Genomic DNA, 56,386 nt, shown 5'->3' with positions numbered 1-56,386 from the left:
GGCGGGGTGGGCGCCCTCGGCGACGCAGATGACGGCGAACCGCTTGCCGCGCGCGAAGCGCTCCTCGACCATCGCGACGAGGTCGGCGGGGTCGAAGGGGCGCTCGGGCAGGCAGATGCCGTGGGCGCCGGCCGCCATGCCGGACTCCAGGGCGATCCAGCCCGCGTGCCGGCCCATGACCTCGACGACCATCACGCGCTGGTGGGACTCGGCCGTGGTCTTCAGACGGTCCATGGCCTCCGTGGCGACGCCGACGGCGGTGTCGAAACCGAAGGTGCGGTCCGTCGCGGAGATGTCGTTGTCGATCGTCTTCGGCACGCCGACCACGGGCAGGCCGGCGTCCGACAGCATCCGGGCCGCCGTGAGCGTGCCCTCGCCGCCGATCGGGATGAGCACGTCGATGCCGAACTCGCGGGCCATGTCCTGCGCGTTGTCGCAGGCCTCGCGGAGCCGGTCGCGCTGCAGCCGGGAGGAGCCGAGGACGGTGCCGCCACGGGCGAGGATGCCGCTGACGGCGTTGAGGTCGAGGGTGCGGTAGTGGCCGTCGAGGAGCCCGGCGTAGCCGTCCTCGAAGCCGATGACCTCGTCTCCGAAATTGGTGACCGCTCGGTGCACGACCGACCGGATCACTGCGTTCAGGCCAGGGCAGTCGCCGCCTGCGGTGAGAACTCCGATGCGCATCGTGCTGTGTCTCCTGCTCCCTGCTGGTTCGTGTGAGCCGGTTCGATTGTTTCATGGCCCGAGGTGGCCCGCCGATTCCCTCCGACGGCCGCCCGCCGGGCCGCCCGCCCGGCCGCCTCGCCGCCGCCCGAACGCCGGTCCCCGGCCGACCGGCACGCCTGCCCTGGCGGGCGTCTTAGCCAGCGCCGGAGGTATTGTCAAGAGGGTTCTGCTCACGTTGGTGGGCCCTTTTTCCGAGCCCAGAATCAGCCTGGCGACGAAACGGATGGAGAGCACGCGTGACGCGCAGCGTGTACGTGACCGGGATCGACCGAGGTGACGGCCGTCAGGTCGTCGAACTGGGGGTCATGGAGCTCCTGACCCGCCAGGTCGACCGGGTGGGGGTGTTCCGCCCGCTCGTGCACGACGGTCCGGACCGGCTCTTCGAGCTGCTGCGGGCCCGCTACCGACTGGCGCAGGACCCGGCGACGGTGTACGGCATGGACTACCACGAGGCGTCCGCGCTCCAGGCCGAGCAGGGCACCGACGAGCTGGTGTCCACGCTCGTCGACCGGTTCCACCTGGTCGCCCGCGACTACGACGTCGTGCTCGTCCTCGGCACCGACTTCGCCGGCACCCAGGTCCCCGACGAGCTGGCGCTCAACGCCCGCCTGGCGAACGAGTTCGCCGCGTCCGTGATCCCGGTCGTCGGCGGCCGGGACCAGAGTGCCGAGTCGGTGCGCTCCGAGACGCGCAACGCCTTTCGCGCGTACGACGGGCTGGGGTGCGACGTCCTCGCCATGGTGGTGAACCGGGTGGCACCCGAGGACCGGACGGCGATCCTGGAGCGGCTCGACTCCCGGCTCCCGGTGCCCTGTTACGTCCTTCCGGACGATCCCGCGCTCGCCGCTCCCACCGTCGCGCAGATCACCCACGCGCTCGGCGGCAAGGTGCTCCTCGGCGACGACGCGGGGCTCGCCCGTGACGCGCTCGACTTCGTGTTCGGCGGCGCGATGCTGCCGAACCTCCTGCGGGCGCTGACCCCGGGATGTCTCGTGGTCACCCCGGGGGACCGGGCCGATCTGGTGATCGGCTCGCTCGCCGCGCACAGCGCCGGCACCCCGCCCATAGCTGGCATCCTGCTCACCCTGGACGAGCAGCCCAGCAGCGAGATCCTCACGCTCGCGGCCCGTCTCGCGCCCGGCACCCCGGTGGTCTCGGTGGCCGAGAACTCCTTCCCCACCGCGACCGCGCTGTTCGCCATGGAGGGCAAGCTGAACGCGGCCACGCCCCGCAAGGCGGAGACCGCGCTCGGCCTCTTCGAGCGGTACGTGGACACCACCGACCTGCTGAAGCGGGTCTCCGCGCCCAGCAGCGACCGGCTCACCCCGATGATGTTCGAGCACAAGCTGCTGGAGCAGGCCCGCTCGGACAGGCGCCGTGTCGTGCTTCCCGAGGGCACCGAGGAGCGCGTCCTGCACGCCGCCGAGGTGCTGCTGCGCCGGGGTGTCTGCGATCTGACCCTGCTCGGCCCGGTCGACCAGATCCGCAAGAAGGCCGCCGACCTCGGCGTCGACATCAGCGCCACCCAGATCGTCGATCCGCAGACCTCACCGCTGCGGGACTCCTTCGCCGAGAAGTACGCCGAGCTGCGCGCCCACAAGGGAGTCACGGTCGAGCTGGCCTACGACGTCGTCGCGGACGTGAACTACTTCGGGACGCTCATGGTGCAGGAGGGTCTCGCCGACGGCATGGTGTCGGGGGCCGTGCACTCGACGGCCGCGACCATCCGGCCCGCGTTCGAGATCATCAAGACCAAGCCGGAATCGAGGATCGTCTCGTCCGTCTTCTTCATGTGCCTGGCCGACAAGGTCCTGGTCTACGGCGACTGCGCGGTGAACCCCGACCCGAACGCCGAACAGCTCTGCGACATCGCCATCTCCTCGGCCGCCACCGCGGAGCAGTTCGGCGTGGAGCCGCGGATCGCGATGCTGTCGTACTCCACGGGCACCTCGGGTTCGGGCGCCGACGTCGACAAGGTGCGCGAGGCGACCGAGCTGGTGCGGCAGCGCCGCGGCGACCTGCGGATCGAGGGGCCCATCCAGTACGACGCCGCCGTCGAGCCGTCGGTCGCGGCGACGAAGCTGCCGGAGTCGAAGGTCGCCGGGCAGGCGTCCGTGCTGATCTTCCCCGACCTGAACACCGGCAACAACACCTACAAGGCCGTGCAGCGTTCGGCCGGCGCGATCGCCGTCGGCCCGGTGCTCCAGGGTCTGCGCAAGCCCGTCAACGACCTGTCCCGCGGCGCGCTCGTCCAGGACATCGTCAACACGGTCGCCATCACGGCGATCCAGTCCCAGGCCCCCGACCAGAAGGCTGCCCAGCAGTGAGCGCCCACCCGTCCCCCTCCTCCGCCGACGTGACCGACGAGCCCGCTTCCCCGCCGGCCACGCGCGTCCTCGTCCTCAACTCCGGCTCCTCGTCGGTCAAGTACCAGCTGCTCGACATGCGCGACAGCTCGCGGCTCGCCGTCGGTCTGGTGGAGCGCATCGGTGAGGGAACCTCCCTGCTGCGGCACACCGCGCTGACGACGGGTGAGACCCGCGAGAGGACCGACGACTTCGCCGACCACGAGGCCGCGCTGAAGGCGGTGGCGGAGGAACTGGCGGTGGACGGACTCGGCGTGGACTCCCCCGAGCTGGCCGCGATCGGCCACCGGGTGGTGCACGGCGGGAGGACCTTCACCGAACCGACCGTCATCGACGCGGCTGTCCTCGCGGAGATCGAGCGGCTGATCCCGGTGGCGCCCCTGCACAACCCGGCGAACCTCACCGGCATCCGCACCGCGATGGCGCTGCGCCCCGACCTTCCCCAGGTCGCGATCTTCGACACCGCGTTCCACACGACGATGCCGGAGTCGGCCGCCCGCTACGCGATCGACGTGGCGACCGCCGACGAGCACCGCATCCGCCGGTACGGCTTCCACGGCACCTCGCACGCCTTCGTCTCCCGGGCTGCCGCCGAGCTCCTCGGCAAGGCACCCGAGGAGGTCAACGTCATCGTGCTGCATCTGGGCAACGGGGCCTCGGCGTCGGCGGTCAGGGGCGGGCGGTGCGTGGACACCTCGATGGGGCTCACACCCCTGGAGGGTCTGGTGATGGGAACGCGCTCCGGCGACGTGGATCCGGCCGTCATCTTCCATTTGGAGCGTGTTGGCAAAATGTCCACGGACGAGATCGACACTTTGCTCAACAAGAAGAGCGGTCTGATCGGTCTGTGCGGAGACAACGACATGCGGGAGATACGCCGCCGTGTCGACGAGGGCGACGAGCAGGCGCGGCTCGCCTTCGACATCTACATTCACCGGCTGAAGAAGTACATCGGCGCCTACTACGCGGTCCTCGGCCGGGTGGACGCGGTCGTCTTCACCGCCGGAGTGGGGGAGAACGCCGCCCCGGTGCGCGAGGCCGCGATCAGGGGCCTGGAGGAACTGGGGCTCGCGGTCGACGGCGAGCTGAACGCCGTGCGCGGCGGTGAGCCCCGGTTCATCTCACCCCCGTACGCGCGCGTCGCGGTCGCCGTGGTGCCGACGGACGAAGAACTGGAGATCGCCACACAGACGTATGCGCTGGTCGGAAAAGGGCAACGCCTGAGCGGGCCGGAGAGCCACGCCTGAGCGCCCGCCCGCCCATTTGTATCTTCCACCAGACGGAATATTCCGTAGCGAAACAAACCGATAGGATCGCCCCATGCGCCGTTCGAAAATCGTCTGTACTCTCGGCCCCGCGGTCGACTCCCACGAGAAGCTGGTCGCCCTGATCCAGGCCGGCATGAACGTGGCCCGTTTCAACTTCAGCCACGGCTCCCACGCCGAGCACCAGGGCCGGTACGACCGTGTCCGGGCCGCCTCGGCCGAGACCGGTGTCGCCATCGGTGTGCTCGCCGACCTGCAGGGCCCCAAGATCCGCCTGGAGACCTTCGCCGAAGGCCCCGTCGAGCTGGAGCGTGGCGACGAGTTCGTCATCACGGCCGAGGACGTGCCGGGTGACAAGCACATCTGCGGCACGACCTACAAGGGTCTGCCCGGTGACGTCTCCAAGGGCGACCAGATCCTCATCAACGACGGCAACGTCGAGCTGCGCGTCGTCGAGATCGACGGCCCCCGGGTCAAGACGGTCGTCATCGAGGGCGGCGTGATCTCCGACCACAAGGGCATCAACCTGCCCGGGGCGGCCGTGAACGTGCCGGCGCTGTCGGAGAAGGACGTCGAGGACCTGCGCTTCGCCCTGCGGATGGGCTGCGACATGGTCGCCCTGTCCTTCGTGCGCGACGCCAACGACGTGAACGACGTCCACAAGGTGATGGACGAGGAGGGCCGCCGCGTCCCCGTCATCGCCAAGGTGGAGAAGCCGCAGGCGGTCGACAACATGGAGGGCGTCGTCGCGGCGTTCGACGCGGTCATGGTGGCCCGTGGCGACCTGGCCGTCGAGTACCCGCTGGAGCGGGTCCCGATGGTGCAGAAGCGCCTCGTGGAGCTGTGCCGCCGCAACGCCAAGCCGGTGATCGTCGCGACCCAGATGATGGAGTCGATGATCACCAACTCGCGTCCGACGCGCGCCGAGGCCTCCGACGTGGCCAACGCGATCCTGGACGGCGCGGACGCGGTCATGCTGTCGGCCGAGTCCAGCGTGGGCGCGTACCCGGTCGAGACCGTGAAGACGATGTCGAAGATCGTCGTCGCGGCCGAGGAGGAGCTCCTCTCCAAGGGCCTGCAGCCGCTGGTCCCGGGCAAGAAGCCGCGCACGCAGGGTGGTTCGGTCGCCCGTGCCGCCTGCGAGATCGCCGACTTCCTCGGCGGCAAGGGTCTGGTGGCCTTCACCAAGTCCGGTGACACCGCCCGCCGGCTGTCCCGCTACCGCGCCGCCCAGCCGATCCTGGCCTTCACCACGGACGAGCACACCCGCAACCAGCTCACGCTGAGCTGGGGCGTCGAGTCGCACGTCGTGCCGTTCGTGAACAGCACCGACGAGATGGTCGAACTGGTCGACCGCGAGCTGCAGAAGCTCAAGCGGTTCAACGAGGGCGACGTCGTCGTGATGACCGCGGGTTCGCCCCCCGGTGTCCCCGGCACCACCAACATGGTCCGGGTGCACCACCTGGGCGAGGTCGACCACGCCTGATCCCCCGCCTCCGTACGCCGCTGAGGGCGCCCCCTGCGAACAGGGGGCGCCCTCAGCGTTTGTGCGGCTCCCGGACGGGCTCTGGACGACTCAGCCGGTCGTGTACTGGTGGAGTCCGGGGACGGTCAGGGTGCCGCCGAACTGACCGGCCTGAACGACCTTCACCTTGGTGAAGTAGATCAGCGGGATGTTCAGCGGCGGAGGGTTGTCCGGGTCGAACGTGATCGGGATGAGCCCGAGCAGGTTCCCGGAGATGCTCTCCGTGTACATGATCGTCTTGCCGTCACGGATGGTGGACGTCGAGCCCTTGGCAGCCTGCACGTGGTAGGTCTTGCCGCTCTGCTTGTCCTCCACCGTCTGGTGCAGGTCCCCGATGTCGGTGCCGTCGGAGATGACGTACTTCAGGACCTTCTTGACGGTGCCGTCGGCGGTCCGCACCTTCACGATGCCCTGGTAGTCGGCGCCCTTGAGGAGCAGCGAACTGGCGTTGAGGTACCAGGGGTCGACCGGCAGGGCGACCGGGTTGTCCACGCCGCCCTGGTCGTCGGTCGCGACCGGGCAGTCCGCGGCGTTCGTGGTCGCGCTCGCGGAAGGGCTGGGCGACTCGGTGACCGCGTCGGCCGCCTTCTTGACCGTCTCGGTGGTGTCCGAGGCGGCCTTCGACGCCGTGTCGGTGACTTCCTTGGTGGTGTTCCCGACCGTCTCGGTGACCTTGTCGGTCGTGTCCTTGACGGTGTCGGAGGCGCTCTTGCCGTCGGACGCGGTCGCGGGCGCACTCGCGCTCGCCGAGGCGGACGGCGTGGGTGTGGAGCTCGCCGTCTCGTCGGGCGTGAGGATGTCCTTGATGGCGTCGCCGACGCCCAGCGGGTCGAGCGGGTTCGTGCTGCTCTTGGACGCCGAGGGGGTCGGCGTGGACGCGCTGCTGTCCGCCGCCTTGTCCGACGTGCTCGTGGAGGAGGACGCGGAGGGCGTGGGCGTGGCCTTGTCGTCGGAACCTGAATCCGACGAAGAGGTCTTGCCCGGCTCAGCGGACTCCGACGACGCGGAGGGGGTGGGTGTGGCCTGGTCGGAGGACGCGCTCGCGCTCGGCGTGGCGGAGGGCGACGCCGTGTCCGACGCGTCCTTGCCGGTCACGGCCTCGACGCACGCCTGGTACTCGTCCGCCGTGAGGCTCTTGGACGTGGAGTGGTCGTCGGCCTGGGCGAGCGTGGGGGTGAAGCCCATTCCCATGAGCACAGCCGTCGGCATCGCCGCTATGGCTATCGCCTTGCCGGCAGGCATCTGGAACCTGGTGAGCAGCGGCTTCCTCGGGGCCGCGTGACGCGGCCCGGTTCTCACACGGGACTCCTCCACATCAGTCCCGTGGGTCACCTCGTCAGCCGGCACTGTGCCTCCCGTTCGCCCCGTTGCTCGGGCTCGTTCCTGACAGATCGTTCGGGTCGCCCACACCGTCCGCCGCCTCGGGCTCGACGGACTCGGCCGCCGCGCTGTCCGGCAGGTCCTCCTTGTCGAGGGACCGCTGCGCGGAGTACCCCTCGTCGGGTTCGCCGGGAACCCAGGAGACCGCCATGGCGCCGCCGATCAGGGCGAACAGGAAGCCGACCAGGAAGCCGCCCAGGTTGGCCACCGGGATGGACACCAGAGCGAGGAGGATCGCGGCGACACCGGCGAACGTCCGTACGTGCTTCTGGAACCAGAGACTGATCCCGAGCACGACGAGGAGTACGCCGATGATCAGGGAACCGGCGCCGGCGGTGGTGGACATCGCCAGCGTCAGGTGGCCGAGCTGAAGGTGCGCGTACGGGAAGTAGGCGATGGGGAATCCGCCGAACACGATGAACAGACCGGCCCAGAACGGGCGGTCGCCCCTCCAGTCCCGGAAGATCCGCCGGAACGCCTGAAGGTAGTGCTCATCGTTCTGGCCGGGCGCGGCAGGAGTCTCGGCGCTCATGGAAACAGCTCCCTGGAACGGCATTGCTATGAGAAGTACGCGTTGAGTGCTCCGCGTACGACGGGCGGAGCGGCGGGGCGGGCGAAGCGGCCTAGGCCTCCTCGCCCACCCCTGGGGTGCTCAGTAGCACTCGTGGGTGCCCGCGGACACGGACATCTTCAGACCGCTGAGCTTGAACGTGCCGGCGGTGGTCGCCCACGCCGTCTGCTTCACATCGGTCAGCGTGGCCGAGTCGGCCTGCTGGGCGAACCCGTAGGGGTTGGCCTGCTCGCCGCCGCCCTTCATGCCCGGACCCTTGTTGGCGTCCTTGGCGGCGACACCGATGTCGATGCCACGGAACGTCGCGTCGGCGCCGAGGTCCTCGACGTCGATGTAAAGGTTGTCGGCGTGAACCGGCGTACCACTGCCGCCGGCCTTCAGCACGAGGCTGACGGAACCGAGGTACGGGATACCCGGGGTCACGACGGACTGGCACATGTTGGTGATGTCGGCGCTCTTGAACGCCGACACCGCGACGGGGTGCAGCGCCGACTTGCCGTCGAGGCCGGTACCGGTGTCGAGAGCTCCGTACTGGGAGAAGCCCTGGCCGTCAAGCTTGTCCGCAGACACCTTGAACGACTGACCGGAAACGCTGAACGACGCGGCGAGGGCACCCTGCGCGAGGGCGACACCTATCGCTGCCGTGGCTGCCACGCTGGGCACCATGACGACGGCGAACCGCTTCCATCTGGTCCCGCCACGCACCTGGGACATCATATTTTCCTCCTTCTCGGACGTACATCTCCTGGCCCTGACTGCCACGTTGCGGCGGCTCAGCCGGGCAGGGATGGGAGAAGTGCTACGTCCTCGGGAAGGAGAGCGCCTGTACCCGGAGGTGCTATTGCACCCGAATCACCGGCGATCACCCCCGAGCGACAACCACTGGTCGCGCCTGACACACATCACGCACAACCTGCTGGACAGGCTCTGCCGGACGGCAAAGACCCCCCTGCCCAAGAACCGACCGCACTGGCCGTCGGCCCTACTCGGTGGGGACCCAGAAAGTCCGCCGACCCGATTGGCTGTCGGGGTGCGGGAATGGACCGAGCGTCGCCGATCGTGGTGCATTCTCGCCGCGCGCACAAGGGGGTTCGTTACTCGCTAGTAACGGCGGGATAACCGAAGAACGACCCGTCGGTATCGGGCGGCGACACAGGGTGGCACCATGAGGGGTGACACAACGGTCAAATGCCGGACGGAAGCAGACAGTTCAACGCCCTCGACTTACTACGAGTAACAGCGGCCGCGTTTACCAAGTTTTGGTAAAGCGCGGCCACTCGTACCCCTGTCGGCCAATCTTTCACCCGGGCATCACAGGCCCTGACGTTTAGGGACTGGTCAGAACAGAGCCCGGGCCAGCGCCCGGCGCGCCGCGACCACGCGCGGGTCGTCGGCCCCGACCACCTCGAAAAGCTCCAACAGCCGCAGCCGTACGGCGTCCCGGTCGTCGCCCGCCGTGCGCCGCACCGTCTCGATGAGCCGCCCGAAGGCGTCCTCGACATGGCCGCCGACGAGGTCCAGATCGGCCCCCGCAATCTGTGCCTGCGCGTCACCGGGCTTCTCGGCGGCGTCCTTGCGCACCTGCTGCGGATCGAGACTCTGCACCCGATGGAGCAACTCGGCCTGGGCCAGGCCCAGTTTGGCCTCCGTGTTGCCCGGGTCGTCGCCCAGCACGTTCTTGTAGGCCTGGACGGCACCGCCGAAGTCGCCCGCGTCCAGCGCCTGTACGGCGGCCTCCAGCAGCGCGTCGTGCGGTCCGGCCGGCATCTCCTGCGCCGCCGGGGCCTCGCCCGGCTCGGCGTCGGCGTCGACCGTCAGGCCGGTCAGACCGAAGCGCTGCTCGGCGACCTGGACGAGCTGGTCGAGGGTCCCGCGGATCTGCGCCTCGGCGGCGGCTCCCTGGAAGAGCGGCAGGGCCTGTCCGGCCACCACCGCGAAGACGGCCGGGATCCCCTGGACCCCGAACTGCTGCATCAGCATCTGATTGGCGTCGACGTCGATCTTGGCGAGCACGAAGCGCCCGTTGTACTCGACGGCCAGCCGCTCCAGTACCGGGCTCAGCTGCTTGCAGGGCTCGCACCACTCGGCCCAGAAGTCGATGACGACGGGCACCTCGGTGGAGCGCTGCAGGACATCGTGCTCGAATCCCGCCTCGTCGACGTCGATGACAAGGCTCGCGGGGGTCACGGCGCCACCCCCGCCGCCCTGCCTGGCCGCTTCGGCGCGCGCCTGCTCCGCCTTCGACTTGGCCTCCTGGGCCGCCTTCACCGCGGCGAGGTCGACGACTCCGCTCATGGACATGTTCCGTGGCTGCATGAGTACATCCTCCCCCTTCCTCGCGCACGTGTGAAAAGCGTTGTGAAAGCCAAGCCTTGTCATGCGTGTTCGGCGCCGGGTCCCCACCTGGCGCCTGTGCGGTTGTCGCCGCGTTCGAGCTTCCGCTACGAGTCGTAGCGTAACTGTGCGAGAGCATGCCTGCGCACCGTCTCCCGGTGATCTCCCTCACGGCGTCACATAACCGCCGGATATGGCCGTTGAATCGGCCGGATATGGTCACTGACATGCAATGTCGCTCCCAGGCCGCCCGTACGGGCCGCCCCCGCAGCGCCGCCGCGGACGCCGCGATCCTGGAGGCGACGCGCACGGCCCTGGTCGAACTGGGCTGGTCCAAACTGACGTTGGGGTACGTGGCGACCCTCGCGGGAGTCGCGAAAACGACCCTCTACCGGCGCTGGGCGGGCAAGAACGAACTCGTCGTCGACGCGGTGGCCGAGCTCTTCGACGAGTTGGAGCTCCCCGACCGGGGCAGTCTTGCCGCCGACATCGAGGGCGTGGTGCTCCAGTTCGCGGCGATCCTGGACCGCCCGGAGGCGAAGACGGCGCTGATGGCCGTGGTGGCGGAGTCCACCCGTGACGAACCGTTGCGCGAACGCATCCGCACGTCCATCGTCGACCGGCAGAAGCGCCTGGTCATGGAGGGCCGCGCCCGCGCCCAGGCCCGCGGCGAACTCCCGCCGGAGGCGGACCCGGCCGCCGCCGACCGCACCGCCGCGCTGATCTTCGACGTGGTCGCCGGGGCGGTCGTCCATCGCACCCTGGTCAGCGCGGAACCCGCGGACGAGGAGTGGGTGCGCTCGTTCACCCGGATCCTGCTCCTCGGCCTGATCGGCGCGACGGCGGCGGACTGACCCCGGGGCGGGACGACCGAGGGCCGACCGGAGCGGCGACCGGGGACCGACCGGACGAACGTCCGAGGCCCGGCCGAGCACCGACCTCGCCGGCCCCGCAGCCCGCAGAGGTGCCGGGGACCGAACGCGGGAGCCCCCCGCCGCCCCGCAGGGGTGCCGACCCGTCGGGCGCTCGCTCAAGGGGTCGTTTCCCGGGGCAATGGCCCCGGTGCGGGACGGACAGGGGCTGCCGGGAGGGACTCCGGGGCTGCCGGGACGGCCCAGGAGGGCTGCCCGTGGGGACGACGGGAGCTGCGGGGGCTGCCCGTAGCGCGGGAACCACCGGCCACGCGCAGCCCGAGACGTGTCTCAGAAGCCCGCCGGCTCCGTGTACACCCCCCACTCGTCCCGCAGGACACCGCAGATCTCGCCCAGCGTCGCCTCGGCGCGGACCGCCTCCAGCATGGGGGCGATCATGTTGGAACCGTCGCGCGCGGCGGCGAGCATGGCGTCCAGCGCACCGCGCACGGCGGCCTCGTCACGGCCCTCCTTGCGCGAGGCCAGCTCCCGCACCTGCTCACGCTCCACCTCGTGGCTGACCCGGAGGATCTCCAGGTCGCCGGTCACGGACCCGTGGTGGACATTGACGCCGACGACCCGCTTGTCGCCCTTCTCGACCGAGCGCTGGTACTGGAACGCCGACTCGGCGATCTCGCCGGTGAACCACCCGTCCTCGATCCCGCGCAGGATGCCGGAGGTGATGGGACCGATGGGGTGCCGCCCGTCCGGGTGGGCCCGCAGTCCGCGCTCCTTGATCTGCTCGAAGATCTTCTCCGCGTCGGCCTCGATCCGGTCGGTGAGCTGCTCGACGTACCAGGAACCGCCCAGCGGGTCGGCGACGTTGGCGACGCCGGTCTCCTCCATGAGCACCTGCTGCGTCCGCAGGGCGATCTCCGCGGCCTGCTCGGACGGCAGGGCGAGCGTCTCGTCCAGCGCGTTGGTGTGCAGCGAGTTCGTGCCGCCGAGAACCGCCGCGAGCGCCTCCACGGCGGTCCGCACGACGTTGTTGTACGGCTGCTGGGCCGTCAGCGAGACGCCGGCGGTCTGCGTGTGGAAGCGCAGCCACTGTGCTTTCTCGGAGGTGGCGCCGTACACGTCCCGCATCCAGCGGGCCCAGATCCGGCGGGCCGCGCGGAACTTGGCGATCTCCTCGAAGAAGTCGAGGTGCGCGTCGAAGAAGAAGGAGAGACCGGGGGCGAAGACATTCACGTCGAGCCCGCGGGAGAGCCCCAGTTCCACGTAGCCGAAGCCGTCCGCCAGCGTGTACGCGAGCTCCTGCGCGGCCGTGGAGCCCGCCTCCCGGATGTGGTAGCCGGAGACGGACAGCGGCTTGTACGCGGGGATCTTCTCGGCGCAGTGCTCCATCAGGTCGCCGATGAGGCGCAGGTGCGGCTCGGGCTGGAAGAGCCACTCCTTCTGTGCGATGTACTCCTTGAAGATGTCGGTCTGGAGCGTGCCGTTCAGTACGGCGGGGTCGATGCCCTGGCGCTCGGCGGCGACCAGGTACATGCAGAAGACCGGCACCGCGGGACCGCTGATCGTCATCGACGTCGTGACGTCACCGAGCGGGATGTCCTGGAAGAGGACCTCCATGTCGGCCGCCGAGTCGATCGCGACACCGCAGTGCCCGACCTCGCCGAGCGAACGGGGGTCGTCCGAGTCGCGGCCCATCAGCGTGGGCATGTCGAAGGCCACGGAGAGGCCCCCGCCGCCGTTGGCGAGGATCATCTTGTAGCGCTCGTTGGTCTGCTCGGCGTTGCCGAATCCGGCGAACTGCCGGATGGTCCACGTACGCCCTCGGTAGCCGGTCGCGTAGAGCCCGCGGGTGAAGGGGTACTCCCCGGGCCAGCCGATCCGCTCGAAGCCCTCGTAGTTGTCCCCTGGCCGGGGACCGTACACCGGCTCCACGGGATCACCGGAGAGCGTGGTGAAGTCGGCCTCGCGCTTGCGCGAAGCGTCGTAGCGAGCCTGCCAGCGTCGGCGGCCTTCCTCGATGGCGTGAGCGTCCATACCCTCGAATTTACTAGGACGTCCTAGTAAATGTCGATGGCAAACCGCCGCACGGTCTCGTACGGCGGTGTGGATCAGGCCTTGACGACCGCGGGAGAAGCCTCCGCGACCTGGGATTCGAGCTCGTGGCTGATGCGGCGCTCCACGAAGAAGGCGGCTGTGGGAATCGTGCCCGCCAGCAGCACCCAGAGCTGCTTGCCGACCGGCCACTTAGCCTTGGACCCCAGGTCGAAGGCGAAGATCAGGTAGACGACGTACAGCCATCCGTGCGCGATGGCGACGACGCGGGTGAAGTCCGCGGCCCCGTCGACGCCCAGGCCGTACTTGGCGATCATGCTGAGGCACAGCAGAACCAGCAGCACGCCGGTGACGTAGGCCATGACGCGGTAGCGGGTCAACACGCTCTTCTTCATGGCACGAGGGTAACCACCCTTTTTGCGCGATCTTCACGCGCCCCCACGCCTCGCCCGCCCCCGGCCCGCGGCGCCCCGCCGGCCGTCGGACTACTCGTCGTCGAAGTCGTGCGCGGCGACCCGCAGCGGCCGCAGCATCGCGAAGATCTCCCCGCACTCCTCGGCGTCGTAGACCCCGAGCCCGAAGTCCATCGCCATCAGGTCGCGGGTGGCCGCGTCGCAGACCTCGCGTCCCTTGTCCGTGATGGAGGCGAGGGTGCCCCGCCCGTCGTTCGGGTTCGGGCGCTTGTCGACGAGCCCGGACCGCACCAGCCGGTCCACCGTGTTGGTGACGGACGTCGGATGCACCATGAGCCGCTCGCCGATCTTGGACATCGGCAGCTCGCCCGCCTTGGAGAAGGTGAGCAGCACCAGCGCCTCGTAGCGCGCGAAGGTCAGTCCGTACGGCTTGACGACCGCGTCCACCTCGGCCAGCAGGATCTGGTGCGCGCGCATGATCGAGGTGATGGCGGCCATGGACGGCACGGAACCCCAGCGCTGCTGCCAGTGTTCGTCGGCGCGGGCGATGGGATCGAAGGCAAGACTGAGCGGCTTCGGCACGCCAAAGACCTTACCGGCCGGTCACATCGTGGTCAGCCCCGTCTCGCGTTTCGGTATTCACCCTCATGGCGGCCGGGTTCCGGGTCTCTTCGAGCGACCGGAGCCACGCGCCTCCCGCGTCTCTCCCGTCACCTGCCTACTCTCCCCGCGCCGCGCCGTGTTCGGTGCGCCGTGCCGCGACCGCGAGGCCCGCACAGACCACGGTCCCCAGCACCCCCGCGCCCACGATCGTCGCCCGCACCCCGGCGAACTCCGCCACCGCCCCCGACAGCGCCATTCCCACGCCCTGAAGGGTCATCAGCCCGGCCGTGTTCAACGTCATGGCGCGCCCCAGGAGTTCGTCCGGCACCGCCCGCACGAACCACTGGTCCAGGCCGAGGGTGTACGCCGATCCGGCACCGGCGAACACCAGCAGGACCAGCGACCAGCCGAGGCCGGGCCGCAGCGCGTACCCGGCGTAGGGCAGCATCGTGACGCAGACCAGCGGGAGCGTGAGCCGGTTCCGGGTCGCCGGCCGCAGCCGCGAACCCGCGAACAGTTCCCCCGCGATCGTGCCGACGGGCAGCGCGCACATCAGCAGGCCGAGCCCGGCCGTACCGGCCCCGAGGCCCGAGGCGTACGGCGCCGCCAGCGCCTCCGGCACGACGACGAACATCGACGGCGCCCAGAACAGCAGGAGCAGCACGAGAATCCGGCGGTCGGCCAGCACCTGACGGGCACCGCGGAGGGAGTCCCGCACGAGCGCCTGCCCCGGGTGCGCCCGCGCGGGCCGCCGCCGGGTGCCGAACCGCAGCAGCACGGCGGAGAGAAGGAAGGTGCAGACCGTGACGAGGAGCGCGTGGCGCGGGGACACGACGGTGAGCAGCAGGCCGCCCGTCCCGAACCCGGCCAGCAGCGCGCTCTGCGAGAGGATCCGCAGCAGCGAACGGCCGAGCACGAACAGTTCCCCGTCACCGAGGACGTCCGCGAGGGTCGCCGTCCGCGTCCCCTGGAACACCGGCGCGACCAGGGCGAGCGCGGCCCGCATCGCGAGCAGCACCGCGATGGGCGCGCCCGGCAGCACCATCACGGCCACGCATCCCGCGCACACCAGATCGCACACCACCAGGACCCGGCGGGCCGGGAAGCGGTCCGCGACCCCCGCGAGCAGGGTCCCGCCGATCAGATAGGGCAGAAAGCCGAGCGCGAACGTCAGGGCGCTCAACAGCGGAGAGCCCGTCAGGTCGTAGACGAGGACGGAGAGCGCGATCTCGCTGACGACGAGTCCGAGCAGCGAGAACGCGTGCGCGGCGAAGACGGCACGGAACTCGGGCACGGCGAACACGGGACCGTATCCGGTGCGCGCGGCGACGGTCTCCCCGGCGCCCTTCGAGTCGCTCGGAGCGCCCCCCGAGGTGGTCTCCGCGACGCCCTCCGCGGTCGGCGTCACAGGGTTCTCCGCGGTGGATGTCGCGGTGTTCTCCATGGCGGGCGTCGCGGTGTCGTCCGCGGTGCTCGTCGGTACGGGCACGGTCGTCGTGCCCTTCGTCTCTGCTTCCGGCATGGGCGACAGCGTGCCCGGACCCGCTCCCGGCCCGTAGAGTTTCGGCGTCAGCCGAATCTTCTGGGGTCGTCTCATGCCGTCACTGCTGCACTTCGGGGAGGACGACCTCCTCAACTGCCGGTTCGCGGTGTCGCCGCTGTGGGAGACGCAGGAGGCGGTGCGCACGCTCAACCGGCCCGCGCGGCACGGCTATCACGCACACTGGCTGCGCCGCATGCGCGCGGCGGCCGCCGGACTCGACCTCACCCCGCTGTGGCTGCTGATGCCGCAGCGCGGCTACTCCCCCGACTGGCTCGGCCCACCCCCGCTCGGCCCGGCGGCGAGCTTCGACGAGGAGATCGCCGCGATCCGCGCGGCCGACCCGGACGTGGCCCGCGAGGAGAGCGCGCGTTCGCTCGCCGACACCCCCGGCGCCCTCGCCTCGCCGCGCGGCCGGGCCCTGCTGGCCGACCCGGCCCGGATGGTGCGCGAACTGACCGGCCTGCTGGAAGAGGCCTGGCACACCCTCGTCGAACCGGACTGGCCACGACTGCGTGCCCTGCTGGAGGCCGACGTCGCCTTCCACTCACGCCGGCTCGCCGAGGTCGGCCTCGGCGGACTCCTCCCGGAGATCGACCGGCGGTTCGGCTGGCGCTCGCACACCCTGACCGTCGAGGTCGGCGGCCGGCACGAAAGGCATCTGGCCGGGCAGGGGCTGGTCCTCATGCCGAGCGTCTTCTCCTGGCCGGACGTGATCAGCGGCTTCGAACCCCCTTGGCAGGCGACCCTCGTCTACCCCGCGCGCGGCATCGGCGGCCTGTGGGCGGAGCCGACGGACCGCACGCCCGACGCGCTCGTACGACTCCTCGGGCGCGGCCGGGCCGCCGTGCTCACCGCGCTCGACGAACCGGCCGGCACGACGGCCCTCGCCCACCGGCTGCGCCTCGCGCCGTCGTCGGTCTCCGCGCATCTCGCCGCCCTGCGCGACGCGGGCCTGCTCGTCTCCCGCCGGTACGGGCACCAGGTGCTGTACGAGCGGACGCCGCTCGGGATCGCGCTGGCGTCGGGCGGCGGCTGACCCGAGGACGCCAAGGGCACCGGAACACCGGGAGCACCAGGAACACCGGGAACACCAGGAGCGCTCATCGCGCCACGCCGCTTCCCCGCCGAAATGGCCCCTTGTGCAACGATTAATGACTGATCGTCACCTTCGCGCAAGGGAGCAGCATGCCCCGGCTGATCCACGCTCTCGCGGCACTCGCGGTGCTCGGGCTCATGGCGGGCTGCACGCCCGCGCCCGAGGTCGGTGAGGCCTCCGTCGTCGGTGCCGCCTCCAGACAGGCGGGCACCGCCTCCCGCTCGCCCTTCTGGGTCGACCCGTCCGGCCCGGCGGCCCGGCAGATCGAGCTGTGGCGGCAGCAGGGCCGCACCCGGGACGCCCTGCTGCTGAAGCGGATCGCGGACGAGCCCGTCGCCCTGTGGCCGGCCGGCGAGCTCGACCCGGGCCCGGCGGTCCGCTCGGCGACCGCGTCCGCGACGCGGGAAGGGCGGACGGCCCTGTTCGTGGCGTACGACATCCCGCACCGGGACTGCGGCCAGCACTCGGCGGGCGGGGCGGCGGACGCGGACGCCTACCGGCAGTGGATCGACCGGTTCGCCGACGCCCTCGGCGACGGCCGGGCCCTGGTGATCCTGGAACCGGACGCGGTCGCCCACATCGTGGACGGCTGCGCTCCGGGCGAGTACCAGGACGAGCGCGAGCAGCTGCTGTACGAGGCGATCGTCCGGCTGAAGCGCCAGCCGCGCACCAAGGTGTACCTGGACGCCGGAAACCCCGCCTGGATCCTCGATTCCGGGAAACTGGTCGAGCCCCTGGAACGCGCGGGCATCGCGAACGCCGACGGCTTCTCGCTCAACGTCTCCAACTTCCAGACGGACGCCGCCGGCAAGCAGTACGGAGTCCGCCTCTCCGACCGGCTCGGCGGCAAGCACTTCGTCGTCGACACCAGCCGCAACGGCAACGGCCCGCTGGAGGGCGTCTGGTGCAACCCGCCGGGCCGGGCACTGGGCACCCCGCCCACCACGGCCACCGGTGAACCCGCCCTCGACGCCTACCTGTGGATCAAGCGGCCGGGCGAGTCGGACGGAGAATGCGGGGGCGGACCGGCGGCCGGTCAGTGGTGGCCGGACTACGCCCTGGAACTGGCACGCAACTCCGTCACCTGACCTGGATCCACTTCGCCTCGGACGGCGTGCCCTGACCGTCCGTCACGAAGAGCATGTACCAGCCGGGCGGCACCAGCGCGGGGTCCCTCGGCACGTCGACGGTGACCGAGTTCGCGGTCTTCGTCAGCCCCAGCTCGATCGACCGCTGCTCGACGTCCGTGGTGTGGGTGACGGCGCTGGGGCGCATCAACCGGGCCTTGACGACCCGTTCCGGGTGGTCGGTGGCGAACGTCGCCCGGTGGTTCCCGTCGAGCTCCTCGGGGCCGCGGCCCAGCGCCGGACGGTTCTTGCCGTTCCTGTGCAGGGCGGGCGGGGTGAAGACCTCCATGCGCTGTTCGAAGTGGCCCAGTTTGGTGTTCTGCTGGTCGTCGAAGAGCGGGTCGGAGCCGAAGGTGGCGACGCGGCCGTCGGGCAGGAGCAGGGCCTCGGAGTGGTAGTTGCGGCCCACACCCGGGGACGCCGCCTCATGGAAGGCGTTGGCCTTGGGGTCGTAGAACTGCGCCTTGAGGATGTTGCTGGCGCTGCGGCCGCGGTAGTCCTTGGAGCCGTTGGTGGTGAAGACGGAGTCGTCCGGCATGATCACGCTGTTCAGATAGCGCGTGCCCTGGGGAAGGTCGGGGCCGTCCTGGAAGGCCGGGCTGTCCTTCTTGAGGTCGACGATGGCGGTGCGGGCGGTGGACTTCCGGGACTCGCCGACGCCTCCGCCGCCGAGGATCATCACCTTCTGGTCCTGGGCGGGCGGCAGCAGGAGCGAGGCGGAGGTCTCCGTCCGGTCGGCGTCCCGCAGGCCGGGCACCTTCTGGAACGTGTTGGTCCGCAGGTCCCACAGGCCCGGCTCGCGACCCTGGTCGGCGGGTCCGTATCCGGCGTTGGAGGCCGGATAGAAGAGTTTGCCGCCCTTGGTGAGGAAGAGGGCCGGGTAGGTGGGGAAGTAGCGTTGCGGACCGGGGCTCCACTTCTTCGTCCTCGGGTCGTAGATCTCGTTGTCGCCGGGGTCGATGACCCCGACGTCGTCGAGGCCGGAGACGGCGAGGACCCGTCCGTCGTCGAGTCCCACGAGGGTCGGGTACCAGCGGGCCTTGGCCATCGGGTCGACGGGGATGTACTTCTCGGCCTTCGGGTCGAACTCGTAGGCGGCCCTGATGCCCTGGAAGTCCTGCTTCTCCAGGGTGATCTTCTCCGAGAGGCCGTACGTGTTGCGGGCGTCCTCGCCGCGCAGGCCGACGATCTCGTACTGGGCCTGCCGGTCGGTGACCGACCCGGGTCCCTTCTCCTCGGCCTCCACGAAGACGCGGGCCTCGCCGGCGGTGACCTCGGTTCTCCAGGGCTGCATGACGCCGGCCCTGTCGTACGTGATGATCTGGTCCCGCTCGGCCCTGGGGACCGTCACGTCGACCCTGCTGACGTAGTCCACGCCGGCGGGTGAGCGGAAGACGGTGCCCTTCTTGAGGACGATGGCCTTGTCGGGGTTCTCGTTCTTCACGCGCATGCCGCCGCCGGCCCGTACGACCTCGCCGTCCAGCCGTTCGTAGCGGGCGGTGCCGCCGGCCACGAGCAGTCTGCCGTCCGGGAGCTGGGCGTGTCCGGAGCAGAAGAAGTCGTCCGGGGTGGGGACCTTCTTGAAGGTGTCCGTCCTCGGATCCCACAGGACCGTGTCGAAGGACCCTTTGTCGAACTTCCTCTGTTCGTTGCCCGACCCGGCGACGATGAGCACCTTCCCGGTGTGCAGCAGGGCCGCGTGGATCGCGTTGGTGCGGTACTTCGCGGGGATGTCGATCCGGCTCCAGGAGCCGTACTTCGCCTGGTAGGCGGGCTGGGCGATCTTGTACTCGTGATACTGCTCGCCGGCGAAGCCGAGCGCCGCCGGGGCGTTGAGTCCCGCGAGGACGGCGATTCCCGCGATGCCGAGCACCGTCTTCTTCGTCTTCTTCGAGGGCCGGTACGCCATGACCTAGGTGCCTCCTGTCGTGGAGCCGGTGACCGTGACGGGGGTGCCGGCGGCGGCCGGCACTTCCTCGCCGACCGGACCCCGTGCCGGGGAGGGCAGTACGAACCGGGTCCGCCGCTCCTTGAGAACGGTGAGGACCCATACGGCGACCGGTGCGAGGGAGATCCCCATGGCCAGCAGCGCCCAGGTCCGCATGGCCGCGTGGGTGTGGCCGAGCACGGCCGACGCGCCGAGCGAGACGGCGAGGAACGCGGCCCAGCCGAGGTGGACGCGGAAGGTCAGGAGCCGGTCGGGGCTGGCGTCGCGACCCTTCGGGGTGACGACGAAGCGGCTGGGGCGCCGGATCAGCGCCTCACTCAGGGACTTCAGATAGATGGGGGCCGACAGTGCCGACATCGCCATGCCGGCCAGGCCGCCGGATCCCTCGGGTTCGTGCGGCGAGACGTTGTGCCGCCGGTTCCACAGGTACAGGCAGATCTGGAGGGCGGCGGCGTCGCTGTAGAGCATCAGCCACACAGATGCCGTCACCTGGGTCCCGGAAGCCCCGAACCACAGGAACAGGAAGCAACTGAGCATGCCCAGAAGCCAGTTGACGGCCGTCATCGGGTAGTAGAGGAGCATCAGGGTGTACGAGAACAGCCGGCCGGGAGGCATGGTGAACGGTGCCTTCCAGTACTGCTTGAACAGCGTCTCGTAGGTGCCGCGCGACCAGCGCGTCTGCTGGGTGAAGAAGTCGGTCCAGGAGGAGGGTCCTTCGCCGACGGCGAGGACGTCCGGTGTGTAGACGGACCGCCAGTGCCGGCCCGTCCGGGGGTTCCGGTGCCGGTGCAGTTCGAATCCGGTGGCCATGTCCTCGGTGATGGAGTCGTACAGCCCGCCGATCTGCTTGAGGGCCGCGATGCGGACGACGTTGTTGGTGCCGACGAACATGGGCGAGCCGTAGTGGTTGCCGGCGCGCTGGATCAGGGCGTGAAAGAGGAACTGCTGGGACTCGGCGGCCTTGGTGACGGGGTTCCCGTAGTTCCCGTACACCTGGGGGCCGACGACGAAGGCGACGTCGGGATCCCGGAAGTAGCCCATCATGCGCTCGAGGAATCCGGGCAGCGGGACATGGTCGGTGTCGACGGAGGCGAAGAAATCGTACGCGTGACCGTAAAGGGAGAGCCACGCATTGTAGTTGCCGTGCTTGGTGCGCGCCCGGTGGCTTCCCTCGGGGCGGTTCCACTCGGGCACCCCCCTGCGGGTGAAGTGCCTCACCCCGAGCTCGGCGCACAGGGCCCTGGCCTGCTCGTCGTCGCCCTCGTCGAGAAGCCAGATGTCGAGGCGACCGGTATGGGTGATGCCCACCGCGCCTTCGAGGGTGGCGCGGACCGTCGCCAGGGGCTCCTTTCCCGGCACGTAGGTGGTGAGGAAGGCGACCCGGGTCCCCTGCGCGGGGAGGACGGGAACGGGGTCACGCGCGACCATCGTCGCGTGGGCGATGCTCATGACGTTGACGACCATGAACAGCTCGATCAGACCGATGGCTATGAGCATGGTGGTGTCGAGACCGGTCGGCCATGGCTCGGCCCCTTCGCGTTCCACCCAGTGGGTGGGCCACACGAGGTAGACGAGGAGCGCGCCGGTGAGGACGGGGGCGAGGGTCATCAGCAGGACGGCGCGCACCCGGTGCGGTTCTCGCGAGAGGAGCTTGGTGTACTGCACCCGGTAGGCCGTGCCGGACGGCTGGTTCAGAGGGCCGGCGAGTCGGCTGTAGGTGTCGTAGTCGTAGCCCTCGGGCCGCACATCGCCCTCCAGTGGTTGAACGTGTCCGGTGATCGTTCTGGCTGGTACCCACACATAAGTGGAGTTTTGACGACGTGTCGAACGGGGCGCGTCCGGTTGGGTGCGGGGGTCGTGCGGGCGGGTGGTCTTTCGTCCGCGCCGTCTCGGACACGAAAGAACCCCGGTCCTGGGGACCGGGGTTCTCGGTGCGGGGCCCGCGCCCCGAGGTCGCGACGGCATGTCGGTATGCCGACATGCCGTCATGACGTCACACCGACAGGTGTCGCTCCACTGTCTCCACCTTGGAGGTGAGGCCGTCCGTCACGGCGGGGCGGATGTCCGCCTTGAGGACGACCGAGACGCGGGGCGCGCGTTCCTCTACGACGGCGACGGCGCGCTTCACGACGGCCATCACTTCGTCCCTGTCGCCCTCGATCGAGGTGAACATCGCGTCGGTGCGGTTGGGCAGGCCCGACTCACGGACCACGCGGACGGCATCGGCGACGTACTCCCCCACGTCCTCGCCGACACCGAGCGGTGTCACGGAGAAGGCGACGATCATGCGTTCACGACCCCTTCCTTGCGGGCGCGGTCCGCGATCACAGCGTCCTCGCTGGCGCGGCGCAGCCTGCGCTCGGCCACGAAGCCGCCGCCGGGGATGATCGAGTACGCGAAGTACAGAAGGCCCGTCTTCCGGTCCCACCTGGTGCGGTTCCAGGCGTCGAGCCAGAAGATCACGTAGAGCGTGAACAGCACGCCATGGATCGGCCCGAGCCACCGTGCGACGTCGACCTCGGAGGTGACGGTGTACTTGATGACCGTGCAGGTCGCGAGCACGATCCAGGAGATGCCCTCCGGTACGGAGACCAGACGGAGCCGGCGGAGTGCGGTGGCGGTCTTTATGTCCACGGGTCACCTTCGATGGGATTCGCTGTCGGGGGAAACGCTTCCTTGTGAACGCAAGCACAAGCGTCCCGGCCATTGTGGCATCCAAAGGGCGCGATCCCGGGTCCGGGGCCCTAGGGGTCGGCTCAGGGGTGAGATCCACCCCCGGGCTCTGTCCGCGGTCCGGCGCTGCGGCTACCTTCGCAGGGTGGCGATGTTTCGACTTCAGGGCAGCAAGGTGCTGGCTGTCGACATGACCGGGGACGCCGTGAAGGCGAAGAACGGCTCCATGGTCGCGTACGACGGCCAGATGGCCTTCAAGAAGCTGAGCGGGGGCGGTGAGGGGATCCGGGGCATGGTGACCCGGCGCCTCACCGGCGAGCAGATGACGGTGATGGAGGTGAAGGGGCACGGCACCTGCTGGTTCGCGGACCGGGCCTCGGAGATCAACCTGGTGGCTCTTCAGGGGGACAAGCTGTATGTGGAGTCGAGCAATCTGCTCGCCACGGACGCGGGCCTGCGCACGGGTACGACGTTCACGGGGCTGCGCGGCGCCTCGCAGGGCAACGGTCTGTTCACGACCACCGTCGAGGGCCACGGCCAGGCGGCGATCATGTCGGACGGACCCGCGGTGGTGCTGCGGGTCAGCGACCGGTACCCGCTGACGGTCGATCCGGGCGCGTACATCGCGCACCAGGGCAATGTGCGGCAGTCGCTGCAGTCCGGTGTGACGTTCCGCACGTTCCTCGGCGAGGGCGGTGGCGAGGCGTTCCAGATGCGCTTCGAGGGCGACGGGCTGGTCTACGTCCAGCCCAGTGAGCGCAACACGATCGCGGGGGATGTTTGACATGGCGTTCCGCGAGGTGAACTCGAAGATGGTCGAGGCGACGGTGGTACCGGGTCAGCGGCTGTTCAGTCAGCGCGGCGCGATGCTCGCCTACAAGGGCGAGGTGTCGTTCACGCCCAACATCCAGAGCGGCCAGGGCGGTGTGATGTCGATGATCGGCCGCCGCCTGGCCAACGAGGCGACTCCGCTGATGACCGTCGAGGGTGCGGGCACGGTGCTCTTCGGGCACGGCGGCCACCATGTCCACGTGATCAGCCTCACGGGTGACACGTTGTACGTCGAGGCGGACCGGCTGCTGGCCTTCGACGGGACGCTTCAGCAGGGCACGATGTTCCTGGGCTCGCAGGGCGGCGTGATGGGCATGGTGCGGGGCCAGGTGACGGGCCAGGGACTCTTCACGACCACGCTCAAGGGGCACGGCGCGGTGGCCGTCATGGCGCACGGGGGCGTCTTCGAGGTCCCGATCACCCCGCAGCGGACGGTGCACGTGGACCCGCAGGCGTATGTGGCGCACCACGGCGACGTGCGCAACAAGCTGTCCACGGCGCTGGGCTGGCGCGACATGGTGGGCCGCGGTTCGGGCGAGGCGTTCCAGCTGGATCTCAGCGGGAGTGGTTCGGTGTACGTCCAGGCCTCGGAGGAGAAGCTGTGAGCGGGTACGGAGCCCCGGGCGGCCCGGTGATCCATGATCCGATGTCGCTGCCGGTCGACGACAATGTCAACAAGTACACCTTCTGCGTGGAGCTCAAGGGGAGCGAGTGGTTCCTGCAGAAGGGCAAGATGATCGCCTACTACGGATCGATGGAGTTCAACGGCATCGGGCACGGCCGACTTGACCGTCTTGTCCGTACGTCTTTTCATTCGCCTCTGCACGCGAGCGACTGGGTCGTGGCGCAGGGTTCGGGCAAGATGCTCCTCGCCGACCGGGCCTTCGATGTGAATTCGTACGACCTCGACGACGGCAACCTGACCATTCGCTCGGGCAACTTGCTCGCTTTTCAGCCAAGTCTTGCCCTCAAGCAGTCGATCGTGCCGGGCTTTCTGACACTGATCGGAACCGGCAAGTTCGTGGCTGCGTCAAACGGTCCGGTGGTGTTCATGGAACCCCCGATCCGGGTGGACCCGCAGGCCCTCGTCGGGTGGGCGGACTGCCCGTCCCCGTGCCACCACTACGACCACGGGTACATGACCGGCGTAATGGGCGGTCTACGTGCGATGACGGGCCTTGGAGGGGCCTCCGGGGAGGAGCACCAGTTCGAGTTCGTAGGAGCCGGCACGGTGCTGCTCCAGTCCACCGAGATCCTGATGGCGGAGCAGGCAACGGGGGCGGTCCCGCAGCAGGCCGGAGTGCCCGGCGCGGGAGGGGCGCCCGGCCAGCACGGGCAGCAGGCCGGGGCACCGCGCCTTCCCGGACAGCTGGGGGACCTCCAGCGTCGCTTCGGGCTGTGAGCGGTAGTCTGCGGAGTGTGACATCGAACGCGTGCGCGCAGTCACACCACCCCTCACTAGTTCGCCTTTCAACATTTTAGGTAGACTTCACTTATGGAGACCGAGACGGCCACGCGCTGGCTGACCGATGCGGAGCAGTGCGCCTGGCGCACCCACCTGGAGGTCAACAGGCTGTTGACGTACCAGCTCGAAAGGGACCTTCAGCCGTTCGGGCTGACGATGAACGACTACGAGATCCTGGTGAACCTCTCCGAGTCGGAGGGCGTACGCATGCGGATGAGCGACCTGGCGTCCGCCACCCTCCAGTCCAAGAGCCGCCTCTCGCACCAGATCACACGTATGGAGAACGCGGACCTGGTGCGCCGGGAGAACTGCGAGTCCGACCGGCGAGGGCTGTACGCGGTCCTCACCGAGCACGGCATGGAGACGATGAAGAAGGTTTCGCCGCATCATGTGGCGTCCGTACGGCGGCACTTCATCGACCTGGTGTCCCCTGAGGCGCTGGAGGACCTGCACAAGTCGCTGCGGCCGATCGCCGAGCACCTGCTGGGGCAGCGCGGCAAGCCGTAGAACTAGCCGGGGAGTTGCGCGCCGTCCGCCTCGACGGGGCGCGCGCCCTCGGCCGCACGGTGCCCCGCGTCCGCGTCCGGACGCGGGGTTCTCGCGCTCCGTACGCAGACCAGGGCCGCCGCCAGCGCCAGCGTCCCCGAGAGCGCGAAGCACAGCCCCAGGGGCAGTCGGCCCACCAGCAGGCCCGCACCGGCGGCTCCGCCCGAACTCCCCGCGTTCACGGCGGTGTTGACCCAGGCGCCGGCCTGGGTGCGGAAGCCGGGCGGGGCGGCCGCGTCGGCCATCAGATAGGACGTCGTGAGGGCCGGGGCGACGAAGAAGCCGGCGCAGGCGACGGCCACGGTCAGCGTGCCGAGGCCGGGGGCGAGCCCCGCGGCGAGCAACGTGAGACCCAGAGAGCCGGCCAGCAGCGGCAGCCGTACGCCGGGGGCCGTGCGCCAGTCGACCGCGCCGTTCAGCAGGCCGCCCAGCGCGCTGCCCAGCGACAGCGCGGCGAGCACCCAGGCCACCACGCCCCCGCCGTGGTGGTGTTGCCCGGCGAACGCCATGACCAGGAGGTCGACGGCGCCCAGGGAAAGGCCGACGCCCAGCGCGACGACGACGGGCTGGGCGAGGGCCCGTCCGCCCCGCCACCGGCGCCCGCCGTGCGCCGCTTTCGCTGCTTTCGCCGCGGCCGGACGGACCCGCGCCACGACCGGGGAGAGAACGAACGCCAGGGTTCCCGACCACACCAGCAGGGCGCTCAGCGCGACCGCCGCGGCCGGCGGAGCCACCTGCACGACCGCCCCGACGAGCAGCGGTCCGGAGACGAAGAGGATCTCCTCGACGACGCCGTCGAGACTGTAGGCACGCTGCAACAGCCGTTCGTCCTGGACCACTTCGCCCCATACGGCGCGCATCGTGGGGCCGAGCGGCGGTGTGCAGGCGCCCGCGGCGACCGCCAGCGCGCCGATCGCCGGTACCGGTGCGCCGGGCCGCCAGGCCGTGGCGGCGAAAGCCGTGAGAAGGCCCGCGTAGAGCGAGGCCATGGGGATCAGGGCACGGCGGGCGCCGTGCCGGTCGATCAGCGCCGCCCGCGCGGGCGACAGGAACACGCTCGTCGCGCCGAACAGCGCCATGACCGTGCCGGCCACGGCGTACGACCCGGTGGCGCGGGTGGTGGTGAGCATCATGGCCAGGGAGACCACGCCGTACGACAGACGGCCGGTCATGGCTGCAACGAAGGTGCGGCGGGCATGGGGAATGCGGAAGAGCGCGGCGTAGGACGGCCGCGAGGGTGACGCAGACATGGGTGGGGTTCCTCAACTGCGAGGCGGGACAGGGGTCGCCGGTGTGCCGCGACGCCGCAGCCACGGTGCTGCGTGTGCGTCGCGGGCCTGGGCGGGCCCTATGCCAAGAGGAGGAACATGCCGCTCAACGTAACAGCGGGCGCGGGGAGCCGGCCAGGGATTTCCCCGGGCGTCCGTCCCGCACCCGCCGTCACGGTGCTGCCGATCAGCTCTCCGTGAGGCCCTCGATCAGGGTGTCCGCGGCCCGGTAGGGGTCCAGTTCGCCTGCGACGATGCGCTCCGCGAGGGCACTCAGGCGGCGGTCGCCGTGGAGGTCGCCGATGCGCCGCCGCAGCGCGGTGACGGCGATCGTCTCGACCTCCTGGGACGCGCGGGCGAGCCGGCGCTCGGCCAGCACGCCGTGCTCCTCCATCCACGCCCGGTGCTTCTCCAGGGCCTCGACGACCTCGTCGATGCCCTCACCGCGCGCGGCGACGGTCTTGACGATCGGCGGGCGCCAGGCCCCCGGACCACGGGACTCACCGAGGCTGAGCATGTGGTTGAGCTCGCGGGCGGTCGCGTCGGCGCCGTCACGGTCGGCCTTGTTGACGACGTACACGTCGCCGATCTCCAGGATTCCCGCCTTGGCGGCCTGGATGCCGTCGCCCATACCGGGGGCCAGCAGCACCACCGAGGTGTCCGCCTGGGAAGCGATCTCGACCTCCGACTGGCCGACGCCGACGGTCTCCACCAGGATGACGTCGCAGCCCGCCGCGTCCAGGACGCGGATCGCCTGGGGGGCCGACCAGGCCAGTCCGCCCAGGTGGCCGCGCGTCGCCATCGAGCGGATGTAGACGCCGGGGTCCGAGGCGTGGTCGGACATCCGGACGCGGTCGCCGAGGAGCGCGCCCCCGGAGAACGGCGAGGACGGGTCGACGGCCAGTACACCGACCCGCTTGTCCTGCCGCCGGTAGGCCTTCACCAGCGCCGACGTCGAGGTCGACTTGCCGACGCCGGGCGAGCCGGTGAGCCCCACCACGTAGGCGTTGCCGGTCAGCGGGGCCAGCGCGGCCATGACCTCACGGAGCTGTGGTGCCGCTCCCTCCACGAGGGAGATCAGCCGGGCCACCGCCCGCGGCCGTCCTTCCCTGGCCTGGGTCACCAGCGAGGAGACGTCCTGCATCACAGCTCCGTTCACGAGAGGTCGGTCGTGCGAACGCGGGTCAGGCCTTGGCCACCCGCACGATCAGGGCGTCGCCCTGACCGCCGCCGCCGCACAGGGCGGCCGCGCCCACGCCGCCGCCGCGCCGCTTCAGTTCGAGGGCGAGGTGCAGCACGAGCCGGGCGCCGGACATGCCGATCGGGTGACCGAGGGCGATGGCGCCGCCGTTGACGTTCACCTTTTCCGTGGACACGCCGAGGTCCTTCATTGACTGGACCGCGACCGCCGCGAAGGCCTCGTTGATCTCGATCAGGTCGAGGTCCTCGACCTCCAGGCCCTCCTTCTTCAGGGCGTGCAGGATCGCGTTCGAGGGCTGCGACTGCAGGGAGTTGTCCGGGCCGGCCACGTTGCCGTGGGCGCCGATCTCCGCGATCCACTCCAGACCCAGCTCCAGCGCCTTGGCCTTGCTCATCACGACCACGGCGGCCGCGCCGTCCGAGATCTGGGAGGCGCTGCCGGCGGTGATGGTGCCGTCCTTGGCGAAGGCCGGGCGCAGCTTGCCGAGCGACTCGGCGGTCGTCTCGGCGCGGATGCCCTCGTCCTTGCTGAAGACGACGGGCTCGCCCTTGCGCTGCGGGATCTCGATGGGTGTGATCTCCGCCTCGAAGAGGCCGTTCTTCTGGGCGGCGGCCGCGCGCTGGTGGGAGAGCGCGGCGATCTCGTCCTGCGCCGGGCGCTGGATCCCGAGGCGGGTGTTGTGCTTCTCCGTGGACTCGCCCATGGCGATGTTCTCGAAGGCGTCCGTCAGACCGTCGTACGCCATGGCGTCGAGCATCTCGATCGCGCCGTACTTGTAGCCCTCGCGGGACTTCGGGAGCAGGTGCGGGGCGTTCGTCATGGACTCCTGGCCGCCGGCGACGACGATGTCGAACTCGCCGGCGCGGATCAGCTGGTCCGCCAGGGCGATGGCGTCGAGGCCGGAGAGACACACCTTGTTGATGGTGAGGGCCGGGACGCTCATCGGGATGCCCGCCTTGACGGCGGCCTGGCGTGCCGGGATCTGCCCTGCCCCGGCCTGGAGCACCTGGCCCATGATCACGTACTGCACCTGGTCGCCGCCGATGCCCGCACGGTCGAGGGCGGCCTTGATCGCGAAGCCTCCGAGGTCGGCCCCGGAGAAGGACTTCAGCGAGCCCAGCAACCGCCCCATGGGCGTTCGGGCGCCCGCGACGATCACCGAGGTACTGCTGTTCGTTCCAGACATGAGGTGCGATCCCCTTACCGGCTGCACAGCCGAGGAGTGAACGAGGGTTTACTGAGAATGTACTGAGCGGTAGGCCACCCGTCATCCGGCCCGCAGTGTGATCGCGCGCACGTTGCGTAACCACGCCAGGAGCGCTGCACTGACTCCATGCTGACGCGAATCGACCACATCGGGATCGCCTGTTTCGACCTCGACGCCACTGTCGAGTTCTACCGTGCGACGTACGGTTTCGAAGTCTTCCACTCCGAGATCAATGAGGAGCAGGGCGTACGGGAGGCCATGCTCAAGATCAACGAGACGTCCGACGGCGGCGCCTCCTACCTCCAACTGCTCGAACCCACCCGCGAGGACTCCGCCGTGGGCAAGTGGCTGGCCAAGAACGGCGAGGGCGTGCATCACATCGCCTTCGGCACCGCGGACGTCGACGGCGACGCCGCGGACATCCGGAACAAGGGCGTCCGGGTGCTCTACGAGGAGCCCCGGATCGGGTCCATGGGGTCCCGGATCACCTTCCTCCACCCCAAGGATTGCCACGGAGTACTGACAGAACTGGTCACTTCGGCGGCGGTTGAGTCAGCTGAGCACTGACCTCCGTATATCTGGGCCGGTAGGGTTGGGCTCGGCCGTCGCCTTTCGCGGGGGACGGCCGTGGTCCCGGCGCCTTCCGGCGAGCGGGACCAAGGGCCGGGGTCCAGGTTTCGGGGGGCGAGCATCGGGGCAGCAGCCCGTGCTCCGCCGTTGATCTGACACCATTCCCCGGGGGCCCCGTTCAGCGGAAGAACGGTGCTCGTTCGGATTTACTTGCGACCAGGGGACGGATGGGACCGCGCAGTGCGGGGCTACGAACGCCAGGAGCGAGAGCCGGCGGCTGACGTCGACCACCTCTCTCGGTTCGAGGCCGAGATGGAACGGCTGAAGACCGAGCGGGAGAAGGCCGTCCAGCACGCCGAGGACCTCGGCTATCAGGTCGAGGTGCTGCGCGCCAAGCTGCATGAGGCGCGCCGCAGTCTGGCGACCCGTCCTGCCTACGACGGGGCCGACATCGGCTATCAGGCCGAGCAGATGCTCCGTAATGCCCAGATGCAGGCCGACCAGCTGCGCGTCGACGCCGAGCGCGAGATCAGCCAGGCACGGGCGCAGACCCAGCGCATCCTCCAGGAGCACGCCGAGCAGGCCGCCCGGCTCCAGGCGGAGCTGCACCAGGAGGCGGTCACCCGCCGCCAGCAGCTCGACCAGGAGCTGGCCGAGCGCCGGCAGACCGTCGAATCGCACGTCAACGAGAACGTGGCGTGGGCCGAGCAGCTGCGCGCCCGCTCCGAGTCCCAGGCCCGCCGTCTCCTGGACGAGTCGCGTGCCGAGGCCGAGCAGGCGCTCGCCGCGGCCCGTGCGGAGGCCGAGCGGGTCGCCGCCGAGGCCCGCCAGCGGCTCACCACCGACGCCGAGGCGGCCCGCGCCGAGGCCGAGGCGCTGCTGCGCCGGGCCCGCACGGACGCCGAGCGGCTGCTGAACGCGGCGTCGACACAGGCCCAGGAGGCCACCGACCACGCCGAGCAGCTGCGCAGCTCCACGGCGAACGATTCGGACAACGCCCGCCGTCAGGCCACCGAGCTGAGCCGGGCCGCCGAGCAGCGGATGAGTGCCGCCGAGGCGGCGCTGCGCGAGGCGCAGGCCGAGGCGGACAAGGTTCTGGGCGAGGCCAAGGAAGCCGCGGCCAAGACGCTCGCCGGCGCCGAGTCGGTCAACGAGCAGCGCACGCGGACGGCGAAGGAGCAGGTCGCCCGGCTGGTCAGCGAGGCCACCAAGGAGGCCGAGACCACCAAGTCCGAGGCCGAGCAGATCGTCGCGGACGCCCGTACGAAGGCCGAGACGATCGTCGCCGAGGCGGAGGAGAGCGCCCGCAGCCTCACCGCCGAGGAGACCGCCTCCCAGCTCGCCAAGGCCGCCCGTACCGCCGAGGACGTGCTCAACCGCGCGTCCGACGAGGCCAAGAGGACCACGAAGGCGGCGGCCGAGGAGGCCGAGCGGATCCGCACCGAGGCGGAGACCGAGGCCGACCGGCTGCGCGCCGAGGCGCACGACATCGCGGCGCAGCTCAAGGGCACGGCCAAGGACGACACCAAGGAATACCGCGCCAAGACGGTCGAGCTCCAGGAGGAGGCCCGTCGGCTGCGCGGTGACGCCGAGCAGCTGCGGTCGGACGCCGTCGCCGAGGGCGAGCGCATCCGCGCCGAGGCCCGGCGCGAGGCCGTCCAGCAGATCGAGGAGGCGGCGCGGACCGCCGAGGAGCTGCTCGGCAAGGCGAAGGCGGACGCGGACGAGCTGCGCCAGGCCGCCACGGCGGACAGCGAGAAGGTCCGCACCGAGGCCATCGAGCGCGCCACGACCCTGCGCCGGCAGGCCGAGGAGACGCTGGAGCGGACCCGTGCTGAGGCCGAGCGGCACCGCGCGGACGCCGTCGAGCAGGCCGAGACGATCGCGGCCGACGCGGAGCGGGCCGCCGAGCGGCAGCGCGAGGAGACCGAGCGGGCCATAGCGGCCCGTCAGGCCGAGGCCGCCGAGGGACTGGCGCGGCTGCACACGGAGGCCGAGGAGCGTCTCACCGCCGCCGAGCAGGCGCTGACGGACGCGCGTGCGGAGGCCGAGCGCATCCGCCGCGAGGCCGCCGAGGAGACCGACCGGCTGCGTTCGGAGGCCGCCGAGCGGATCCGTACGCTCCAGGTACAGGCCGAGACGGAGGCCGACCGGCTGCGCAACGAGGCGGCCGGAGACGCGTCGGCGTCCCGGGCCGAGGGCGAGGCCATCGCCGTACGGCTGCGTTCCGAGGCCGCGGCGGAGGCCGAGCGGCTGAAGTCGGAGGCCCAGGACAGCGCCGACCGGGTACGCAGCGAGGCGCAGGCCGCGGCCGAGCGCCTGGCGACCGAGGGTGCCGAGACGCTGGCCGCCGCCCAGGAGGAGGCCGCCCGGCGCCGCCGCGAGGCCGAGGAGACCCTCGGTTCCGCGCGCCAGGAGGCCGACCAGGAGCGCGAGCGGGCCCGCGAACAGAGCGAGGAACTGCTCGCTTCCGCGCGCAAGCGCGTCGAGGAGGCCCAGACCGAGGCCGTACGGCTGGTCGAGGAGGCCGACCGGCGCGCGACCGAGATGGTCTCCAACGCCGAGCAGACCGCGCAGCAGGTGCGGGACTCGGTGGCGGGGCTGCACGAGCAGGCCCAGGAGGAGATCACCGGGCTGCGCTCGGCCGCCGAGCACGTGGCGGACCGTACGCGGACCGAGGCGCAGGAGGAGGCGGACCGGGTCCGCGCCGACGCGTACGCCGAGCGCGAGCGGGCGTCCGAGGACGCGGCGCGCCTGCGGCGCGAGGCGAACGAGGAGAGGGAGGCCGCGAGCGCCCTCGCGGAGCGCACGGTCGCGGAGGCGATCGCCGAGGCGGAGCGGATGCGTTCGGACGCGTCCGAACACGCCCAGCGGGTGCGCACCGAGGTGTCGGACGCCATCGCGAACGCCGACCAGGACGCCGCGCGCACCCGTGCGGACGCCCGGGAGGACGCGAACCGGATCCGTTCGGACGCGGCCGCGCAGGTGGACACGCTCATCACCGAGGCGGCGGCGGAGGCCGAGCGGCTCGGGATCGAGACCGCGGCCGAGGCCGAGCGGGTACGCGCCGAGGCCGTGGCCAAGGCCGAGAAGCTCATCTCGGACGCGACCGGTGACGCGGAGCGGCTGCGCGCCGAGGCCGCCGAGGCGGTCGGGTCCGCCCAGCAGCACTCCGAGCGGATCCGCACCGAGGCCGAGCGCTTCAAGGCGCGGGCGACGGAGGAGGCCGAGCGGCGCACGGCGTCGGCGCGCGAGGAATCCGAGCGCATGCTGGACGCGGCCCGTCAGGAAGCCAACAAGCGGCGCTCCGAAGCGGCCGAGCAGGTCGACACGCTCATCTCCGAGACGGCGTCCGAGGCGGACAAGCTGCTCGCCGAGGCGCAGCAGAGCGCGCAGAAGACGACGGCGGACGCCGAGTCGCAGGCCGACACGATGGTCGGTGTGGCGCGGGGCGAGGCCGAGCGGCTCGTCTCGGAGGCGACGGTCGAGGGCAACACCCTCGTGGAGCGGGCCCGTACGGACGCGGACGGGCTGCTCGTCGGCGCGCGCCGGGACGCCACGGCGATCCGGGAGCGCGCCGAGGAACTGCGCGACCGCATCACGTCCGAGATCGAGGATCTGCACGAGCGGGCGCGCCGAGAGTCGTCCGAGGCGATGAAGAACGCCGGCGACCGGTGCGACGCGCTCATCAAGGCCGCCGAGGACCAGCTCGCCGAGGCCGACGCGAAGGCCAAGGATCTGCTGTCGGAGGCGAACTCCGAGGCGAGCAAGGTGCGTATCGCCGCCGTGCGGAAGGCCGAGGGGCTCCTCAAGGAGGCCGAGCAGAAGAAGTCCTCGCTCGTCGCCGAGGCCGAGAAGATCAGGTCCGAGGCCATTCAGGAGGCGAAGGCGGCCGTCGAGGAGGGCAAGCGCGACCTGGAGGTCCTGGTCCGCCGGCGTGAGGACATCAACGCGGAGATCTCCCGTGTCCAGGACGTCCTCGAAGCGTTGGAGTCTTTCGAGGCCCCATCGGGTGGCAAGGACGGCGGAGTGAAGGCGGGTGCTGCCGCGGGGGCCACCCGTGCGGGTGGCAAGGCGTCGGAGAGCTAGCCGGAGGCACGGATTCCGTGCCTTGTAGGACGTTTGTCACAGATTCTGGCAAGCCATCCGACAGCTAGCCACCCAAAAGGAGTGTCATTCTCCAGATCAAACACGTATCCGCTCGATGACACACCGCATTGCCCCCTAGGATTCCACCTATCACCTCACCGGTCTCATTCGACAGGAACCCCATGAGCGACACTTCCCCCTACGGCTTCGAGCTTGTGCGGCGTGGATACGACCGCGCTCAGGTGGACGAACGCATCTCGAAGCTCGTCTCCGACCGTGACAGCGCTCTGGCCCGTATCACCGCCCTTGAAAAGCGCATCGAGGAGCTCCATCTCGAAACGCAGAACGCCCAGGCCCAGGTGAGCGACGCCGAGCCGTCGTACGCCGGTCTCGGCGCGCGAGTCGAGAAGATCCTCCGCCTCGCCGAGGAGGAGGCCAAGGACCTGCGCGAGGAGGCCCGTCGCGCGTCCGAGCAGCACCGCGAGCTCGCCGAGTCGGCGGCTCAGCAGGTGCGCAACGACGCAGAATCGTTCGCCGCGGACCGCAAGTCCAAGGCGGAGGACGAGGGCGTCCGGATCGTCGAGAAGGCCAAGAGCGACGCCTCGCAGCTGCGCTCCGAGGCGCAGAAGGACGCGCAGTCCAAGCGCGAGGAGGCGGACGCCCTCTTCGAGGAGACCCGCGCCAAGGCCGCCCAGGCCGCCGCCGACTTCGAGACGAACCTCGCCAAGCGCCGCGAGCAGTCCGAGCGCGACCTGGCGTCGCGGCAGGCCAAGGCCGAGAAGCGCCTCGCGGAGATCGAGCACCGCGCGGAGCAGCTCCGCCTGGAGGCCGAGAAGCTGCGCACGGACGCCGAGCGCCGCGCCCGCCAGACGGTGGAGACGGCTCAGCGGCAGGCCGAGGACATCGTGGCCGACGCGAACGCCAAGGCCGACCGCATCCGCTCGGAATCCGAGCGCGAGCTGGCCGCCCTCACCAACCGCCGCGACTCGATCAACGCGCAGCTCACGAACGTCCGCGAGATGCTCGCGACGCTCACCGGCGCCGCGGTGGCCGCCGCCACCGGCCCGGCCGAGGACGAGCCGATCTCCCGTGGGGTTCCGGCACAGCAGTCCCGGTAACCACGCAGCACGACACCAGGGCCCGTTCCCTCTGCCGAGGGCGCGGGCCTTGTCGTGCCGGTGGGGTCGTCCTCGCTCAAGTGGCAGGCTCCCGGGGGCCGTCTTAGCGTGGCCGCATGATCGAGCTGGAGGGGCTGACCAAGCGGTACGGCGAGAAGGTGGCGGTCAACAACCTCACCTTCGCCGTCAGACCGGGCATCGTGACCGGCTTCCTCGGTCCCAACGGTGCCGGGAAGTCCACGACGATGCGGATGATGCTCGGGCTCGACCGTCCCACCGCCGGCGACGTACGGATCGACGGACGGCACTACGACCATCTCAAGGATCCCCTGAAGTACATCGGCGCACTGCTGGACGCCCAGGCCATGCACGGCGGCCGCAGCGCCTTCAACCACCTTCTCTGCCTCGCCCAGAGCAACGGCATCCCGAAGGCGCGCGTGCACGAGGTCCTCGACACCGTCGGTCTCACCGCGGTCGCACGGAAGAAGGCGAAGGGGTTCTCGCTGGGCATGGGCCAGCGGCTCGGCATCGCGGGCGCCCTTCTCGGCGACCCGCGGATCCTGATGTTCGACGAGCCGGTCAACGGCCTCGACCCCGAGGGCATCCACTGGATCCGCAACCTGATGAAGTCCCTCGCCGTACAGGGCCGTACGGTCTTCGTCTCCTCGCACCTCATGAGCGAGATGGCGCTGACCGCCGACCACCTCGTCGTCATCGGCCAGGGCAGGCTGCTCGCCGACACCTCGATGGCCGACTTCATCCAGCAGAACTCGCGCTCGTACGTCCGGATCCGCTCCCCGCAGCGCGAGCGGCTGCTCGATGTGCTGCAGGGCGCGGGGATCACCGTCGTCCGGACGGGCAGCGGGGCGCTCGAAGTGGACGACGGGAAGCCGGAGCACATCGGTGAACTGGCCGCGCAGCACCAGATCGTGCTGCATGAGCTGAGCCCTCAGCAGGCCTCCCTGGAGGAGGCGTTCATGCAGCTGACCGCGGAGTCGGTGGAGTACCACGCGCACACCGACGCGCCGGGTCAGCAGATCTCGTCGAGCCCGCCGGGCCCGCCCCCTGCCCCGCAATGGGGCGGCGACTGGAAGAAGGGCTGAGCATGGCGGCCACCCAGGTCCTCAAGTCCGAGTGGACCAAGATCCGGTCCGTGTCGTCCACCGTGTGGACGCTGAGTCTCGCGGCGGTCGTCACGATCGCCCTGGGCATCCTCATCTCGCTCCTCTCCAACAACCAGTGGGACAAGTTGAGCGCGGAGGACCGGCTCACCTTCGACCCGACGCGCATCAGCTTCGCGGGCATGGGCCTCGGCCAGCTCGCGATGATCGTCTTCGGGGTGCTCGTCGTCGGCAACGAGTACAGCACCGGCATGATCCGCACCTCGCTCGCGGCGGTCCCGCAGCGCGGCACGTTCCTCTTCAGCAAGATCGCGGTGGCGGCCGGTCTCGCCCTCGTCGTCGGCCTGATCACCAGCTTCATCGCGTTCTTCGTGGGCCAGGCCGCACTCGGCACGCACAGGGCGTCGATCAGTGATCCGGGTGTGCTGCGCGCGGTGATCGGCGGGGGCCTCTACATGACGCTCATCGCCGTGTTCTCGATGGGCGTCGCGGCGATGCTGCGCAGTCCGATGCTCTCGCTCGGCATCCTGATGCCGTTCTTCTTCCTGATCTCCAACATCCTGGGCGCCGTGTCCGCGACCAAGAAGGTCGGCCGCTACCTCCCCGACCAGGCCGGCAGCAGGATCCTCCAGGTGGTGAGGCCCCTCGACGACACCCCCTACGGACCCTGGGGCGGCCTCGGCATCATGGTGCTGTGGGTGGCCGCGGCCCTGATCGGCGGCTACGCGTTGCTCAAGAAACGGGACGCTTAGGTCTCACGCGGGGCACCCGGATTCGGGACAGCCAGGCGGCTCAAGGTCACGGGCTCAGGGAGCTCAGCGGGGTCAATGGGGCGCAGGGGTCTCAGGGGGCTCTTCGCCGTTCGGGCTCGGCTGGATCAGCCCGTCGAAGTCGGACCACCCCTCCCAGTGCCACACGTCCTTGTCGAGGTCCGGCTGGAGCGGAACGAAACGGCCCAGCTCGAAGTCCCCGGCCTCCAGGTCGAACCAGCGCTCGTCCGCGACCTCGGTACCGAGCCCGACGGTCCGGGCGGTGAGCCGGACGAGGAGCTTCACCCCCGACGAGCCGGACAGCTCCTTGCCCTGAATCCTGCGGAACGGCAGTTCGGCCACCGGCGCCTCGACCGGTATCCAGACCGTGAAGGGTGCCCCGCGTTCGACCGCGAGCCAGCTCCGCTCGTCGGCCGGCTCGCCGTTCGCGTCCAGGACCTTCAGCCACTGCTTGTAGATGACGAGACTGCCGTCGTGCGGGGAGCGCTCCAGATAGCGCAGATGGGCGCGGGCCCGCAGGTCGACGACCGACAGGTTGTCGAAGCGGTTGTAGAAACGGACGGCGATGACGGCGTCGTCGCCGTCCGCGTTCCGTCGCGCGTAGCCCGGGAAGTCGGCGGTCCAGGCGTGCGAGATGCTGGCCCGCCGCCGCCAGACGAACGGGCGCAGCGCGAACAGCTTGATCAGGACGATGCCGAGCAGCACCGCCGGCACCAGCGCGCCGGTCACGGAGGCGAGCGTGGCGAGCAGCTGGTGAGCGGTGCTGTCAGGTTCGGGTTCGAGGTTGTCGGTGCCGACGCAGGCCCGCAGCACGGCCAGGCTGAGGTCGAGGAGGCGCTCCTCGTCCGAGAACCGGGCCGCCATCGAACGCGGCGAGTTCTCGGTCAGCGTCCACGCCGTCGCCACGACGACCGAGAGTCCGGCCAGCGCGCCCAGCGCCATCAACAGCAGGGCATGGACGGTGCGTCCCGCGATCCACCAGCGAACGGAAGTGCGAAAACGAGGGTGCGCCGACCTCCGCCCCGCTCGCCCCGCCCTTCGCAAATCGCGCCTCATCGGCCTCAACTCGCTTTCCCCGTAACCGATTTCGCCCCACTCGTACAATGGGGTCGGCATCATTCCCGGTGTCGGTTCAGGCCAACCCCGCTCAACCGGGGAGACCGGGCCCCGCGCCGGGCACATCTCGCGCGAGGGCCCAGGTACATCTCGCGTGAAAGGCTGTGCCCGCATGCGCGCGACACCACCCCCGAAGGGCGTCACCGTGACGACTGAGGACCGAAGCCTCGAAGCGCTGGGCCTGGACGACGTGCCCGCGAAGAAGCCCCTCACCTATCCCGGCCGGCCCACCACCGAGCCGTCCCTGCTGACCGGCGGCGAGCTGCTCCAGCTGGACGTCCGGCCGCTGCGGCTCGGCGAGTGGTACGTGGAGGAGCGCCAGGAGCAGCGGCGGCTCGACGAAGCCCTGGCCGGACTGGGCCAGGTGGGCACGGGGCTGCGCCACCCGGTCATCGCCGTCGGCTCGAACGCCTCCCCCGGGCAGGTCGCCCACAAGCTGACCCGGCTCGGCATCCCTGCGACGGTGCCGATGATCCCGGTGCGGGTGCGCGGAGTCGCCGTGGGCTGCTCCGGACACATCAGCCCGGCGGGTTACGTGGCCGGGACGCCGTACGTCGACCGGACCGCCGAGACGACGTTGGTGGTGACCTGGCTGGACTCGACGCAGCTCAAGGCCGTCGACGACACCGAGTTCCCGGACTATCGGCGGGCGATACTCCCGGGCGACGAGTTCGCGATGACGATGCCCTCCGGGGAACGGCTCGGCGGCGCGTACATCTACTTCAGCGCGCACGGTGTGCTCGCCGAGCCGGAGACCGGGCGACCCCGCCCGGGCGGCGGCGACCAGTCCGAGCTGCTCTCCGCCCTGCTCGGAGGGTCCGCACGCCTGCGCGAACTGCTCGGGCCCGACCCGGCGGCCTGGGTGCGCCGTGCGGGGGCCGACCGGTCGCTGCGCGAGGCGGGCACGCTGATTTTCGGCCAGGAGGGCTGGGTGCTGCCGCAGACCGACTTCCTGCCGTACCTCGACGAATCGGCCGAACTGCGGCTGTACGACGATCTGCCGCCGCTGGACGATTCCCTGCCGGACCGGCCCTGAGAATTCCCGTCGACCGATGGGCGCGGATTCCCTTTTCCCACCTGACCAGGAAAGACGGGTACCTGACAGGACGCCCGTACGAAATTTCGCCCTCTACTGGATCTTTCACCGGTCGATGGGCATGGCTTTACTTTCTCTTGAGTGGAACCGCCCGCGCCCGGATATCCTCCTAACCCTTACGGGGGCGTGCGCCCCGACGTCCTGAACCTTTCGATGGGTGCGGAGAATGATCGAGGCAGTCGGCCTGACTAAGCGCTATGGCGCCAAGACGGCCGTGTACAACCTTTCCTTCCAGGTCCGGCCGGGTGCCGTCACCGGTTTCCTCGGGCCCAACGGCTCGGGCAAGTCGACCACGATGCGCATGATCCTCGGCCTCGACAACCCCTCCTCGGGGCAGGTGACGATCGGCGGATTCCCTTACCGGAAGCTGCCGAACGCCCCCCGCCAGGTCGGCGCGCTCCTCGACGCCAAGGCCGTGCACGGTGGCCGGCACGCCCGCAACCACCTGCTGTGCCTGGCCCAGCTGTCGGGCATCCCGGCCCGCCGCGTGGACGAGGTGCTCGGCGTCGTCGGTCTCCAGGACGTGGCGCGAAAGCGCTCCAAGGGCTTCTCGCTCGGCATGGGCCAGCGCCTCGGCATCGCCGCCGCGCTGCTCGGCGACCCCCAGGTGCTGCTCTTCGACGAGCCGGTCAACGGTCTCGACCCCGAGGGCATCCTGTGGGTGCGCAACCTGATGAAGTCCCTCGCGGCGGAGGGCCGTACGGTCTTCGTCTCCTCGCACCTGATGAGCGAGATGGCGCTGACCGCCGACCACCTCATCGTGATCGGCCGCGGCCAGCTGCTCGCCGACCAGAACATCAAGGACTTCATCTCGCACAACTCGGCCGACTTCGCCCGGGTGCGCACCCCCGACACCGAGCCGCAGCAGCGCGAGAAGCTGACCGCCGCGCTGACCGAGGCGGGCGGCCAGGTGCTGCCCGAGCAGGACGGCGCACTGCGCGTTACCGGGCTGCCGCTCCCCCGCATCAGCGACCTCGCGCACTCCTCCGACGTCCGGCTGTGGGAGCTGTCGCCGCACCAGGCCTCGCTGGAGGAGGCGTACATGCGGATGACGCAGGGCGCCGTCGACTACCGCTCGACCGTCGACCAGAAGGCCGGGCTCCAGCAGCAGCTGCCGCCGGGCGCCATGCCCCCGCCGCAGCTGCCGGTCGCGGGCCAGGGCCAGCCCGGCTGGTACGCGCCGCCGTCGCCCCAGCAGGGCGGACAGCCCTTCGCCATGCCCCAGACGGGCCCGTACGGCGCTCCCGTCGCCCCCGTCGCCCCGGGCGCGGGCGGTCCCGGCCCGTACGGCGCCCCGGACGTCAACCCGTACGCCCAGGCGGCCCCCCAGGCCCCCGCGGGCTCGCCGGTGCCCGCCGCCACCCCCGCACCCGTGTCCGAGCCCACGCCCGCACCCGCGCCCGCCGCCGACCTGACCAAGCCCGAGGACGCCCGATGAGCACGCCCCAGCCCCCGATGCCGCAGCAGGCCGCCGCTGCCCCCGACTGGCAGGCGGCGCCCGGCACTTCGTACACCTCGCCGATCCCCGTCACCCGCACCCACCTGGGCCACGCGCTCAATTCCGAGTGGACGAAGATCAAGTCGGTGCGCTCCACGCTGTGGACGCTCGGCATCTTCCTGCTCCTGGTGGTCGGCATCGGTTTCCTGGTCGCCGCGCAGACCACGAACGAAGACTTCGGGGACACGCCGTACACGATCCCCGCGTTCTTCGGGCTGATGCTCGGACAGATCTGTCTGATCACGCTGGGCGTGCTGGTGGTCTCCTCCGAGTACGGCACGGGCATGATCCGTACGACGTTCACGGCCTCGCCGCAGCGGCACCGGGTGCTCGCCGCGAAGCTGATCATCTTCTTCGCGGTGGCGTTCGCCGTCTCGGCCTTCGCGATCGGGCTGGTCGGCCTGTTCACCGCGGGGATGCACAGCGGTGGCTCCGACGTCCCGTGGGGCGGCACCGTCGTGATGGCCGCGCTGTACGTCTCGCTGCTCGGTGTGCTCGCGCTCGCGGTGGGCTCGATGCTGCGCCACTCGGCGGGCGCGATCACCACGATGCTCGGCGTCGTGCTGCTGCCCGCGATCATGCCCGCGTTCCTGATGATGTCCGAGAGCATGCGGACGGTCGGCGAGAAGATGCAGGAGTACGCCGCCCCCAACGCCCTCGCCAAGATCTTCCGGCTGGGCACCGAGGACGGCCACGGCGGCGCACAGCTCGGCCTGCTCGCCGGATTGACGGCGGCGGCGATCATCGGCGCCTTCGTGCTCCTGGAGCGCCGGGACGTGTGACGACCGCGCCCGCCGGACAGCTTGAGGCCGGGCCTTCCGAAGTCGCCTAGAACCTGGGCGCGTTACGGGACCGCTGCACCCGCGAGGTGCGGCGGTCCTTCGCGTTCCAGCAGGCCTTGTGCCAGTGCCGCCGCTCGTCGACGCCCGAGTGCTCCGGCCAGGCCACCACGTGCGGAACCCCGGACGGGATCAACTGGTCGCAGCCGGGGCAGCGGTAGGTCTTGCCCTGCGCGCTCGCGCCCGCCACATGGCGCACGCTCCACTCCTCGTCCCGCCAGCTCTCCGTGGACTGCCAGCCGCCGTAGCGGTCCGACGCGTCCTCCTCGGCGCTCCTGCCGGACGAGGCGGGGTCCTTAGGACGGTTGCGACGCGGGGACAAGGGACACCTCACGGAGCGATACGGGGAGCAGGGGCCAAGTCCAGCCTACGCGGGACGCACGGGGGTAGGCGTACTCCGCCAACCCGCGCGCATCCCCCATCGGACAGCCCAATTCCCAGACAATCCGCAAATCTCTCCGCAAGGCCGTGTCTTCGGCACGTGTCACGCGGTTATGCCGGGTGGGGGAGCTCCGTGTCGGAGCCGAGGAAGCAGGAAGTTCGATGCACGTTGGAAGCTTTGTACTGGCCGCCCAGTTCCCTGGCCAGGGCCAGGGAGAGGCCCTGCACCGCGCGGTGCGGTCGGCCGAGGTCGCCGAGGAGGCCGGGCTCGACGCGGTCTGGCTGGCCGAGCACCACTTCGTGCCGTACGGGACATGCCCGTCGGCCATCACGCTCGCCGCGTATCTGCTGGGCCGCACCCACCGTATCCGGATCGGCACGGCGGTCAGCGTGCTGCCCACCGTCCACCCCGTGGCGCTCGGCGAGCAGGCCGCGCTGCTGCACCTGACGTCCGGCGGGCGGTTCTCGCTGGGTGTCGGCCGCGGCGGCCCCTGGGTCGACCTGGAGGTCTTCGGCGCGGGCCTCGCGGCGTACGAACAAGGGTTCCCGGAATCACTCGATCTGCTGGTCCGCTGGCTGCGCGAGCCGTCCGTCGCCGGCACCTCCGAGCGGTTCTCGTTCCGCGAAGTCCCCGTCGTGCCACGTCCGTCGGAGGCGCTGAGCGGTGCTCCGGGTCCCGAGGTCGTCGTCGCGTGCACCTCACCGGCGAGCGTCCGGCTCGCCGCCGAGCGCGGACTGCCGATGCTTCTCGGCATGCACGTCGGGGACGAGGAGAAGGCCGAAATGGTCGCTCTGTGGCGGCAGCACGCCCGCGCGGCGGGCCGCCCGTCGGACGAGATCCGCACCGCCGCCCATGTCTCCGCCGGCGTCTGCCAGATCGCGGACCGCCGAACCGACGCCGTCGAGACGCTCGTCAAGGCGATGCCGGGCTGGCTGAAGCAGGGACTGGACGCCCATGTGACGGTCGACGGCCGCGCCCGCTCGATGCGGGACCCGGTGGCGTACACCGAACTGCTCTGCGGGCTGCACCCGGTGGGCACCCCGCGGCTGTGCGCCGACCGGCTCGCGGCGACCTCGGAACGGACCGGCATCTCGCGTTTCGCCCTGCTCGTCGAGGGATCGGGCGACCTGGCGGCGACCGAGGAGAACGTGCGACGGCTCGGGGCCGAGGTGCTGCCCCATCTCAGGTGACCGCACGAAGTCCGGCCCATCGGACCGGACACGCGGGGAGCTTGCCGCCCCAGTACCAATGCACCTCCCGCGTACGGAGCGGCAAGCAATGCGGCTCAGTGCCTCAGCAGTCCCTGAACTCCGGGGACTGGTTGAGCAGCTGACTGCGGACCGAGGTGAAGCGTGCCAGTGTGTCGTCCACCAAGTCGTCCAGTGGGAACACCGCCACCCGGTGGCAGTTCTGGAAGGCCAGCCGCACTCCGAAGTGCCGCTGCAGCGCGCCGCGTATCGCGTCACTCGCGAGCGCACGCAGCAGCTGGCCACGTGCCTGCTCGTCCGGCGGGGGCGTCTGGTTGTCGGCGAACTTGCCACCGTCCACCTTCAGCTGGGCCACCAGGGAGCTGATCATCTCCCACGCGTAGGGCAGGGAGGTCCGGACGCAGTCGACGAAGTCAGCTTCGTCGACCTCGCCTCGCTCGGCCTGTTGGAGTAGGGCCGGTGAGACGTCGAGCGACATGGGTTCTCCTCTCGCACCCCCATACCTCGGGGGTTGCCGGACAGGGACGGGGATCGCAATATCGAACACGCTGAGTACATGCATCGCGACCTCCCGTTCATACGGTAAGCATCGCCAGGTAACGGCACCAGGAGAATGCGCACATAGCGAACGCTCAGTAGGCCGACAATCAGCCACGACCGAACACGGAACCTTCAGGATCAATGGGGTGACCCGCGGAAACACCGGTCGGGCTGCGCGACGGGGGCCGGGAGAACAAAAGGGGCGAACCGCGGGTTCTGCGTCCGGTGCGGGCTCGGGAGACGGGCGGGAGAATCGCGTGCACCACCGCCGGTCGAGTAGCGTTGCCGACCATGCGTCTCGTCATTGCCCGCTGTTCCGTGGACTACGCGGGCCGGCTCACCGCCCATCTCCCGTCGGCCCCCCGCCTGATCCTCGTGAAGGCGGACGGCAGCGTCTCGATCCACGCGGACGACCGGGCCTACAAGCCCCTCAACTGGATGTCTCCGCCCTGCACACTGAAGGAGGGGTCAGGCGACGACGAAGGCACCTGGACCGTCATCAACAAGGCGGGCGAGAAGCTCATCATCACGATGGAGGAGATCCTCCACGACTCCTCGCACGAACTCGGCGTGGACCCCGGCCTGATCAAGGACGGCGTGGAAGCGCACCTCCAGGAGCTGCTCGCCGACCGCATCGAGACCCTCGGCGAGGGCTACTCGCTCATCCGCCGTGAGTACATGACGGCCATCGGCCCGGTCGACATCCTGTGCCGGGACGCCGCGGGGCAGACCGTCGCCGTGGAGATCAAGCGCCGGGGCGAGATCGACGGCGTGGAGCAACTCACTCGCTACCTGGAGCTGTTGAACCGCGACCCGCACCTCGCGCCGGTCCGCGGCATCTTCGCCGCCCAGGAGATCAAGCCGCAGGCCCGCGTCCTCGCCACCGACCGCGGCATCGGCTGCACGGTCCTGGACTACGACGCCCTGCGCGGCATCGAGGACGACAAGCTGCGGCTGTTCTGACCCCCTCGGGTTCGTATACAGGAGAGGGCCGGGTCCGATGTCGGACCCGGCCCTCTCCCACTTTCCGTACGGTCAGATCACCGCGCCGCTCGGCGACGTGGCGACGCCGGTGCCCGCCGGCACGCTGCTCTCCGGCAGGCCGGCAGACGTGCTCGCCGGCGCGCTGCTCGACACGGGACCGCTCGCGGTGTTCGAGGTGGCCGGAGCCGTCGGCGTGCTGGCCGACGGCGACGCGGACGGCGAACCGCTCGGCGTCTTCGAACCGGACGGCGACGGCGAACCGCTCGGCGTCTTCGAGGGGGACGACGACGGTTTGCCGGTGGGCGACTTCGAGGGCGTCGCGGACGCCGACTTCGAGGGCTTGCCCGAGGCCGTGTGCGTCCCGCTCGGTTCGCCGGACGGCTGATGGCCCGTCGTGGCCGTGGCCGGGGGCGTCGGGTCGTCCGAGGTGCCGTACGTGCCGTCGGGCCCCGGGTCGGTGGGCGTGGCCACGGGGCCGGGAGTGGAGTTGTCGCCCTTCTTCGCCTTGTCCGCGCCCAGGCTGTCGTCCTGGCTGCCCTGGGTGGCCGACGGGTTGACGCCGACCTTCTCGGACGGGGTGTCGTTCTGGTGGTCCGAGGTCGCGCCGAGGGTCACCACGGTGCCGAGGACGGCGACGAGGAGCGCGCCCGCTCCCGCGGCCACCAGGTTGCGCCGGGTGCCGGTGACCAGCCGCCCCGCGACGCCCTGCCGCTTGGCCGCGGGGCCGCCGGGGCCGGCCGGGTGGGCGAGCACCGTGACGGTGTCGCCGGACGGGTCGGTCCGGGAGAAGGCTGCCGGTACACCGCCGGGAGGCGACATCGACTCGTCGTGACGCGCGTCGGGCACCTCTTCGCCCGCCGGGGTGCGCCCGGCGGTGAGCTGCAGGGTTCCGGAGCGGTCGGCGACCAGCGCCAGGGCGCGACGGCCGGCGGTGGTGCCGCGCTTGTCGGCGAGCGCGCCACGCATGCCGACGGAGGCCTCCAGCTCGGCGCGGGCCCGGTCCAGCTGCTGGCCGCAGAGCGCGAGGATGCCCAACTCGTGGTGGAAATAGGCCTGTTCCGCGCCGTCGTCGGCGAGTTCGGAGGCCTCGACACCAAGGCGCAGGGCGCGTTCCCAGGCGCTCCAGTGCAGCCCCGCCGCGAAGGCGGGCGCGGCCGTGCGGGCGAGCTGGACGGAGACGCTCTCGTCCTCCTCGTCCTCGGGGGCGGTGGTGACCGGGACGAGCACGTCGAGCGCGGCGAGCAGCGCGTCGGCCTCGGCGGAGACCCGCTCCGGGGTGACCGAGGGATGCCCGGCCCACCAGGTGTAGTGCTGGGCGGCGGCGAGCGCGCTCTCCTGGAGGGTGTCCGTGTATCCGGAGGCCTCCAGCTGGGCCTGCACCCCGGCGGCGAGCCGGTAGCGGGAGCCGACGGGGGAGACCAGCGCGCAGCCCGCGAGTTCGGCGAGCGCCGCGTCGGCGTGGGTGTCGCCCACGAGCGCGGGCAGATGGGCCTGGTGGGGCACCTCGCCGCCGAGCGCGACGGCGAAGCGCAGGGTGCTGCGCGCCGAGTCGCTCAGCCTGGAGGCGAGCAGCGCGGCGGGCGCGGCGCCTTCGGCGAGGGAGGGCAGCGGTACGTCGTGGCCGTCGCCGGTCTCGAAGGGCTCGTCGGCCGGGGCCTCCTGGAAGACGCCGTAGTCGTCGAAGGCCTCTTCGCTGGCCTGCAGCCGGTCGCGCTGCCGCAGCAGGGCGCCGGCCTGCATGAAGCGCAGGGGCAGTCCCTCGGACTCGAACCAGAGGTCGCCCGCCCAGTTGGACTCGTCCTCGGTCAGGACGCGTCCGACGGCGCGCTCCAGCAGTTCGAGACCGCCGCTGCGGTCGAGGCCGCCGAGGACGACCTCTTCGAGGAGAGCGTGGGCGGACGGGGCCGGTATGTCGGGGGTGGCGGCGATCACGAAGGCGCACTCGGGGGTGGCGTCGAGCAGCACGTCGAGGGCGCTGCCGCCGATCTCCGCGTCGTCGAGGACGACGACCGCGCCTATCTCGTGGACGAGCCGGAGCAGTTCCTCGCGGTCCGGACGGTGCAGGGGGGCTTCGTAGACGGCGGCGAAGAGGTCGTACAGCAGATCGCTCGCGGTGCGCCGGTAGCCGGAGAGGCGGACGACGCCGTCGGGGGCGAGGTCCGCGCAGTCGTCGGCGACGGCGTCCAGCAGGACCGTGCGGCCCGATCCCGAGGGGCCGGTGAGCCGCACCGAGCGCCCGCGCGCGAGGAGGCGTACGAGCTGCTCGCGCTCCTTCTGGCGCTCCAGGAGCGGCAGCCTGGGCTGTGCCTGGCCGGGTGGAACGGGCGGGTGGGCTGCGCGGGCCAGCTCGGCGCGTTCGGCGGCGCCGTGCTTGACCGGCGGCTGCGGTCGCTCGTGCGGCGGGCAGTTCTCTATCTCGCTGCCGTCGACGGGGTTGACGGTGAGCAGGAATTCGCCCGCGACGAGGCGGACCGTGCGGACGAGCACGGGTTTGTGCTGGCCCAGGTCTGTTGCGAGCGGGTCGCGCGGCGGGCGCGGGCGAGACGCCTGGCCGTCGTCGTCATGGCCGTACTCTTCGGATCCCCGGTTGATCGGGTCCATGTTCCAAGCCCCCCAAAAGCGTCGTGTGCCGATGCCCTCCCGGCCTGGCTGCACACCGCTCTGTCGCTTCTGGTCCGGTGCCCGCTCGTAGGGTTTCGGTCGGCGGGCAGCCGAACCCTAAACCTTCGCACAGTATCTACGAACAGGCGGGGTACCGCGCCGTCCGAACCGTCACAGCTTCGTGAGGATTGTGCACGTGGTGCGCTTCGTGCGCCGGTCAGGGCGCGTACGCGGTCGCACACGCGGAGCGAGTGGGGCGCGCGCTCAGGTCACACCCGGGGCAGGGACTCGACCCCGATACCACCCTCGATCGCCAGGATCCGGTGCAGCCGGGTGGCCACCAACAGGCGCTGCATCTGTGGTGGTACGCCGCGCAGCACGAGCCGTCGGCCGCAGCGCCCGGCGCGTCGGTGGGCCCCCATGATGACACCGAGCCCGGTGGCATCCCAGGAGTCCAGCTCGGACAGGTCCAGCACGAGATCGCCGGCTCCGTCGTCGACGGCCGAGTGCAGGACCGTACGGGCGTCCGCCGCGCTGCGTACGTCGAGGCGGCCCCCGACGACCAGCTCGGCGTGGTCGCCCCTGATGTACATATGCGCTCCCCGAGAATGCGTCTCGTAACTCCGCGTGTGTCTGTTTCCGCGTCTTCGCGTCTGCATGTTGTGCATGGTCTGACTGCCTGAGAGCCGCAGAGGTTGCCGTCTGTAAGCGAACCGATACCGAATTCACCTCATGGGGTGACACCCGAGAGGCGTGTACGGCTTCCGTGGCATATGCGGCGACCGGTTTCGGTCGCCGCATGATCGTTCAGTGCTTGTAGAAGCCCTGCCCGCTCTTGCGTCCGATGTCACCGGCGTCAACCATCCGGCGCATCAGCTCCGGCGGCGCGAACTTCTCGTCCTGGGTCTCGGTGTAGATGTTGCCGGTGGCGTGCAGCAGGATGTCGACGCCCGTGAGGTCGGCGGTGGCCAGGGGTCCCATGGCGTGACCGAAGCCCAGCCGGCAGGCGAGGTCGATGTCCTCGGCGGTGGCGACGCCCGACTCGTACAGCTTCGTCGCCTCGACGACGAGGGCCGAGATGAGGCGGGTGGTCACGAACCCGGCGACGTCGCGGTTGACGACGATGCAGGTCTTGCCGACGGACTCGCTGAACTCCCGCGCGGTGGCGAGCGTTTCGTCGCTGGTCTTGTAACCGCGGACCAGCTCGACGAGCTGCATCATCGGCACCGGCGAGAAGAAGTGCACGCCCACGACCCGCTCCGGGCGCTCCGTGGCCGCCGCGATCTTGGTGATCGGGATCGCGGAGGTGTTGGAGGCGAGCACGGTGTCGGGGCGGACGATCTTGTCGAGCGCCTGGAAGATCTCGTGCTTGACCTCGAGCTTCTCGAAGACCGCCTCGACGACGATGTCCGCGTCGGCGGCCGCTTCCAGCTCGGTGGTCGCGGTGATGCGCCCGAGCGCCGCCTCCGCGTCCGCGGCTGCCAGCTTGCCCTTGCTCACGAACCTGTCGTACGAGGCCTTGATGCCGTCGAGGCCGCGATTCAACGCCTCGTCGGTGACGTCGCGCAGGACGACGTCCCAGCCCGCCTGTGCGGAGACCTGAGCAATACCGGACCCCATGAGTCCGGCTCCGATGACGGCGAGCTTCCCTGCCACTCCGACTCCCTCAACATGCTTAACACGCTGCTTGTGTATGCCTCTTCGGCGGAGAGTAGCGTTCGGGAGGGGCCGGGAAACCCGTAAGTAACGCGTGTCACGGTCTCAGGGCGTGAGACACCCGTCACGTCCCGCCCGACGGACTTGGCGATGCCGCCTCCGACCGGAGGCGGAGGGATTTCGACCACGGCGGCCGGAGCGCCACCACCTCGCGGGTTCACGCTTGTTGGCGCTTCGCGGACCCGCCGGCGCCGAGGTCTCCACGCCCTGTGACCCGCATGACGGACGCGCGGCATCCCCAGTGCTCGCAGGGGCGTCTAAATTGGCCCCATGGTCAATCTGACGCGCATCTACACCAGGACCGGCGACCAGGGCACCACCGCCCTCGGGGACATGAGCAGGGTCGCCAAGACCGATCTGCGGATCTCGGCGTACGCCGACGCCAACGAGGCGAACGCGGTGATCGGTACGGCGATCGCGCTGGGCGGCCTGGAGGCCGAGGTCGTCGAGGTCCTCACCCGTGTCCAGAACGACCTGTTCGACGTGGGCGCGGATCTGTCGACGCCGGTGGTCGAGGACCCGAAGTACCCGCCGCTGCGGGTGGAGCAGTTCTACATCGACAAGCTGGAGGCGGACTGCGACCTCTTCAACGAACGGCTGGAGAAGCTCCGCTCCTTCATCCTGCCCGGCGGCACCGCCGGCGCGGCCCTCCTCCACCAGGCCTGTACGGTCGTGCGCCGCGCCGAGCGTTCCACCTGGGCGGCGCTGGAGGTGCACGGCGAGGCGATGAACCCACTCACCGCCACCTACCTCAACCGGCTCTCCGACCTTCTGTTCATCCTGGCGCGCACGGCGAACAAGGATGTGGGCGACGTGCTGTGGGTCCCGGGCGGGGAGCGCTAGAGGCTGCCGTCAGGGGGCGGGGCGCGGGGAGCGCCAGAGCCCGTCCGGGTACGGACACCCGCGGCGCGGGAAGCACCAGGACCCGTCCCCGGTACGGACACCCGCGACGCGGGGAGCGCCAGAGCCCGTCCCGGTACGCACACCCGCGACGCGGGGAGCGCCGGAACACGTCCAGGTACGGACACGCGCGGCTCAGGAAGCGCCAGAGCCCCTCTGGTACGGACACACGCGGCGCGGGCTCTCCGGCGCCCGCGCCCTCGGCTCCCCTGTCGAGCCGCTGCGCCCGCTCCCGTCCTTCCACACCGGCCCGCCCGATCAGCCCTTCCACACCGGCCCGCCCGATCCGGATCGCCCGATCCAACCCGCCGGCTGGGGCCCGCCGGCTCCCGGCCCCCGCTTCGGCCCGCCGGCCCCGGATCGCCCGATCCAGCCCTTCCGGCTCAGTCCGCCCGCCCCGGCCCCTCCGCTTCGGATCGCCCGCTCCGGCCCGCCCTCCGGTGGCCGTCCGGGATGCCCTGACGGCCTCGCGAGGCGCGTGCGAGATTTCCTGGCCGGGGAAGGGCCGTCGAACGCGGAGATCGCGGCGTTGATCGAATCGGCCGAGGTGACAGCGAAGGCGCACGTCAGCCGTCATCCGGGGGCTCCTGAACCGCACCGACGAGCCAAGGCACCTACCCCTGGAGGGAGTTGGGGATCCGCGGAGAACCGGATCCACTGGTCCAGACCTATTGACTCGTGGTCCAGACCTTTCTATTCTCGCCCCACTGCGCTTAGGCATGCCCACGACACCCCCAGTCGAAGGGGCACGACGCCGGCAGGAGCGCGAGCGAGCGGACGCCCCGACGGGCGGAGCACGATCGCGGTCCCCCACCCGCTGCGACGCCCCGGAGCACCAGACCAAAGAGGAGAGGCTTCATGCGCTTCCGGCAGAGAGCCAGACACCGAGCAGTGGCGGGGCTTACCACCCTGCTCCTCCCCCTCGCCGCCCTCGTCGGCCTCGCGGGCCCGGCCCAGGCCGCCGACTCCGCCACCGCCACGTACGCCAAGACCCAGGACTGGGGCACGGGCTTCGAAGGCAAGTGGACGGTCAAGAACACCGGTACCACCGCGATCAGCTCGTGGACGATCCAGTGGGACTTCCCCTCCGGCACGTCGGTCACCTCGGCCTGGGACGCGGACGTCACCAGCTCCGGCAACCACTGGACCGCCAAGAACAAGTCCTACAACGGCAGCCTCGCCGCGGGTGCCTCCGTCTCCTTCGGCTTCAACGGCGCGGGCACCGGCTCACCGTCCAACTGCACGCTGAACGGCGGCAGTTGTGACGGCGGCACCACCGTCCCCGGTGACAGCGCGCCCTCCGCGCCGGGCACCCCCACCGCCTCCTCCGTCGCCGACACCTCGGTGAAGCTCTCCTGGAGCGCGGCCACCGACGACAAGGGCGTCAAGAACTACGACGTCCTGCGCGGCGGCACCACGGTCGCGACCGTGACGACGACCTCGTACACGGACACCGGTCTGACCGCCGGCACCGACTACTCGTACACCGTCCAGGCCCGCGACACCGCCGACCAGACCGGTCCGGTCAGCGGCGCGGTCGCGGTCCACACCACCGGTGGCACCACCAACCCGCCGCCCACCGGCAACGCCGTCAAGCTCGGTTACTTCACCGAGTGGGGCATCTACGGCCGCAACTACAACGTCAAGAACCTGGTGACGTCGGGCTCGGCCGCCAAGATCACGCACATCAACTACGCCTTCGGCAACGTCACCAACGGCCAGTGCGCGATCGGCGACTCGTACGCCGACTACGACAAGGCCTTCACCGCCGACCAGTCGGTCAGCGGCGTCGCCGACACCTGGGACCAGCCGCTGCGCGGCAACTTCAACCAGCTGCGCGAGCTGAAGGCCAAGTACCCGAACATCAAGATCCTCTGGTCCTTCGGCGGCTGGACCTGGTCCGGCGGCTTCGCCCAGGCCGCCGCCAACCCGGCCGCCTTCGCGCAGTCCTGCTACAACCTCGTGGAGGACCCGCGCTGGGCCGATGTCTTCGACGGCATCGACATCGACTGGGAGTACCCGAACGCCTGCGGTCTGTCCTGTGACACCAGCGGCGCCGCGGCCTACAAGAACCTGATGCAGGCCCTGCGCGCCAAGTTCGGCACCGGCAACCTGGTCACCGCGGCCACCACGGCCGACGGCACCTCCGGCGGCAAGATCGACGCCGCGGACTACGCGGGCGCCTCGCAGTACGTCGACTGGTACAACGTGATGTCGTACGACTTCTTCGGAGCGTTCGCCGCGCAGGGCCCGACCGCCCCGCACTCCCCGCTCACCTCGTACAGCGGCATCCCGACGCCCGGCTTCGACACCGCCGACGCGATCGCCAAGTTCAAGTCGAAGGGCGTGCCCGCGAGCAAGCTGCTCATCGGCATCGGCTTCTACGGCCGTGGCTGGACCGGTGTCACCCAGTCCGCGCCCGGCGGCACGGCGACCGGGCCGGCGGCCGGTACGTACGAGCAGGGCATCGAGGACTACAAGGTCCTCAAGACGTCCTGCCCCGCCACCGGCACCGTCGCCGGCACCGCTTACGCCTACTGCGGCAACAACTGGTGGTCGTACGACACCCCGGCCACCATCGGAACGAAGATGTCGTGGGCCAAGAGCCAGGGTCTCGGCGGCGCCTTCTTCTGGGAGTTCAGCGGTGACACCAGCAACGGTGAACTCGTCGGCGCCATCAACAGCGGCCTGAGCTGATCCCTGCCCCACCCCGCACCACCGCCGCGGGCAGACCTCCGGGTCTGCCCGCGGCGCTTTGCGTTCACCCGTGCGCCCCCGGCGTACGCGCCACCGGGACCTTCGGCCCCGTCCGGCGGGCCGGACGGCCGCTGCTGGGCGGCCTCCCACCGGGGAGACTCTGGACCAGGAGACAAGCGGAATTGGTCACTCGGGGGAAAAATGAAACGCAGGCCCAACAGGTCCCGGTCCCGCAGGCCGGGCAGCCTCGGCATGCCCACGGCGGCGTCCGTCGGCGTGTTCACCGCGACGACGGCAGCCGTCCTGCTCGCCACCGCTCCGGTCAGCGTCACCGTGATGGTCGGCTCCCCGCCGCGCGCGGTGGTCGTCAGCCGCCACCAGACCGAGACCGGGACACCCCCGGTGTGCACGTTGGCCGAGGGCCGGACAAGGGTGCTGTTCAGGTTGCGCTGACCCTCACTCCGGCTTCGTCCGGGTTGCTTCAGCGGGACGCGTGGTGACGGCCTTTCACGCGACGTTCCCCCTCCCCCACCCAACGGGGCCCTGAACATCGCTAGGCGACGTTCACCCTTTGTCCGGGTGGGGCGGCCTCCAGCCAGGCGAGGAATCCGGTCAGCGCGTCCTCGCTCATCGCCAGTTCCAGGCGCGTCCCGCGATGGAGACAGGCGAGGATGATCGCGTCGGAGAGCAGCGCGAGCTCCTCCTCGCCCTCGGCGGCACGGCGGCCGGCCACCTCGATCGCCGAGCGTTCGAGGGTGCGGCGCGGGCGGGGGGCGTACGAGAAGACGCGGTACCACTCGATCCGGTCACCGTTGTAGCGGGCGACCCCGTAGCTCCAGCCCTTGCCACTGGGGTCACCCTTCTCGGGGACGTCCCAGCGCAGGCTGCAGTCGAACGTTCCGCCGGAACGCTGGATCAGCCGGCGGCGGAGGCCGAAGACGAACAGCCCCACCACTACAAGCGCTACAAGCACTCCGCACACAGTCAGAGCGAGGACCATCGACACCGACCTCCTCGTCTCCTAGGTAACGGAAAAGAAAAAACTTCCGGATTTGCCTCAGCCGCGGCCAGGGCCGGAGTGATCCGGTCCCAGCCGCGGCTGAGGCAAAGCTTCACACAGTGCTCCCCCAGTGCCTGAAGGCCTGGGGTCGCACCGATGGTCAGCGGGTCGCCACCGCACGCAGGCGGACGTCCGCGCGGCGCTCGGCGGACGCGTCGGCGTCCGACTTCGCGCGCTCGAGCGCCCGCTCCGCACGCTGGACATCGATCTCGTCCGACAGCTCGGCGATCTCGGCCAGCAGCGACAGCTTGTTGTCAGCGAATGAGATGAAACCGCCGTGCACCGCGGCGATGACTGTTCCACCATCACTCGTACGGATGGTCACCGGGCCCGACTCCAGCACACCGAGCAGCGGCTGGTGACCGGGCATGACGCCGATGTCGCCGGACGTGGTACGCGCGACGACCAGGGTGGCCTCGCCGGACCAGACACTACGGTCCGCGGCGACGAGCTCGACGTGCAGCTCAGCAGCCAAGGTGGGCTCCTCGGGTCACCACCCGGCGTTGCTGCCGGGTGTTGGGTCAAAGTCTAGTAGGCGTACGGAGAGGGAAGGACCGCACCCCACGAGGCGCGGTCCTGCCCCCTCACTCAGAACACGAGGTTCAGGAGACGCCGAGCTCCTTGGCGTTGGCCTTGAGGTCCTCAATGCCACCGCACAGGAAGAACGCCTGCTCCGGGAAGTGGTCGTACTCACCGTCGATGATCGCGTTGAAGGCCGCGATCGACTCGTCCAGCGGGACGTCCGACCCGTCGACGCCGGTGAACTGCTTGGCGACGTGCGTGTTCTGGGACAGGAAGCGCTCCACGCGACGGGCACGGTGGACGGTGAGCTTGTCCTCCTCGCCCAGTTCGTCGATACCGAGGATCGCGATGATGTCCTGAAGGTCCTTGTACTTCTGAAGAACCGACTTGACGCGCATCGCGGCCGCGTAGTGGTCCGCCGCGATGTAGCGGGGGTCCAGGATGCGGGACGTGGAGTCCAGCGGGTCCACGGCCGGGTAGATACCCTTCTCGGAGATCGGACGGGAGAGAACCGTCGTCGCGTCGAGGTGGGCGAACGTGGTGGCCGGGGCCGGGTCGGTCAGGTCGTCCGCGGGGACGTAGATCGCCTGCATCGAGGTGATCGAGTGACCACGGGTCGAGGTGATGCGCTCCTGGAGGAGACCCATCTCGTCGGCCAGGTTCGGCTGGTAACCCACCGCGGAGGGCATACGGCCGAGCAGGGTCGAGACCTCGGAACCGGCCTGCGTGAAGCGGAAGATGTTGTCGATGAAGAACAGCACGTCCTGCTTCTGCACATCGCGGAAGTACTCCGCCATGGTCAGACCCGCGAGGGCCACGCGCAGACGGGTGCCCGGGGGCTCGTCCATCTGGCCGAAGACAAGGGCGGTCTTGTCGATGACGCCCGACTCCGACATCTCCGCGATGAGGTCGTTGCCCTCACGCGTGCGCTCACCGACACCGGCGAACACGGAGACACCGTCGTGGTTGTTGGCGACGCGGTAGATCATCTCCTGGATGAGCACCGTCTTGCCGACACCGGCACCACCGAACAGACCGATCTTTCCACCCTTGACGTACGGGGTGAGAAGGTCGATGACCTTGACGCCGGTCTCGAACATCTCGGTCTTCGACTCGAGCTCGTCGAAGCGCGGGGCCTTGCGGTGGATGGACCAGCGCTCGCCCGTGTACTTCTCGTCGCTGTTCAGCACGTCACCGAGGGTGTTGAACACCTTGCCCTTGGTGAAGTCGCCGACCGGGACCGAGATGCCGGTACCCGAGTCGGTGACCGCGGCCTGGCGGACCAGACCGTCGGTGGGCTGCATGGAGATCGTGCGGACTAGGCCGTCACCCAGGTGCTGGGCGACTTCCAGGGTCAGCGTCTTCTTCTCACCGGCGTTGGCCGGGTCGGCCACCTCGACGTGAAGGGCGTTGTAAATCTCCGGCATCGCGTCGACGGGGAACTCCACGTCGACGACCGGGCCGATGACCCGGGCGACGCGGCCCGTGGCAACGGCCGTCTCAGAAGTCGTCGTCATTACTTGTCACTCCCCGCGGTCGCGTCGGCAAGGGCTGCGGAGCCACCGACGATCTCGCTGATTTCCTGGGTGATTTCGGCCTGGCGGGCCGCATTGGCAAGTCGGGAGAGCGTGGTGATCAGGTCTCCCGCGTTGTCGGTCGCCGACTTCATCGCGCGGCGCGTGGCGGCGTGCTTGGAGGCAGCCGACTGGAGCAGCGCGTTGTAGATACGGCTCTCGACGTAGCGCGGCAGAAGGGCGTCAAGGACGTCCTCCGCCGACGGCTCGAACTCGTACAGCGGAAGGATCTCGCCCTCGGGCGCTTCCTCCGCGACCTCTTCGAGGCGAAGCGGCAGCAGCCGGCCGTCGATGGCCGTCTGCGTCATCATCGAGACGAACTCGGTGTAGACGATGTGGATTTCATCCACGCCGCCGTCCGCCGTCTCCGTCTCGATGGCCTCGATCAGCGGACCCGCGACCTTCTTCGCGTCCGCGTAGGTGGGCTCGTCGGTGAAACCCGACCACGACTCCACGACCTTGCGCTCGCGGAAGTTGTAGTGGGCGAGACCGCGGCGGCCGACGATGTACGTGTCGACCTCCTTGCCCTCGGCCTCAAGACGGGCGGTCAGCTGCTCCGCCGCCTTGATGGCGTTGGAGTTGAAGGCGCCGGCCAGGCCGCGGTCGCTCGTGAGGAGCAGCACCGCGGAACGGGTCGCCGTCTCCGCCTCCGTGGTCAGCGGGTGCTTGGTGTTCGAACCGGTACCGACCGCCGTGACCGCGCGAGTGAGCTCGGTCGCGTACGGCGTGGAGGCCGCCACCTTGCGCTGCGCCTTGACGACGCGCGAGGCGGCGATCATCTCCATCGCCTTGGTGATCTTCTTGGTCGCGGTGACGGATCGGATGCGACGCTTGTAGACCCGGAGCTGGGCTCCCATGAGTCAGGTCCCTTCCTTACGTCACTTGGCCGCGGCCGGAGCGTCCTCGCCGAGAAGCTTCCCGTCCGAGGTCTCGAACTGCTTCTTGAAGTCCGCGATGGAGTCCGCGACGGCGGTGAGAG

At 70.3% G+C, this 56,386-nt stretch carries 50 protein-coding genes (2 of these 50 cut by a window edge); 23 read left to right on the top strand and 27 right to left on the bottom strand.

Features of this window, described 5'->3' with window-relative positions; translation table 11 throughout:
• Positions 1–681, bottom strand: the 5' portion of a protein-coding gene (locus ACZ4N5_RS05815; protein WP_467755846.1) for an ATP-dependent 6-phosphofructokinase. Its footprint begins 345 nt before the window's first position; the window shows 681 of its 1,026 coding nt (coding positions 1–681); it begins with the start codon at positions 679–681; its stop codon lies off the left edge, out of view.
• 278 nt (positions 682–959) lie between these two features.
• On the opposite strand from ACZ4N5_RS05815, the gene pta reads away from it, so the two are divergent.
• The 3 genes from pta to pyk all read left to right on the top strand — a co-directional run bounded on the left by pta (position 960) and on the right by pyk (position 5,840).
• Entirely contained in the window at positions 960–3,050 is a 2,091-nt protein-coding gene (pta, locus tag ACZ4N5_RS05810) for a phosphate acetyltransferase (protein ID WP_467755845.1), read from the top strand.
• A 29-nt stretch (positions 3,051–3,079) separates the two neighbouring features.
• Positions 3,080–4,336 carry an acetate kinase gene (locus ACZ4N5_RS05805; protein ID WP_467755888.1) on the top strand — a complete coding sequence of 419 codons (1,257 nt, stop codon included), beginning with the start codon at positions 3,080–3,082 and terminating at the stop codon, positions 4,334–4,336.
• A gap of 73 nt (positions 4,337–4,409) precedes the next feature.
• Positions 4,410–5,840 carry a pyruvate kinase gene (gene pyk, locus ACZ4N5_RS05800; RefSeq protein WP_467755844.1) on the top strand — a complete coding sequence of 477 codons (1,431 nt, stop codon included), beginning with the start codon at positions 4,410–4,412 and terminating at the stop codon, positions 5,838–5,840.
• Between the two features lie 90 nt (positions 5,841–5,930).
• Here the strand turns inward: pyk and ACZ4N5_RS05795 are convergent, their stop codons facing one another.
• The 4 genes from ACZ4N5_RS05795 to ACZ4N5_RS05780 form a co-directional block, all read right to left on the bottom strand.
• Positions 5,931–7,226, bottom strand: coding sequence for a hypothetical protein (locus ACZ4N5_RS05795; RefSeq protein ID WP_467755843.1), 1,296 nt, complete (start codon positions 7,224–7,226; stop codon positions 5,931–5,933).
• Complete coding sequence (locus tag ACZ4N5_RS05790) at positions 7,216–7,791, bottom strand: DUF6114 domain-containing protein (RefSeq protein ID WP_467755842.1); 576 nt, start codon at positions 7,789–7,791, stop codon at positions 7,216–7,218. The genes ACZ4N5_RS05795 and ACZ4N5_RS05790 overlap by 11 nt, the downstream gene beginning before the upstream one ends.
• A gap of 120 nt (positions 7,792–7,911) precedes the next feature.
• Entirely contained in the window at positions 7,912–8,547 is a 636-nt protein-coding gene (locus ACZ4N5_RS05785) for a DUF6230 family protein (RefSeq protein ID WP_467755841.1), read from the bottom strand.
• 621 nt (positions 8,548–9,168) lie between these two features.
• Entirely contained in the window at positions 9,169–10,146 is a 978-nt protein-coding gene (locus tag ACZ4N5_RS05780; protein WP_467755840.1) for a tetratricopeptide repeat protein, read from the bottom strand.
• A gap of 245 nt (positions 10,147–10,391) precedes the next feature.
• On the opposite strand from ACZ4N5_RS05780, the gene ACZ4N5_RS05775 reads away from it, so the two are divergent.
• A complete protein-coding gene (locus ACZ4N5_RS05775) occupies positions 10,392–11,018 on the top strand; it encodes a TetR/AcrR family transcriptional regulator (RefSeq protein ID WP_467755839.1) in 627 nt (208 codons plus the stop codon).
• Positions 11,019–11,366: 348 nt separating this feature from the next.
• Here ACZ4N5_RS05775 and ACZ4N5_RS05770 read toward each other — a convergent pair whose 3' ends face one another.
• The 4 genes from ACZ4N5_RS05770 to ACZ4N5_RS05755 all read right to left on the bottom strand — a co-directional run bounded on the left by ACZ4N5_RS05770 (position 11,367) and on the right by ACZ4N5_RS05755 (position 15,623).
• A complete protein-coding gene (locus ACZ4N5_RS05770) occupies positions 11,367–13,067 on the bottom strand; it encodes an acyl-CoA mutase large subunit family protein (protein ID WP_467755838.1) in 1,701 nt (566 codons plus the stop codon).
• 74 nt (positions 13,068–13,141) lie between these two features.
• Positions 13,142–13,480 (bottom strand): DUF3817 domain-containing protein, encoded by a 339-nt coding sequence (locus ACZ4N5_RS05765; protein ID WP_467755837.1) that lies wholly within the window; start codon positions 13,478–13,480, stop codon positions 13,142–13,144.
• A 90-nt stretch (positions 13,481–13,570) separates the two neighbouring features.
• Complete coding sequence (locus tag ACZ4N5_RS05760) at positions 13,571–14,080, bottom strand: MarR family winged helix-turn-helix transcriptional regulator (protein WP_467755836.1); 510 nt, start codon at positions 14,078–14,080, stop codon at positions 13,571–13,573.
• Positions 14,081–14,216: 136 nt separating this feature from the next.
• On the bottom strand, positions 14,217–15,623 hold the full coding sequence (locus tag ACZ4N5_RS05755; protein WP_467755835.1) for an MFS transporter: 1,407 nt from the start codon (positions 15,621–15,623) through the stop codon (positions 14,217–14,219).
• A gap of 73 nt (positions 15,624–15,696) precedes the next feature.
• On the opposite strand from ACZ4N5_RS05755, the gene ACZ4N5_RS05750 reads away from it, so the two are divergent.
• Entirely contained in the window at positions 15,697–16,680 is a 984-nt protein-coding gene (locus tag ACZ4N5_RS05750; RefSeq protein WP_467755834.1) for an ArsR/SmtB family transcription factor, read from the top strand.
• A gap of 149 nt (positions 16,681–16,829) precedes the next feature.
• Positions 16,830–17,828: a glycoside hydrolase family 6 protein gene (locus ACZ4N5_RS05745; RefSeq protein ID WP_467755833.1), complete on the top strand. Its 999-nt coding sequence runs from the start codon at positions 16,830–16,832 to the stop codon at positions 17,826–17,828.
• Here ACZ4N5_RS05745 and glxA read toward each other — a convergent pair.
• From glxA to ACZ4N5_RS05725, 4 genes are all read right to left on the bottom strand, one after another.
• A complete protein-coding gene (gene glxA, locus ACZ4N5_RS05740) occupies positions 17,821–19,776 on the bottom strand; it encodes a radical copper oxidase GlxA (protein WP_467755832.1) in 1,956 nt (651 codons plus the stop codon). The two genes, ACZ4N5_RS05745 and glxA, sit on opposite strands and share 8 nt — an antisense overlap.
• Before the next feature lie 3 nt (positions 19,777–19,779).
• Positions 19,780–21,561: a glycosyltransferase family 2 protein gene (locus ACZ4N5_RS05735; protein ID WP_467755831.1), complete on the bottom strand. Its 1,782-nt coding sequence runs from the start codon at positions 21,559–21,561 to the stop codon at positions 19,780–19,782.
• A 247-nt stretch (positions 21,562–21,808) separates the two neighbouring features.
• Positions 21,809–22,102: an MTH1187 family thiamine-binding protein gene (locus ACZ4N5_RS05730; RefSeq protein WP_467755830.1), complete on the bottom strand. Its 294-nt coding sequence runs from the start codon at positions 22,100–22,102 to the stop codon at positions 21,809–21,811.
• Positions 22,099–22,449, bottom strand: a complete 351-nt coding sequence (locus tag ACZ4N5_RS05725; RefSeq protein WP_467755829.1) for a DUF3817 domain-containing protein — start codon at positions 22,447–22,449, stop codon at positions 22,099–22,101. The genes ACZ4N5_RS05730 and ACZ4N5_RS05725 overlap by 4 nt, the downstream gene beginning before the upstream one ends.
• A gap of 190 nt (positions 22,450–22,639) precedes the next feature.
• Between ACZ4N5_RS05725 and ACZ4N5_RS05720 the strand changes: the two genes are divergently transcribed.
• The 4 genes from ACZ4N5_RS05720 to ACZ4N5_RS05705 all read left to right on the top strand — a co-directional run bounded on the left by ACZ4N5_RS05720 (position 22,640) and on the right by ACZ4N5_RS05705 (position 25,291).
• On the top strand, positions 22,640–23,272 hold the full coding sequence (locus tag ACZ4N5_RS05720; protein ID WP_467755887.1) for an AIM24 family protein: 633 nt from the start codon (positions 22,640–22,642) through the stop codon (positions 23,270–23,272).
• 1 nt (position 23,273) lies between these two features.
• Positions 23,274–23,924, top strand: a complete 651-nt coding sequence (locus ACZ4N5_RS05715) for an AIM24 family protein (protein ID WP_467755886.1) — start codon at positions 23,274–23,276, stop codon at positions 23,922–23,924.
• The gene (locus tag ACZ4N5_RS05710; protein ID WP_467755828.1) at positions 23,921–24,721 is read left to right on the top strand and encodes an AIM24 family protein; all 801 of its coding nucleotides are present in this window, start codon (positions 23,921–23,923) and stop codon (positions 24,719–24,721) included. Before ACZ4N5_RS05715 ends, ACZ4N5_RS05710 begins: the two co-directional genes overlap by 4 nt.
• Positions 24,722–24,814: 93 nt before the next feature.
• Positions 24,815–25,291 carry a MarR family winged helix-turn-helix transcriptional regulator gene (locus ACZ4N5_RS05705; RefSeq protein WP_365879541.1) on the top strand — a complete coding sequence of 159 codons (477 nt, stop codon included), beginning with the start codon at positions 24,815–24,817 and terminating at the stop codon, positions 25,289–25,291.
• A gap of 2 nt (positions 25,292–25,293) precedes the next feature.
• On the opposite strand, the gene ACZ4N5_RS05700 is transcribed toward ACZ4N5_RS05705, so the two are convergent.
• From ACZ4N5_RS05700 to ACZ4N5_RS05690, 3 genes are all read right to left on the bottom strand, one after another.
• Entirely contained in the window at positions 25,294–26,580 is a 1,287-nt protein-coding gene (locus ACZ4N5_RS05700; RefSeq protein WP_467755827.1) for an MFS transporter, read from the bottom strand.
• A 205-nt stretch (positions 26,581–26,785) separates the two neighbouring features.
• Positions 26,786–27,742: a methylmalonyl Co-A mutase-associated GTPase MeaB gene (meaB, locus tag ACZ4N5_RS05695; RefSeq protein ID WP_355853321.1), complete on the bottom strand. Its 957-nt coding sequence runs from the start codon at positions 27,740–27,742 to the stop codon at positions 26,786–26,788.
• Between the two features lie 40 nt (positions 27,743–27,782).
• Positions 27,783–28,985, bottom strand: coding sequence for an acetyl-CoA C-acetyltransferase (locus ACZ4N5_RS05690; RefSeq protein ID WP_467755826.1), 1,203 nt, complete (start codon positions 28,983–28,985; stop codon positions 27,783–27,785).
• Positions 28,986–29,132: 147 nt separating this feature from the next.
• On the opposite strand from ACZ4N5_RS05690, the gene mce reads away from it, so the two are divergent.
• From mce to ACZ4N5_RS05665, 5 genes are all read left to right on the top strand, one after another.
• On the top strand, positions 29,133–29,573 hold the full coding sequence (gene mce / locus ACZ4N5_RS05685) for a methylmalonyl-CoA epimerase (RefSeq protein WP_467755825.1): 441 nt from the start codon (positions 29,133–29,135) through the stop codon (positions 29,571–29,573).
• Positions 29,574–29,816: 243 nt separating this feature from the next.
• Positions 29,817–33,665, top strand: coding sequence for a polarized growth protein Scy (gene scy / locus ACZ4N5_RS05680; RefSeq protein WP_467755824.1), 3,849 nt, complete (start codon positions 29,817–29,819; stop codon positions 33,663–33,665).
• A 182-nt stretch (positions 33,666–33,847) separates the two neighbouring features.
• Positions 33,848–34,783 carry a coiled-coil domain-containing protein gene (locus ACZ4N5_RS05675; protein WP_351543551.1) on the top strand — a complete coding sequence of 312 codons (936 nt, stop codon included), beginning with the start codon at positions 33,848–33,850 and terminating at the stop codon, positions 34,781–34,783.
• Positions 34,784–34,899: 116 nt separating this feature from the next.
• Positions 34,900–35,886, top strand: coding sequence for an ABC transporter ATP-binding protein (locus tag ACZ4N5_RS05670; protein WP_467755823.1), 987 nt, complete (start codon positions 34,900–34,902; stop codon positions 35,884–35,886).
• A 2-nt stretch (positions 35,887–35,888) separates the two neighbouring features.
• Entirely contained in the window at positions 35,889–36,656 is a 768-nt protein-coding gene (locus ACZ4N5_RS05665; RefSeq protein ID WP_467755822.1) for an ABC transporter permease, read from the top strand.
• Positions 36,657–36,728: 72 nt separating this feature from the next.
• Here the strand turns inward: ACZ4N5_RS05665 and ACZ4N5_RS05660 are convergent, their stop codons facing one another.
• Positions 36,729–37,616, bottom strand: coding sequence for a hypothetical protein (locus tag ACZ4N5_RS05660; RefSeq protein WP_467755821.1), 888 nt, complete (start codon positions 37,614–37,616; stop codon positions 36,729–36,731).
• A gap of 319 nt (positions 37,617–37,935) precedes the next feature.
• Here ACZ4N5_RS05660 and ACZ4N5_RS05655 point away from each other — a divergent pair, with 319 nt between their 5' ends.
• The 3 genes from ACZ4N5_RS05655 (at position 37,936) to ACZ4N5_RS05645 (ending at position 41,166) form a co-directional block, all read left to right on the top strand.
• On the top strand, positions 37,936–38,826 hold the full coding sequence (locus ACZ4N5_RS05655; RefSeq protein ID WP_467755820.1) for a hypothetical protein: 891 nt from the start codon (positions 37,936–37,938) through the stop codon (positions 38,824–38,826).
• A gap of 226 nt (positions 38,827–39,052) precedes the next feature.
• Complete coding sequence (locus ACZ4N5_RS05650; RefSeq protein WP_467755819.1) at positions 39,053–40,324, top strand: ABC transporter ATP-binding protein; 1,272 nt, start codon at positions 39,053–39,055, stop codon at positions 40,322–40,324.
• Complete coding sequence (locus tag ACZ4N5_RS05645) at positions 40,321–41,166, top strand: ABC transporter permease (RefSeq protein ID WP_467755818.1); 846 nt, start codon at positions 40,321–40,323, stop codon at positions 41,164–41,166. The genes ACZ4N5_RS05650 and ACZ4N5_RS05645 overlap by 4 nt, the downstream gene beginning before the upstream one ends.
• A gap of 46 nt (positions 41,167–41,212) precedes the next feature.
• On the opposite strand, the gene ACZ4N5_RS05640 is transcribed toward ACZ4N5_RS05645, so the two are convergent.
• Entirely contained in the window at positions 41,213–41,545 is a 333-nt protein-coding gene (locus ACZ4N5_RS05640; protein WP_467755817.1) for an ATP/GTP-binding protein, read from the bottom strand.
• A gap of 221 nt (positions 41,546–41,766) precedes the next feature.
• Here ACZ4N5_RS05640 and ACZ4N5_RS05635 point away from each other — a divergent pair, with 221 nt between their 5' ends.
• A complete protein-coding gene (locus ACZ4N5_RS05635; protein ID WP_467755816.1) occupies positions 41,767–42,795 on the top strand; it encodes an LLM class flavin-dependent oxidoreductase in 1,029 nt (342 codons plus the stop codon).
• Positions 42,796–42,898: 103 nt separating this feature from the next.
• Here the strand turns inward: ACZ4N5_RS05635 and ACZ4N5_RS05630 are convergent, their stop codons facing one another.
• A complete protein-coding gene (locus ACZ4N5_RS05630) occupies positions 42,899–43,291 on the bottom strand; it encodes an SCO5389 family protein (protein ID WP_467755815.1) in 393 nt (130 codons plus the stop codon).
• Positions 43,292–43,644: 353 nt separating this feature from the next.
• Between ACZ4N5_RS05630 and nucS the strand changes: the two genes are divergently transcribed.
• Complete coding sequence (gene nucS / locus ACZ4N5_RS05625) at positions 43,645–44,316, top strand: endonuclease NucS (RefSeq protein ID WP_467755814.1); 672 nt, start codon at positions 43,645–43,647, stop codon at positions 44,314–44,316.
• Positions 44,317–44,388: 72 nt separating this feature from the next.
• Here the strand turns inward: nucS and ACZ4N5_RS05620 are convergent, their stop codons facing one another.
• The 3 genes from ACZ4N5_RS05620 to ACZ4N5_RS05610 form a co-directional block, all read right to left on the bottom strand.
• Entirely contained in the window at positions 44,389–46,938 is a 2,550-nt protein-coding gene (locus ACZ4N5_RS05620) for an ATP-binding protein (protein ID WP_467755813.1), read from the bottom strand.
• 269 nt (positions 46,939–47,207) lie between these two features.
• A complete protein-coding gene (locus ACZ4N5_RS05615) occupies positions 47,208–47,531 on the bottom strand; it encodes an STAS domain-containing protein (RefSeq protein ID WP_261707178.1) in 324 nt (107 codons plus the stop codon).
• A gap of 214 nt (positions 47,532–47,745) precedes the next feature.
• Positions 47,746–48,594: a 3-hydroxyacyl-CoA dehydrogenase family protein gene (locus tag ACZ4N5_RS05610; protein WP_467755812.1), complete on the bottom strand. Its 849-nt coding sequence runs from the start codon at positions 48,592–48,594 to the stop codon at positions 47,746–47,748.
• 330 nt (positions 48,595–48,924) lie between these two features.
• Here ACZ4N5_RS05610 and ACZ4N5_RS05605 point away from each other — a divergent pair, with 330 nt between their 5' ends.
• From ACZ4N5_RS05605 to ACZ4N5_RS05595, 3 genes are all read left to right on the top strand, one after another.
• The gene (locus tag ACZ4N5_RS05605) at positions 48,925–49,497 is read left to right on the top strand and encodes a cob(I)yrinic acid a,c-diamide adenosyltransferase (RefSeq protein ID WP_467755811.1); all 573 of its coding nucleotides are present in this window, start codon (positions 48,925–48,927) and stop codon (positions 49,495–49,497) included.
• 915 nt (positions 49,498–50,412) lie between these two features.
• Positions 50,413–52,251 (top strand): glycosyl hydrolase family 18 protein, encoded by a 1,839-nt coding sequence (locus ACZ4N5_RS05600; RefSeq protein WP_467755810.1) that lies wholly within the window; start codon positions 50,413–50,415, stop codon positions 52,249–52,251.
• A gap of 201 nt (positions 52,252–52,452) precedes the next feature.
• Positions 52,453–52,704 carry a hypothetical protein gene (locus tag ACZ4N5_RS05595; protein ID WP_467755809.1) on the top strand — a complete coding sequence of 84 codons (252 nt, stop codon included), beginning with the start codon at positions 52,453–52,455 and terminating at the stop codon, positions 52,702–52,704.
• 100 nt (positions 52,705–52,804) lie between these two features.
• Here the strand turns inward: ACZ4N5_RS05595 and ACZ4N5_RS05590 are convergent, their stop codons facing one another.
• The 5 genes from ACZ4N5_RS05590 to atpA all read right to left on the bottom strand — a co-directional run.
• Positions 52,805–53,251, bottom strand: a complete 447-nt coding sequence (locus ACZ4N5_RS05590) for a DUF2550 domain-containing protein (RefSeq protein WP_351127807.1) — start codon at positions 53,249–53,251, stop codon at positions 52,805–52,807.
• Between the two features lie 160 nt (positions 53,252–53,411).
• On the bottom strand, positions 53,412–53,786 hold the full coding sequence (locus ACZ4N5_RS05585) for a F0F1 ATP synthase subunit epsilon (RefSeq protein ID WP_351127806.1): 375 nt from the start codon (positions 53,784–53,786) through the stop codon (positions 53,412–53,414).
• A gap of 127 nt (positions 53,787–53,913) precedes the next feature.
• Complete coding sequence (gene atpD / locus ACZ4N5_RS05580; protein ID WP_467755808.1) at positions 53,914–55,350, bottom strand: F0F1 ATP synthase subunit beta; 1,437 nt, start codon at positions 55,348–55,350, stop codon at positions 53,914–53,916.
• A complete protein-coding gene (locus ACZ4N5_RS05575; protein WP_467755807.1) occupies positions 55,350–56,264 on the bottom strand; it encodes a F0F1 ATP synthase subunit gamma in 915 nt (304 codons plus the stop codon). Before ACZ4N5_RS05575 ends, atpD begins: the two co-directional genes overlap by 1 nt.
• A gap of 21 nt (positions 56,265–56,285) precedes the next feature.
• Positions 56,286–56,386: the 3' portion of a F0F1 ATP synthase subunit alpha gene (atpA, locus tag ACZ4N5_RS05570; protein WP_467755806.1), read on the bottom strand. The gene runs 1,489 nt beyond the window's last position; the window shows 101 of its 1,590 coding nt (coding positions 1,490–1,590); its start codon lies off the right edge, out of view; it ends in the stop codon at positions 56,286–56,288.

This window comes from Streptomyces sp. NPDC026500 (assembly GCF_055567635.1).
The sequence above is the reverse complement of the archived record's forward strand: the minus strand, read 5'-3'. Positions and strand labels throughout refer to the sequence as shown.

Excerpts from the sequence above, each read along its gene's own strand:
- ACZ4N5_RS05730 (WP_467755830.1), bottom strand. The coding sequence starts at position 22,102 with ATGATCGTCGCCTTCTCCGTGACACCGCTCGGTGTCGGCGAGGACGTG.
- ACZ4N5_RS05615 (WP_261707178.1), bottom strand. The coding sequence starts at position 47,531 with ATGTACATCAGGGGCGACCACGCCGAGCTGGTCGTCGGGGGCCGCCTC.
- ACZ4N5_RS05620 (WP_467755813.1), bottom strand. The coding sequence starts at position 46,938 with ATGGACCCGATCAACCGGGGATCCGAAGAGTACGGCCATGACGACGAC.
- ACZ4N5_RS05790 (WP_467755842.1), bottom strand. The coding sequence starts at position 7,791 with ATGAGCGCCGAGACTCCTGCCGCGCCCGGCCAGAACGATGAGCACTAC.
- ACZ4N5_RS05775 (WP_467755839.1), top strand. The coding sequence starts at position 10,392 with ATGCAATGTCGCTCCCAGGCCGCCCGTACGGGCCGCCCCCGCAGCGCC.
- ACZ4N5_RS05670 (WP_467755823.1), top strand. The coding sequence starts at position 34,900 with ATGATCGAGCTGGAGGGGCTGACCAAGCGGTACGGCGAGAAGGTGGCG.
- ACZ4N5_RS05720 (WP_467755887.1), top strand. The coding sequence starts at position 22,640 with ATGTTTCGACTTCAGGGCAGCAAGGTGCTGGCTGTCGACATGACCGGG.
- ACZ4N5_RS05595 (WP_467755809.1), top strand. The coding sequence starts at position 52,453 with ATGAAACGCAGGCCCAACAGGTCCCGGTCCCGCAGGCCGGGCAGCCTC.
- mce (WP_467755825.1), top strand. The coding sequence starts at position 29,133 with ATGCTGACGCGAATCGACCACATCGGGATCGCCTGTTTCGACCTCGAC.
- ACZ4N5_RS05780 (WP_467755840.1), bottom strand. The coding sequence starts at position 10,146 with ATGCAGCCACGGAACATGTCCATGAGCGGAGTCGTCGACCTCGCCGCG.
- ACZ4N5_RS05675 (WP_351543551.1), top strand. The coding sequence starts at position 33,848 with ATGAGCGACACTTCCCCCTACGGCTTCGAGCTTGTGCGGCGTGGATAC.
- ACZ4N5_RS05600 (WP_467755810.1), top strand. The coding sequence starts at position 50,413 with ATGCGCTTCCGGCAGAGAGCCAGACACCGAGCAGTGGCGGGGCTTACC.
- ACZ4N5_RS05765 (WP_467755837.1), bottom strand. The coding sequence starts at position 13,480 with ATGAAGAAGAGCGTGTTGACCCGCTACCGCGTCATGGCCTACGTCACC.
- ACZ4N5_RS05745 (WP_467755833.1), top strand. The coding sequence starts at position 16,830 with ATGCCCCGGCTGATCCACGCTCTCGCGGCACTCGCGGTGCTCGGGCTC.
- ACZ4N5_RS05715 (WP_467755886.1), top strand. The coding sequence starts at position 23,274 with ATGGCGTTCCGCGAGGTGAACTCGAAGATGGTCGAGGCGACGGTGGTA.
- ACZ4N5_RS05700 (WP_467755827.1), bottom strand. The coding sequence starts at position 26,580 with ATGTCTGCGTCACCCTCGCGGCCGTCCTACGCCGCGCTCTTCCGCATT.
- ACZ4N5_RS05650 (WP_467755819.1), top strand. The coding sequence starts at position 39,053 with ATGATCGAGGCAGTCGGCCTGACTAAGCGCTATGGCGCCAAGACGGCC.
- ACZ4N5_RS05665 (WP_467755822.1), top strand. The coding sequence starts at position 35,889 with ATGGCGGCCACCCAGGTCCTCAAGTCCGAGTGGACCAAGATCCGGTCC.
- ACZ4N5_RS05770 (WP_467755838.1), bottom strand. The coding sequence starts at position 13,067 with ATGGACGCTCACGCCATCGAGGAAGGCCGCCGACGCTGGCAGGCTCGC.
- meaB (WP_355853321.1), bottom strand. The coding sequence starts at position 27,742 with ATGCAGGACGTCTCCTCGCTGGTGACCCAGGCCAGGGAAGGACGGCCG.
- ACZ4N5_RS05635 (WP_467755816.1), top strand. The coding sequence starts at position 41,767 with ATGCACGTTGGAAGCTTTGTACTGGCCGCCCAGTTCCCTGGCCAGGGC.
- ACZ4N5_RS05755 (WP_467755835.1), bottom strand. The coding sequence starts at position 15,623 with ATGCCGGAAGCAGAGACGAAGGGCACGACGACCGTGCCCGTACCGACG.
- ACZ4N5_RS05705 (WP_365879541.1), top strand. The coding sequence starts at position 24,815 with ATGGAGACCGAGACGGCCACGCGCTGGCTGACCGATGCGGAGCAGTGC.
- ACZ4N5_RS05575 (WP_467755807.1), bottom strand. The coding sequence starts at position 56,264 with ATGGGAGCCCAGCTCCGGGTCTACAAGCGTCGCATCCGATCCGTCACC.
- ACZ4N5_RS05630 (WP_467755815.1), bottom strand. The coding sequence starts at position 43,291 with ATGTCGCTCGACGTCTCACCGGCCCTACTCCAACAGGCCGAGCGAGGC.
- glxA (WP_467755832.1), bottom strand. The coding sequence starts at position 19,776 with ATGGCGTACCGGCCCTCGAAGAAGACGAAGAAGACGGTGCTCGGCATC.
- ACZ4N5_RS05690 (WP_467755826.1), bottom strand. The coding sequence starts at position 28,985 with ATGTCTGGAACGAACAGCAGTACCTCGGTGATCGTCGCGGGCGCCCGA.
- ACZ4N5_RS05605 (WP_467755811.1), top strand. The coding sequence starts at position 48,925 with ATGGTCAATCTGACGCGCATCTACACCAGGACCGGCGACCAGGGCACC.
- ACZ4N5_RS05590 (WP_351127807.1), bottom strand. The coding sequence starts at position 53,251 with ATGGTCCTCGCTCTGACTGTGTGCGGAGTGCTTGTAGCGCTTGTAGTG.
- pyk (WP_467755844.1), top strand. The coding sequence starts at position 4,410 with ATGCGCCGTTCGAAAATCGTCTGTACTCTCGGCCCCGCGGTCGACTCC.
- ACZ4N5_RS05750 (WP_467755834.1), top strand. The coding sequence starts at position 15,697 with ATGCCGTCACTGCTGCACTTCGGGGAGGACGACCTCCTCAACTGCCGG.
- ACZ4N5_RS05645 (WP_467755818.1), top strand. The coding sequence starts at position 40,321 with ATGAGCACGCCCCAGCCCCCGATGCCGCAGCAGGCCGCCGCTGCCCCC.
- atpD (WP_467755808.1), bottom strand. The coding sequence starts at position 55,350 with ATGACGACGACTTCTGAGACGGCCGTTGCCACGGGCCGCGTCGCCCGG.
- ACZ4N5_RS05660 (WP_467755821.1), bottom strand. The coding sequence starts at position 37,616 with ATGGCGCTGGGCGCGCTGGCCGGACTCTCGGTCGTCGTGGCGACGGCG.
- nucS (WP_467755814.1), top strand. The coding sequence starts at position 43,645 with ATGCGTCTCGTCATTGCCCGCTGTTCCGTGGACTACGCGGGCCGGCTC.
- ACZ4N5_RS05785 (WP_467755841.1), bottom strand. The coding sequence starts at position 8,547 with ATGATGTCCCAGGTGCGTGGCGGGACCAGATGGAAGCGGTTCGCCGTC.